A 57,671-nucleotide genomic window follows, 5' to 3' on the forward strand; every position below is an offset into this window, starting at 1 on the left:
TGCCGTTCATAGAAACGTTGTACCCGATAGAGGGCTTTTCTGTCCGTCAGAATATTGATGAGAAGGGCCTTAATCCGCACCCCGACGGAAACACGGCAGTCTTCGGGTTTGACTGGAACAATCGCATCAATACGCTCCACCCATTTCAATCGCCGTATGAGTTCAGCGAATACGGGAGCTGCTTCAACCTTGTACTGCGATATGGGTTCAATCAACTGGAAATCCTCCGTGCCATGTTGCGATGGATGAAAGATTTCGCTGTGAACCCCCGTAAACCCTTTGGAAAATTACTGAACCACCCTATATCAGGCGCGGAATCTGTGTCAGAGCCTCTCAGCTTTGATCGAAAAAGGGCTGTTCCTGTCCGCCAAATGATGGCTTCTGGTACAGCCCCCTGTGTCTTTATTGTTGCTGGTCCTAAAATCTCACTCTGGAATGTAGGGCAAGTCTAGATTCTTAGGCGCGTTGATGACGTGCGTCTCTACGTACGACAGGATGCCCTCGGCACCATACTCGCGGCCAATGCCGGACTGCTTGACGCCTCCAAACGGAAAGCGGACATCCAGCCCCTGCACCGCCGCCGTATTGATCATCGTTGTTCCTGCCTCAATGCGGCGTGCCACCCGTACAGCTTCTTCGGGATCTCCCCACACTGAACTCGTCAGCCCATAGATGCTGTCGTTCGCCAGGGCAATCGCTTGCTCCACATCGTCGTAAGGTAGAATGGGAACCGTCGGACCAAACTGTTCTTCGACGACAATCTTATCGTGATAGTCACACCCGAGAACCAAAGTTGGCTGCATAAAGTACCCACGCTGAAACTGCTCCTCATTCAGCACCGTACCTAGCGGAATCACTTTTGCACCGCGGCTTTTCGCGTCATCCACGAGGCTCTGGACATATTTGAGTTGGCCCAGGTTGTTGACCGGCCCGACCGTCACGCGCGGATCGAACGGATCGCCCACACGAATCCAACGGTTAGCCGCCTCGACGTATTTGTCAACGAAGGCGTCGAAGATTGAACGGTGGACGTACACCCGCTTAGCAATCATGCAGATTTGGCCACTGGTAAGAAAATTGCTGATGACCAGTCGCCGCATCGCCCGGGCGTCGTTGACGTCAAAACTGGGCAGTACAATCGCCGCGTCGTTGCCGCCGAGCTCCAAGGTCATGTGCTTGATGGTATCGGCTGCCGCCTTCATAATCGACTTGGCCGTCTTAGTCCCACCCGTAAAGGCAATCTTTGATACGTCCGGGTTGGATGTCAACTCGACGCCCACCTCAGCTTCGCCATGCACCATGTTCAGCACACCCGGTGGAAATTCGGCGGCAATCAATTCCATAACTTTAGATACCGTAAGCGGTGCGAACGGACTCGGTTTGAGGACGATGGTATTGCCCGCCAAAAGCGCCGGTGTGACCTTAATAGTCGAAAGGGATATCGGGTAGTTCCAGGGCGTAATGGCAGATACCACGCCAATCGGATCACTCGTCACGATGGTCTTCCCACCATCGTGTTCCGTCACTTTGTCTTGAAGCAGTTCTTTCGCAGTATTACAGGCGTATTCCATCCACATCAACGATACGGCAAACTCACCCTCGGAATCGTATAACGCCTTACCGTGCTCGCGGGAAAGTAGCCGTGACATTTCCGGTATGCTTGCTTTAATGCGCTCAATAGCCCGACGCATTCGTCGGATACGCTCATCGATATCGGAATGTCTCCATTTCATGAACGCATTGCGCGCCGCTTGTATAGCCTCAATCGTCTGTTCACGCGTGTTCAAAGGTCCGTATCCGACGATTTCCTCTGTATTGGCTGGATTTTCACGTGGGTATGTTTTGTCAGTAGAAACCAGTTCTCCATTGATGATCGCATTTACAGTAATCGGTTTCTCGCTCAAGTGATAACCTTCCTTTCTCATTCCATGAAGATATGCCTAGACGGAGCTACGGATTGCGTTGCAAATGAATTATATATCTCGACCTTGCTGACACAAAATCGTAAGTCACTTACGATTAGAATGGTGGTTACTACGGACCACTCTCATGGACATGCTTCAAAACCAATTCCGCTTTCTCATGCAATCCAAGATCATTTCGCCCATGTACATCCAAATCGATTCCTTTAGCGGTGATGGCTTCTTCCAAGAATATTTACAAAACCACTCTAGTGCAGACCTGAAACGACTCACGCACATCATTTCCTCCTCGGAGGGAAATATACAATCGATTCCATACCAACAATCCGCTTCCTGTCAGTTTCAATCCTGGGAGGGGTGACCACCGTGCCGGTCGACACGTATGCGACCGCTCATCCGTCCAGCACCGGACCTCTGCGCCGAAGGTCCTACCCGCGTCGCCTGGCGTGGCTCTTACTGCCCGTCTGCCTCGGCTTTGCGGGCATGTCGGCTGCGCTGGTGGCGCTGCGCCAGGCGCCGCTGCCCAAGGGGACATTTGCCCGCCCCAACACCCTCGTGGCGGCGAATGGACAAGTGCTGGCCGACTGGTCCCCGTCTGGCCCCGCGCCACGGGAAGTACCCCTCACCGACATCCCCCGCTCCCTGCGGGAGGCCACCCTGGCGGTCGAAGACGCCAACTTCTACCACCACCACGCCCTCAGCCTGAGCGGCCTGGCCCGCGCACTGTGGGTCGATGTCCGGCATGGACACGTGGTCCAGGGCGGATCGACCATTACGCAGCAGCTCGCAAAAAACCTGTTTCTCAGCCAGGACCGCACACTCGGGCGCAAACTGCGCGAGATGCTGTACGCGATACAACTGGAGCTGCACGCGAGCAAGTCCGACATCCTCGAGAAATACCTAAACGTCATCTACTACGGCCACGGGGCGTACGGAGCGGAAGCGGCGTCCGAGTTGTACTTCGGCAAACCGGTGCAGCAGTTGTCGCTGGCTGAGGCGGCGCTGTTGGCCGGCCTGCCCAAAGGCCCGGAGCTGTACTCCCCGTACCGCAGCTTTGCCGCAGCGAAAGCCCGCCAGCACCAGGTGTTGGACCGGATGGTGGCGGCCGGCTACCTCACCCCCGCGCAGGCGGCGGAAGCCTACCGGCAGCCATTGGCGATTCAAAAACAGCCGCAGCAGACCCGTCCAGCCCCGTACGCGACGCAAGTGGCGCTGGATGAGGCGAGGCGGCGCTTCCACCTGACGGACACAGCCTTGGAGCAGGGCGGTGTGCGCATCACGACGACGGTCGATCCGCTCCTGCAAAAGGCGGCGGAGCGGGCGGTGGCGACCACCCTGCCGCCGCACAGCGGTCTGCAGGCGGCGCTGGTAGCGCTCGACCCGAAAACGGGCGCGATTCTCGCCTTGGTCGGGGGCCGCGATTATCGGCAAAGCCCGTACAACCGGGCGTTCGCCGAAAGACAGCCGGGATCGACCTTTAAGGCGGTGCTGTACGCGGCAGCCCTGGAGCGGGGCTGGTCACCCGCGCGGGAAGTCAACAGCGAGGAGACCACGTTCCTTTATTCGGATACGGATAACGAAGAAGCAGGCGCGGACAAGCGCTACACGGTGCACGACTTTGGCAACCTGTACGCGCACCGACCGCTCACCCTGCGCGAGGCGCTTGCCAGGTCGGACAACGTGTACGCGGTCACGACCAACCTGGAACTCGGGCCGCAGGCGGTTATCCGGACGGCGCGGCAAATGGGCATCCAGTCGCCGCTTATGCCCTACCCATCCCTGGCCCTCGGCGTTTTCCCGACCAGCCCGCTGGAGATGGCGACCGCCTACGCGACCCTGGCCAATGGGGGGCTGCGCGTGCACGCGCACGCGGTTGCGCGGGTGTCCACGGCTGCGCAGGACACGACTAGGGCCATGGGTGCAGTGAACACAGACACGGCCGCGGGTGCCGGCGCAACCCTACGTGACCCTGTCGGTGAGGCACCCGAAGCGGGCCGGGAACGGGTGCTGTCAGCCGGTACCAGCTTTATCCTCACCGATTTACTGACCAGCGTACTCAAACCAGGCGGCACCGCGTACCCGGTTACGCGCTACCTGCACGGGCCGGCCGCAGCCAAAACCGGAACCACCGACACAGACGCCTGGATGGTGGGCTACACCCCGCACGTGGTCTGTGCGGTGTGGGTGGGCTATGACAATAACCGGCCACTCACCCGCAGCGAATCGCACCTGGCCGCACCGATTTGGGCAAAGTTCATGGGCGTGGCCCAGCAGCGCCTGCCGGGGCCGTGGTACACGCCCCCGGCCGGACTTGTGCGAGCAACGATTGATGTGTCCTCCGGGCTATTGGCTACCCCCCAGTGCCGGGCGACAGAGACCGACTACTTTCTACCGGGTACGGAACCGACGGCGTTCTGTCCGCTGCACCCTGCGGCTTTACCGCCCATCCCGACGCCAACGCGACCATGGTGGCATCGACTGTGGGGATGACGTCCTGCCGCCGTCAGGTTGTCTCGGGTACCTGATCCCTTTCCAGACACGTATTACAAAGCTACGCCCCGGCAGCTGCGCCTCCGATAGCTGAGAAATTCCGTATCCCGATGCAACCAGAATGCGTATCTATGCTAAAATTATGGGCAGTCTAGCGAGGGAGCGTGTCACATGGAACAACGCCTATCGAGTCGCGTCCGCCAAATCACTCCGTCTGCCACCATCAGCATTGATACGAAGACCAAGGCCCTTATCCGCGAGGGGAAACCGGTCGTCAATATGAGCGTCGGCGAGCCGGACTTTGATACCCCGGTTGCGGCCGCGTTCGCGGGCATCCGCGCCATCACCAGCGGCCAGACCCGGTACACCCCGGCCGCCGGGCTGCTGGAGCTGCGCAAAGCCATCGCGCACAAGCTGATGGTCGAGAACGGGTTGTCCTATGCGCCAGAACAAATCATCGTCTCGTCGGGAGCCAAGCACTCCCTGTTCAACATCTTCCTGGCCATTTGCGAGCCGGGAGATGAAGTGATTCTGCCAGCCCCCTACTGGGTCTCCTACCCGGAACAGATTCGGCTTTCCGGGGCGGAACCGGTGATTGTTCCCTGCGGTGAGGAGAACGGCTACAAAATCACTGCGGATCAACTGCGGGCTGCCATCACGTCAAAGACCAAGGCGTTCTTGCTCAACTCGCCGAACAATCCGACCGGTGCGGTCTACAGTGAATCCGAACTCAGGGCCATCGGCGAAGTCCTGGTAGAACACGACATCTTCCTGGTCACCGACGAAATCTACGAGCGCCTAGTCTATGGGGTTCGTCACGTCAGCCTGCCGGCGCTGTTCCCTGAGTTGACGGATAGGACCCTGGTGGTCAACGGGTTCTCAAAGGCGTTTGCGATGACCGGCTGGCGGCTGGGTTACGTCGCGGCGCCTGCCGATGTGGCGAAGGCGCTGGCCAGCCTGCAAAGCCACGCCACCGGCAACCCGGCGTCCGTCTCCCAAGTGGCCGGCATCGCGGCCCTCTCTGCGTTCGATCCGAACATGGTCGAAGAGTTTCACCGCCGCCGGGATAAGCTGGTCGCGGGGCTGCGCGAACTGCCAGGCATCACGTGCCAGGTGCCGGAAGGGGCGTTCTACGCCTTCCCGAATATCGCGCAGCTGTACGGAAAGTCGTACAAGGGTCAGGTCATCGAGAATGCCAACACCTTCTGCGAGTTGCTCCTGGAGCATGAATTGGTATCCGCGGTGCCAGGCGGTGCCTTCGGCGCACCGGAAAACATCCGCCTCTCCTACGCCGTCGCGTACGAGCAAGTGGAGACGGCACTGGAGCGCATCGGCCGCTTCGTCCGCGAGCTGGTCTGAGTCTGACCGCTGCGCGCAGCCAATCCGTACGGAGCTTGCTCCGTAGTATCCGACTCAAACAGCCCGGTCTCCGGCTGCACAGCCTGGAGACGGGGCTGTTTTATACGTACCGGCCTGGCGCACTTGTGTGCCGCCCTTGTCCCCCATGCCCGCCCTTGCCTCACCCATCCCATTTTCTGCCCCCGGCGCGTCCCTCACCATTCGTCGTCCACATCCATACACTGCAAACAGGAGTCAGCCTGTGTGCGGATGAGATGGGAGGGTTCGACATGCGCACGAACGGTTCCCGGCAAATACGCTCCCGCCGCGCAAGGCGTGCGCAGCGCTTGCGCGACCTGGGCAGCCCGTGCAGGCGAGCGCAGAGCGCGCGCAAGCGGGCGCGTGCAGGCAGAATGGAAAACCTAGGAGAGGACGTCGCCCTGGCGATGGCACAAGCACGGAGAGGTTCCAGTGGTTCCAGTAAAAATGCCAAAACACGCAAGGCGTCCGGGAGGACCAAGACAAAGAGCGGCGTGCCCGCCGTACGTCCAGGACGGCCAGGCGCCACCACGACACCCAACAAGGACCTATCGAAGCTATTGTCGCCAAAGAACCTTCAGGAGTCCCTGAAAACCGTCGGCACCTTGCGCAACTTCGTCAAGAACGGCTTGAATTACTTGCAGCAGGCGGATCGGCTGTTGGATACGCTGTACGTGACCTCCAACTCGCTAAGAGAGAGCGGTGTACTCGAAAAAATCATCAAGAACCGAGGGCGCAACCTCACGACCGAAGACTTTACCAACATCCTGATGGCATTGATGAATTCCCCGCTGGGTGGACAGGTACTGAAAGGATCAGGGGGCGGTGGAGATAGTAATGTCAACGCCGCAGGCACGGCGGAGGCCAAAACTCCGCCGCAAGGCCCGCCCCCAGGTGGACAGCAGGCAGGAGCACCCGGACCGGGAGGCGCTCCTTATCCCGGGGCTCCCCCCTACCCCGAAGCGGGCCATCCCGGCGTCCCACCGTACTGATGTGACGCCGTACCGCATAAAAGAGCCGGCCATGGCGGCCGGCCTTTCTGCATCCTCTCACGTCCTATTCCGTTTGCCTGGGTCTGCGGGGCCAACAACCAGGTGGGGAAGGCCAAAGCCGCGACAGACCCCAAGGGGTCTTGCGACCGCCTGCTTGACTCCCCCCTTACTTGACGTTTTTCGGGACGAACTTCTTAATCTCTTTCAAGGTCTTGTCGTCCACATTCTGACCGTACTTTTGCATCAATTCATCCACGTTGGCTGTTGGGCCGTTTTTGGTTGCATCTTTATAGGCATTGACAAACTGCTTGATACGCTGTTCAGGCACCGGTAGCCCGAGCTTATTGGCAAAGTTTTTCGCCAACGCCTCGACATGGTTGGGGTCTTGCCACTCTTCGGGTTTGACCTTTTTCACATCTTCGAGGATCTCGAAAATGGCCTTACGCTTCCCAGACAGGTTTTGCTTTAGGCTATCCAACGCGGTTGGGCCGCCGGCTGCGGCCGCCGCAGAGGTCGGCTGGGACTCCGGTACGGGCCGTGGTGCCTTCGCGCGCTCCTTGCGGCGCGACTTTTTTCCACCTTTCTTCTGCACGTCTCACCCTCCTCTGTCGCTGCCGAGCGCTCGTGCGAGCCTCACCAACACTCTATGGATGTGACATGGAAAGTGCGCCGGCCGCAGTCAAAAACGGGCGCTTCGCCCATGCCCGCCCATACCGGCGATTCCTTCTACATCCAGCCACCTCATCTTGCCGAAGTCATATGTAAAGACTATTGTATATACAGATAGGCGTGCGAGTGTTCAATGCAAAGGAGACGATCTGCGTGTCCCGTCTTACGCGGCTAGCCGCTGTGAACTCGTTGATTGACCTGGCGCTCGCCGAGGACGCCCGCCGCGGCGATTTGACCAGCGAAGCCATTGTCCCTGAGGATTTGCAGACCACCGCCACCATCCGCGTCAAAGGCCCAGCCCGAGTGGCCGGCCTGCCGCTGGTCGAGGCGGTTTTTCACCGGTTCGATCCGGACGTTCAAGTCACGTTTTTGGTCGAGGAGGGTGCAGACCTTGAGGGGACGACGAAGGTCTGTCGGCTGAACGGTTGTGCCCGCTCCATCCTAACCGCCGAACGGACCGCTCTCAACTTTCTCGCCCGGCTGACCGGAATTGCCACCATGACTCGAGACGCGGTTCGGGAGCTGGCGGGCACCCAGACCCAACTCCTGGATACACGCAAGACCACCCCCGGTTGGCGCGACTTGGAAAAGTACGCGGTCAAGGTTGGCGGCGGCGTCAACCACCGCTACGGCCTGGACGACATGGTGCTCATCAAGGACAACCACATCGCCCTTGCCGGCAGCGTGACAGAGGCGATTGCGAAGGCCCGCGCGTACGTGGGACTGGCGCCGAAGATTGAGGTGGAAGTGGACACCCTTGACCAACTGCGCGAGGCGCTGACGGCTGGAGCGGACATCATCCTGCTCGACAACATGGATGACGCGACCCTGGCGGAAGCGGTCCGCATGACGGAAGGCCGCGTGCCGCTCGAAGCGTCAGGTAATGTCACCATTGCCCGCCTGCGCAAGATTGCCGCAACCGGTGTGAATTACGTCTCCATGGGGGCGCTCACCCATCAGGCGGTCAGCGCGGACGTCGGATTGGACGTGGAACTATGAAGCCGGAAGTGTGCGATTTTATCGTCGTCGGCAGCGGCCTGTCCGGCACGACGGCGAGCTGTCTGTTGGCGAAGTTTGCCGACGTCCTTCAGGTCTCAAAGACGCCGCCTACCGGCAGCAACTCCTGGGCCGCCCAGGGCGGGGTTGCGGCGGCGCTCAAAGACAGCGACTCCCCCCAATTGCACGCCGCAGACACCCTGGCCGCGGGGGCGGGGTTGTGCGACGTTCAGCACGTACAGCGGCTGACCCAGCGCGCCCCGCAGCTAATGGCTTGGCTGACGGCCATCGGCGCCGGGTTTGACTCGGACGAGCAAGGCCGTGTCCGGCTTGGGCTGGAAGGGGCGCACTCGCAGCCGCGCATCTGGCACGCCGGCGGAGACGCCACCGGCCGCCACATTCTCCAAGCGGTGGACGCCGCTGCGGCTGCGCAGCCGCGCCTCGCGCGCTGGACGGACATGGAGGTGACAGGGCTGCTCCTGGCCGGGCAGCGCGTGGTCGGCATCTTCGGCAAGCGAGGAAACCAGCCTAGTGCCGTATACGCTCGCCGCGCAGTCATCCTGGCCACCGGCGGGATTGGCCAGCTCTACCCGTATACCAGCAACCCAACCGGGGCCACGGGCAGCGGCATCGCCCTCGCCTACCTGGCCGGGGCGCGGGTGCAAAACATGGAGTTTGTGCAGTTCCACCCCACCGTGCTCGCGGCCCCCGGCAACCCGCGCTTCCTCATCTCGGAAGCGGTCCGCGGCGCCGGGGCGAAGCTGTTCGACGAACAGGGGCGGCACTTGATGGCCGACTTTCCGCGGCAAGACCTGGAGCCCCGCGACCTGGTGGCGCGGCAAATTCACCGGCACCTGCTTGCCGGCGGTCGGGTCTACCTGGATGCGCGCGGCATCCCCGACTTTGCCGAGCGCTTCCCGACCATTTCCGCACGCCTGGCGACCTTGGGCATTCATCCAGAGCAAGACCTGATTCCGGTGGCGCCCGCGGCCCACTTTTTTATGGGCGGTGTGGCCGCCGATCTGTCTGGCCGGACGTCGCTGGATGGGTTGTTTGTCCTCGGTGAGGCCGCCTGTACAGGCGTGCACGGTGCCAATCGCCTGGCCAGCAATTCGCTGCTCGAATGCCTGCTCATGGGGCACGAGGTGGCGGCGTTCTGGCAGGCCGAAGGAAACCGAGCTAACCCGCGCACCCATAAAACCCATACCGACGCCAGCAACGTCCCGGACGCAGACAGGGTGGTCGAGATACAGCCAGACGACGAATCCACACTCCAATCGATTCACGAAACCCTCTGGCAGGCTGGCGGCATTGTCCGTGACCCGGACCGGATGCGGGCTGGCCTGGATGAGTTGGCATCGTTGGCGACAAAGGATAAGCCGTCGCCCGGCGCCATCGTTGCCAGCCTCATCCTGCAGGCAGCCCTGATGCGCGAGGAGAGCCGCGGCGCTCACTTTCGCACCGATGTGCCGCAGCCAGTCCCCGCCTGGGACGACCAGATTATCGTCTGGCTGCGTCAAGACGGAGTCGATGTCGGGAGCGTCGTTTCCTTGGCCGCAGTAGGCCGCCCCGACCAATTCGCCGTACACACCGGATAAAGAGCGTTGTTCGTCTCCGGCACGCCTCTGCACGCCCGCAAGCGTTTCGCATTCGCGCGGCTTATTCAGGGTCAGTACATCCGCCGCACAACCGTGAGGTGATCCCGCCAGTAGCTGCCGGGCTTCATGCTCACATACCCAACCTTGCCGAGGCCCCCGCCTTCCTGAATCATTTGGTCGTTGCCTGCGTAAATCCCCACGTGGCCGCCGTGATTGAAGACGAGGATGTCGCCCGGCTGCATCTGGTTGGTCGGGATCGTCACCCCTACCGACTGGTACTGCTTGCGGCTGGCGGTGGTGAACTGATACCCCAACGCGTGGTGGAACACGTACTCGACAAAGTTGCTGCAGTCAAAACCAGTCTGTCCCTCGTCCTCGTTATGTCCCCAGATGTATGGTGTCCCGAGTTTGCTTTTCGCCACCGAGAGCACCGCGCGCGTCTTATCCGCCACCGACGCGCTTGTTCCCACCACGGGTCGAAGGTTTGGGTCCAACGTCACGCCCGGCGGTGGAATCGGGACGCGCGCAGTCGTACCGCGGCCCTTGATGTCCGATGGCGCGGGCCCAACACCGGTCGGTCCCGCCCCTATATGTCCGGCTGGGCCGATCGTGCCGGCGTTTGCTTGCGTTGTGGCCTTGCTCGGAGCCGCTGGCGAGGCGACATTCACCGGAACATCAATGGTGGTCGATCCGGCCGTCACTGGTCCCACGGTATCCGTCACGACATGCGTATACTGCGGGTTTGTGGTGATATAGACGTTTTGATTTTGCCAACGAATCTCGTACCACCACGGGTTGACCTTGCGCACTAACGGAGCTTTCTCGCCGGCCTGCAGCCGTCCTAAGACCGCGCTGTTGATGCTCGGCTCTTTGTGATAGCTGACCCAGCCATGATTCGTCGCCACGTACTGTACCGGCGCGCCTGGCGTGGCCAACGCCCCGGTTGGGGTACGCCGTGGCCCACCGAGTTCGTAGATGAGGACAATCCGGTGCACCGCCTTATCCGGGAAATTGGCGGTGACGTAGTTGATGATGCCCGGTTTATCGGCGAGATCGACAGTATCTTCCATGCCTCCCGTCCCGGCCGGACGCGGCGCGGGCGCTACGGTCCCGCCTCGCTGTACCTGCAGTCGAACCGTGTGCGTATGCGGATTGTAATCTTTGCCGATGACGCGAGCAACGCTGCCTGCGGTGGCACGCGTAGTCGGCGGTAACGCTCCGCCGAGCGAATTCCCTGTTACGTTCCCAGCCAAGCCACTGGCCGAGGTGCGGTTTTCGGAACCTGGGCCGCCACAGCCGCTGACCACGAGAACGGCCAGGACCGCCCACGCAGCCATACGCCGCACAGGCCCTTGCGCGGAATGCGCCATGAGCTTCACCCCCCTAAAATCTGCCTATAGGTTCAGGGTTCGCCAGGGCGCCCCAATCCATGCGGCATGCAGGAGCCGGCTCACGCACGTCGAACAGTAACACGTCGAACAGCAAGTTGATCGAGCTGTCTGAGAAGTGTCACCGAAGAGGAGGAAATCGATGTATGCGCATTCAGGCGAAACAAAAGTTAGTCATGATTGGCGATTCGATTACTGACTGCGGGCGTCAGCGCCCGGTCGGCGAGGGTTCATCCCTCGCTTTGGGCAACGGCTACGTCGCATTGGTAGATGGTTGGCTGCGGGCGTTGTACCCGGACTATGGGATTCGTGTGGTCAACATGGGTATCGGTGGGGACACGGTGCGCCACCTCGCCGCGCGCTGGCAGACGGACGTGATTAATCAAAAGCCGGACTGGCTGTCGGTGATGATTGGCATCAACGATGTCTGGCGCCAGTTTGACCACCCGCTGCAGCCGGAGTGGCACGTGCTCCCGGAGGAGTATGAGCAGACCCTGCGCAGCCTGCTCGAGCAGGTGCGGGGTAGTCTGTCCGGGCTGGTGCTGATGACCCCGTTCTATCTGGAGCCCAACCGGGATGACCCGATGCGGCGGCGGATGGATGAATACGGCCGCATCGTCCGCCGGGTGGCCGACGACTTTGCCGCCGTGTTTGTCGACACGCAGGCCGCGTTCGACCAGCTGTGGGCGCACACCTATCCGGCTTCCATCGCCCTCGACCGGGTGCATCCAGACCTGGCCGGCCACACCCTCTTGGCCCGCGCCTTCCTACAGGCCATCGGCTTCGACTTTCAGCGTCGGTAAGGCCTAGTCCCCTTGGTGCAATCCGCCCGTATACACGCTTGGTTCCCCCGCCGCGCCTTCCCTACGGAGACCGACGCGGCGGGTTCTCTTGCCCTCATCGTTTCCATGCATAGTTATACAATCCTTTGTTGACTTCAATTCCCTGTCTCCCCTCTCTTGCCGATTGGACAATAAGGTTGTATAGTCGACTACGTTAATTCTTTAGCATACGAAAGAGGGCGCGGCCGCGAGGCCGTTTTTTAGGGGGTCTCATCAATGCGTGACGGTAAGCTGGGGGTTTGGATGCTGACGGCCCTGGTCGTCGGCAACATGGTCGGCTCCGGCATCTTTATGCTGCCCAGACAGCTGGCGGAGGTGGCCAGCCCGGCCGGCAGCATCCTCGCCTGGGCGTTGACCGGTGCCGGGGTGCTGATGATTGCGCTCGTCTTCGGCAATTTGGCCATGCGTAGGCCGGATTTAAACGGTGGGCCGCAGATGTATGCCAAAGCCCTGTTTCGGGACGGATCGACCGCGTCCGTCTTGTCCGGGTACTTGGTGTCCTGGGGGTACTGGGTGGCCAACTGGGCAGGCAACGTGGCCATCATCACCACGTTCGCCGGCTATCTGTCCACCTTCTTTCCGGTTCTCAACAGCCAGACGCCGCTGTTCTCGGTCGGGCCGCTGACCGTCGGCGTCGGCAATCTGACCACGTTTCTTGTCTGCACCGCGCTGCTCTGGCTCGTGCACGGGCTCATCCTGCGCGGGGTGGAAGGCGCGGGTCAGGTCAACCTAGTGGCGACCACGGCCAAAGTGTTCGGCTTCGTGTTTTTCATCGCGGTCAGTTTGTTCGTGTTTGAGAAATCCAACATCCTTCCGTTTGCAACGGTCAAGCACGACGGGGGGCAAAGTGTGGGTCTGTTCGGACAAGCGGGGAATGCGCTGGTCTCCACGTTGTGGGCGTTTGTTGGCGTGGAATCGGCGGTCGTGTTCTCGGCGCGGACGCGCAAACAACGGGATATCAAGCGGGCTACGGTATTCGGGCTGGTGCTGACGGTAATTATCTACATGGGCATCTCCATCCTGACTATGGGCGTGTTGCCGCAGGCGCAATTAGTGCACACGGATAAGCCGCTGGTCGACGCGTTGTCTGTGGCCATCGGACCGGCCGGCAGCGACATCATGGCTCTGCTCGGCCTCGTGTGCCTGGCCGGATCGACCGTGGGATGGATTCTCTTGAGTGCCGAGGTGGCGTATCAGGCGAGCCGCCAGGGCCTGTTCCCCGGCGTGTTTGGGCGCGAGAACAAGCGCCAGGCGCCATCGGTTTCCCTGACGATTACCAACATCATGGCGCAGGTGTTCATCTTCTCGACAATCTCGCACTCCATCGCCAAGGCGTTCGATTTCGTGACGTTTGTCGCCACCCTGTCCTATCTGCTGCCGTACATCATCGCGACCATCTACCAGTTGAAGCTGACCGTATCCGGCCAGACGTACGCCGGCCAAGGCAGACAGCGTCTCGAAGACTTTGTTGTGGCGGCATTAGGGGTCATCTACTCGGGCTGGGTGATTAAAGCGGGGACGTCCGACCTGCGCACATTCCTGTTCGGTGTCGGCCTCATCGCGTGCGGAATCTTGTTCTTTCCGTTTGTCGTCTCCTCGCGGCGCCGACGCGATACGTCGGCGGCCGACTCCGGCGAGAAGGGAATCGTGGCCTGACCAGAAAGCGCGACGCTTCGCATCGACTTCAGAGCAAAACCCAAGGGCACTTTCCGGCCCCTTCCTTGTCCAGTCCCGATTGGGGGCTGGACTTTTTCACATACTGTGGTATGATGCCTTTCGTCAACAAATGACACAATGTCATTTTATCAGTGGACAACCGCCTAAAGGAGATGGCTGGAGTGCCGCTTTACGTGCAACACCTGACACTGGGCCCAGCCGCCAAGCCGCTGTGTACGGACCTATCCCTGACCCTGGCGCCCGGGGAAACCATGTCCATCCTCGGAGCCTCCCACTCCGGCAAGTCTTCGCTGCTCCTGTGTTTGGCAGGCCAGCTGCAACCGCAATCGGGACGAGTTGGCGTCGGCCCGGATGCAGAACGCTTGCACTCGCCGCGGTGGGGAGAGATAGGGCTGGGGCCCATCCCGGTCTTGGCGCCGCTGTTCGAGACCCTCACCGTGCGCGAACACCTGTCATTGCAGGCAAAGCTATACCGAGTCCGCGGCCACCGGCAACGGGTCCAGGAACAACTGCATCGCTACCAGCTGGAGACGGTGGCCAGACGGCGGTTGAAAGACCTGGACGCATTCACCGCCGTACGGGCTGCCATCGCTATCACCACCGTCCATCGGCCGCAGTTCATCCTGCTCGATGAGCCGGATAAGGACCTGTCGGAAGCCGAGTGGCAGGAGACCACCCGCCTCTTGCAGGCGCTGGCCGACGAAGGGAGCGGGGTCGTGTTCACTACCGTCAACGCGAGCCATGCCGCCTGGGCCGACGTAAAGGTCAATCTAGGAGACGAAGGAGAGGTCAGGCGTGAACCTGTGGACCGTCATTCGCATTGAAGCCCGCCGCATCTGGCGCAACCGCCTGATGCGGATTGGACTGTTGGCCATGTGCCTCCTGCCTCTGCTCTATAGTGCCCTCTACCTGTGGGCCTTCTGGGATCCGTACGGCCACCTCGATAAGCTCCCGGTGGCTGTGGTGAACAGAGACCAGGGCGGCCGCCTCGACGGCCATTCGGTCAATTACGGGCATGATCTCGTTCACTCCTTGGTCAAAGACCAGTCCCTCGAATGGCATTCGGTCAGCGCTACGGCCGCACGGCAGGGTCTGGACGACGGACGCTATTACATGGAGGTGTACATCCCGGACTCGTTCACATCCGATGTGCTCAGCGTCAATTCGGACCACCCGCACAAAGCCCGGCTCATCTTCATCCCGAACCAGGGGCAAAACTACCTGGCTGGCCAGATTGTCTCGCGGGTCGAGAAGGACCTGGCGGCCAGCCTCAACCAAAAGTTCAGCAAGCAGTTCATCTCCCGCCTGCTCGATGTTGTCGGTCAGGAAGCGGGTGGCATTAGCAAAGCCGCAGCCGGGGCGAAAAAGCTTGCAGACGGTGGCAAGCCCCTGGTCAGCGGCAGCAAGGACTTGGCCAGCGGGGTGCAAAGCGCGGATGACGGGGCACATCAGTTGGCCGCCGCGTTGGCCCAACTGGACAGCGGCAGCCAGTCGCTCGCGAGCGGGGCCACTCAAGTGGCCACTGGCACCGACAAAGTGAACGCCGGCATCGGCCAGGCGGTGAATGGCGTGGGCCAAATTCGGCAGCAGATTCGCCCCGCAGCCGGACCGTCGAGCCAATTGGCCCAGGGGATGAATCAGGCAGCCAGGGCGGCCGGCCAGATGTCCTCAGCCAGCCAGAGCCTGCAACACGGATTAACCAAGGCAGCTGACGGCAGCGCCCAACTGGAAACCGGCCTCGCCCAGTCGAAAGACGCTTCGGCCCAGGTACAACAGGGGATTGAGGCAGCGATGTCCGCACTCAACCAAGCCCCTGCCTCCGATCCGCACGTTCTCGCCGCGCTCTCCGCGTTGCGCCAATCCCTGGCGGGATCGCAAAAGGTAACTGCGGGCCTGGGGCAGCTGCAGTCGGGCGCCGCCAACCTCACCTCGGGACTGAACCAGGAGGCGGCCGGCCAACAGAAATTAACCCAGGGTTTGGACCAGCTGTCTGGCCAATTGTCGCAGGCGTCGTACGCTACAGGACAGTTCAGCCGCAAGGTCGGCCAGCTCGACAGTGCACTAGCCCAGCTACAGTCAGGACTCAGCACGGCCCACACCTCGTTGGCGCAAATCGCGAACGCAGCCAGCCAGCTGCAGTCGGGCGCCAAGCAGCTGCAAAGCGGCCTTGGCCGTGCACACAGCGGCGCCGCTTCGCTGGCCAGTGGACTAGATGACGCCAAGGGTGGCAGCCAGTCGCTCGCCAGCGGGATGCAGAAGCTCCATCAGGCTCAGGTATCCTACGCTGACAAACTGGCGGATGCCGTGCCGGGCAAGGTTACGCAGCCGGCGGTCAAGGCGGATGTGATGAGCAGCACCATCCAGGCCGTGACTCATCCCATCCACCCGGTAACGAAATACGGGCCCGGCCTCGCTCCGTACTTTTTGCCGCTCAGTCTCTGGGTAGGCGCGTTGCTCTTGTACTTCCTGGTGCCGCTCCGAGAGGCGCGCTGGCGCCTATCGCCCGTCTCACCCCTGACGGTGACCCTCGGGAAGTTGGTCGTCCTCTGGGGCATCGGCGTGATTCAGGCGGTGGTAGCAGCCAGCGTGGTACTCTATGGGCTCGGGTTGACTGTGACCACGGTGCCTGGTTTTTACCTGTACTGTATGGGCATCTCCATCACAGACATCACCGTCATCGGGATGCTGTTGTCCGTGCTCAAATCCGGCCCCGGTCGAGTGGCCGGGATTGTATTGCTGATTTTGCAACTGACCTCAGCCGGAGGGACATTCCCCATCCAGCTGGTGCCGTCGTTCTTCCAGGCGGTGCACCCGTACCTGCCGATGACGTACGCCGTCGCCGGACTGCGCAACCTGATTGCCTTCCCGGCACATCAGACCGCATGGTACACCATCGGCGTACACGGCCTGTTCTTTATCGGATCACTCGCTTTGATGGTCTTGATGCACGCCCGACGCATCCGCCCAGAGCAACTGCAGGCACCGGATACGTTGGTATCGTAGGTGTGAAGAAGAATAAACGAATCCAACAATTCATCGTGCCAAATAGGCCACCTTTATCTGACTAGAGGTGGCCAATGTCTTTCAATCCATCTGTTCACGTACAATCACCCCAACGATTCCGACGGTGCGAAACGGCGCTCCGCTTGCCGATACAGCTTCTGGTAACGCAGGTACATCGCTACCCGCCAGGACAAAGGCGAGCATGATGAGGCTGCTGGTAAGTTGGGTTATGGACATCCGCTCGTTACCTCCCGTTTAAGGTTGTCCGAATACGCATTCTAAGGCGGGGTCGGCGGTCCCATGCATCGACGGATGGGCCGCCAATCGCCACGAAATCCCCACGATGTTCAATGTGTCAGCGAGACGGTCTTGGCAGGCTTCGAAGCCGACGTATCCGTGTCAGGCGAATCATGATTTGTTCGCCAGATCTGCCGCGCCTGCCACAGCTTGCGGCATATATCGTAGGACATTAGCAAGGCCCCCAAGGTAAAGAATATGTCGCCTGGGAAGCGGAGCCACTGCCACAATGTTGTCGTGTTATAGAACTCGATGCTGCGCGCAAACACGTAGTCGTGGGTATAAACGGCCGCCAATTGCTTAAACCCGATGGGCCAGAAGTTCAAGATGCACCACAGCGCCATACCGATGTTGTAGAACCAGAATGCCCAGAGGGCTGGCTTGTCGGACCATCCTGCGTCGCCGACAAAGTAACGCAGCGCGAAATAGATGAGTCCCAACCCCAAGAGGCCAAAGGCACCGAACATCGCAGTGTGGGCGTGCGCCAAGGTCAAGAACGTACCATGCTCGTAGTAATTGATGAGCGGGGCGTTGATGAGTCCACCCAATACCCCAGCCCCAAAGAAGTTCCATACGCCGGCACCCATGATGTACGTGAGCGCTGTCCGATGCTGAAAGTCGCGCGTCGCCTTGATGCGTCGATGATTGTCGATAGCCTCGACAATCATTAACAGGAGCGGCATGACTTCAATAAAGGAGAACATGCTGCCCAGGCTCAACCAAATCCAGGGTTCCCCGACCCAGTACATGTGATGGCCAGTACCTACAATCCCGCCGAGGAAGACCAGAATCAGTTCAAACCAGGTGGATCGCTCCGCGGTTTTGCGGGAAACCAATCCCAAGGCGACCAACAGGTATGCCCCTGCGATAACCGTGAAGAACTCAAACGTCCCTTCCACCCACAGATGCACCACCCACCAGCGCCAGAAGTCGGTGAGGGTAAAGGAGTTCATAATCCACGTTACCGGGAACATACCGAACACGTACATGCCAGCGATGGAGATTCCCGAATAGAGAAGCAGATGCTCCAAACTTCCGAACCCACCCTGGCGCTTCAACGCTGGCCAAAGCGCCCGGCCGAGGATGAACACCCACAACATCAGGCCCGCAAACAGCGCAAGTTGATCAAACCGACCTAACTGCAGGTAGGTCAAGCCCTGGTTGCCAAACCAAAACCAGCTGTTCCCGGGCAGCCAGCCCTTAATTCCAGCGTACAGCCCGAACAAGGTGGAGAGGCCCACCACCCAAACTGCGACAAACAGGATATCAACCAGCAGCCCTTGCCGTTTTGACTCCTTACCGCTGATGAACGGAGCCAAGAACACGCCTGCCCCAATCCATGCAGTCGCAATCCAGAAGATAGAGGTTTGAATGTGGATCGCTTTTAATACGTTGAACGGGAGAACGTTCAGTAGATTGATCCCGAAGAAACTGGCCCGGTCCGAATAGTAATGGGCCATGATGCCGCCGGCGCCAATCTGGATGAGAAACAGGATGGCCACCGTGACGAAGAATTTGCCCGTCTTGCGCTGACTTTCCGTCAGCTTCGGAAAGCCGCGAATCGCCATCTCCCCAAATTCGTCGAGCGGATCGGCAATCTTGGCGAAGTAGAACCACACCGTCGCACCGATGCCCGCCAGTAGGAAGCCAATCGAGGCCCAAGTCCAGGTGAAGGTGGCCGTGGTCGGAGTGTTGCCTACGGATGGATCATACGGCCAATTGTTTGTATAGGAGTAATCCAATCCCGGCCGATGCGCAACGGCGGTCCAAGCCGTATACCACAAAAAGTCCGACACATTAGCGGCCTGTATCGAATTGAGGGCGCCCGGTGCGCTGTAGCCGATGGCTGGCGTGGTCTTCAGCAACCCGGTCTGGGTCTGGTGCAGAACCTGCTGTATGACCGCCGCCTCTGTATCGGACACGGTCAACACACCGTTTTTCAAGTTTGGATGCTGCAGCTCGTTCTGCACCTTGGCCCGAATTTCAGCCTGCTGGCCTGCATTCAGTTGTGACCAGGTTTTCCCGTACTTTATCTCGGCGTACCGGTTCATCATCCCAGTCGCCGTCTGATGCAACAAAAGCGCGGTGTAGTCTTCCCCATAGTACGATCCGTTCCCATACACGGATCCGTAATCCATCAGGTCGGCTTCCTGAAACCCGGCCTTACCGGCGACAATCTGGTCCTCCGTCATCAGCACCCGGCCCGATGCGGAAACGACTTTCTCCGGGATGGGCGGCGCGCCTTGATAGGTCTTGACCGTCCCCCAAACGAAGATGGCGACACACATCACCAGTACGACCAGAAACACCCGTTTGAGCCACTTGGTCAACGGGTCCATAGAACCCCCTCCTCTGCCACGTGGTCCATGATGCTGTTGGTATCCATCACCGACCTCATCGTGCCAGAGAATCGAGAAGGCCTTGTGTGCGCTGCGTCACGTAAACTCCAATATAGACCATTCGTATCAGGCGAGGGGTTCGTTCCGCCTAGGCGTTTCTGACGTTCTTCGTTTAACCCCTGACACGTTGATGAAGGTCATCAATCCACCCATCTCCGCCATTTGGGTCACTGAACCATCTCCAGCAGCACTCGGATTTTCCGCATAGTCAAGGATGTGGCAATGCACAATGGCGACTTTGTCCCCAACCTTAACACGAATGAGCGGTCCAGGGACTTGTCTGTTATACCCCCAGGCTTGAATGACTTCACCCGAGTAGAGCTGCCACGGAAATTCGAAAGCCGTCAAGTCGAACTCCTTCGTACCATCCGGAAGAATCTTTGGAACCATGGCTTTTTCATGTAACATGTCATTGGCAATTTGTTCTTGGTTTCGCAGCTTCTTGTTTGGAGATACGATACTGCGGAGTCGCTCTAGCGTGTGTTGAGATAATGTCCCCGTCCGCTTCACGCATCACGCTTTCCCCCGCCTTGGCGGTTCCACCTGTTTGGGCGACGGCAGTTACGGTTTCCGTGCCCCAGCCAATCCCGAATCCAAGGACAAGTGCAGTCATAATCAAACGCTGCGCCGCTTCTCGTCGAACGCTTGAGAAAACCTCCTTGACGACGTAAAGAATTGCGCCGCCGGCCATAGCCAGAACAAATACGGAGAGTGCAGTTGAGGTCCATAGGCTACCCACTAGCGTACCTACGAACGTTGGACCTCCTCCAACCAATCCGAGAAGCAGAATCGTCCTCCATGGGACCCGGTGGCCTTCACGAACGACAGGACCGACGATACCAAAGCCTTCGGTCGCGTTGTGGAGCGCAAACCCGATGACGAGTCCGATAGCCAATCCCGTTTTCCCAATCGCAAAGGACTGCCCAATGGCCAATCCCTCACTCAGGTTATGAAGGCCAATTCCAACCGCAATCATCCAGGATAAGCGCTTCGCCCCCAGTTCCGCGGCCTGCGCAATCCATTTCTGTTGAATCGTCACCAGGCTGATGAGACCGACAAAAAAGCCGCCAATAAAAAGGATGGTTAACAAGATTGCAGTATCTGCCGATCCGTTCCCCGCTGCCACAGCTTGAATGCTTGCGGAGGTCTGTCCAGCCGCGTCTCCTAAAATTTCGATGAGAAGGTAGATAAGGATTCCAGCGGCGAGCATGCTTAAAGCTGAACGTATCGTGGAAGAGAGCCCACGTATCCGACCGAAAGGTAGCCCAATGTAGATGGTTCCGCCCGCAATCAGGCCGAGTATAAGTAGTTCCCAGTGATTCAACATGGTCACCTCGAAAGCTGACTATTTAAGTCAACATTTATCAAGAATCGGTAGTTAGATAAACCAAACTCACGAAATAAGTCTATATTAACTCCGCGAAATCCGCAACAAGAGACAAGAAAGCATTGCTAGATCAAAAGCCGACTTTGGAAACCTACTTGAAGAGTGGAAGCCGGTTCCTTTCCGGAATAATGAGCTGGATATCCATGGTTGATAATTCCCCATTGAGTACGTTTAGACCGGTCATCTAGAACATGTTTTTCGTTCAGAGATGATTCGCTTGGATACCCATGGTTATAGCAAAACTGGATCTGCCCGGACTTGGGGCATGACCTTACAATTTAAACTGTAAGAAGATTAATTTCCTCCCATCGATCAGCGCGGATGGCTGCAGGTACAGTGAGGTGTCCAATAAAGATGAGGCGTATTGCGGTTTTGACGAGTGGAGGCGACGCACCGGGCATGAATGCTGCCATTCGAGCAGTTGTTCGAACCGGGATATACAGCAACATGGAAGTGTTCGGTATCCAACATGGATACACAGGATTAATCCGTGGCGACATCGTTCCGATGTCCTTGGGTTCCGTCGCGGACATCATTCAACGAGGGGGCACCATCCTATATACGGCTCGTTGCGAAGAATTCAAGACTGTCGAAGGTCAGAAGAAAGCTTGTGCGATGCTTCAAAAACATGGTATCGACGGGCTTGTCGTCATTGGTGGGGACGGTTCCTTCCACGGTGCTCAGGCATTAGCCAACTTGGGTGTGGCCACGATTGGGGTTCCAGGCACAATCGACAATGACCTTCCATTTTGTGATGAAACAATAGGGTTTGATTCTGCGGTGAATACAGCGATTGAAGCGATTGACAAAATCCGTGACACCGCTACATCACATGATCGAACGTATGTGGTGGAGGTCATGGGGCGTAGTGCTGGAGACATCGCGACCTATGTTGGATTAGCCGGGGGCGCTGAAACGATTTTGATTCCGGAGCGATTACAAAGTTTGCAGGAGGTGATTCGAAAGCTCAATCGGGGATTAGCACGCGGAAAAAAACATTCCATTATTGTCGTGGCCGAAGGTGCGATGCACGGCGCGGAAGTCGGTGAATACTTGACCAAGCACACAGGGCTTGAAGTTCGTGTGACCGTGCTCGGACGTATTCAACGCGGCGGATCGCCTACAGCACGAGACAGGATTCTGGCTAGTCAGCTCGGTGCCTATGCAGTAGATCTGCTAAAGCAAGGCGTATCCGGAAAAATGGTATCGACCCTGCAAGGAAAATTACATGCCGTCTCTTTCGACGATGTTTTCCGTGAGAAGCATCGGGTAAATACGCGTTTGTATGAGTTAGCGGAAACACTAGCAATTTAAGCTAGGGAGTGAAACAGATGATGAACATTCAGATTCATGGCCAGCATTTAGGGGTTACACAGGCACTGCAGGACTATATTGCATAAAAAATCCGTCTAAGAAACCTAACTTTAATGTCCGGCAACCGTTCTCAGTCGGGTGTGCAAAAGCGCCCCGCTACCGCTTAGGCTCGGCGGGGCATCTTCAAAATAATGCCTCCACTTCGCGGATGCGTTTGGACAGCTCGGCGGCAGAGCGGTGGAGCAGAGTCAACTCATCGTCTGTCAACGGCAGGTCGATAATCCGCACCACACCCGTGCGGTCGACGACGCATGGTACCCCCATGTATAGGTTGGAAATGCCATGATAGTCCATAAGTCGTGTAGACACGTTGAGAACAGCGTGCTCGTCACTCAGGATGGCCGCACAGATGCGGTCGAGCGCCAACGCGATGGCGTAGCTGGTGCTGCCTTTGGCGCGAATAATTTCGTATGCGGCGTCGCGTGTCTCTGTGTAGATTCGCTGCTTTTGGTCCTCAGGCAGTTGTACCGGTACGCCGGCCACGTTCGTCTTGCTCCAAGCCGCCACCTCGGTGTCCCCATGCTCACCGAGGATATGTGCGTGCACGCTGCGCGCATCAACCCCCAACTCCTGGCCTAAACGAAAGCGAAAGCGCGCGCTATCCAATACGGTCCCGGAGCCAATGACCCGTTCCGCAGGCCAGCCGGAAACCCGCCAGGCCACGTAGGACAGGACGTCGACCGGATTGGTGGCCATCAGTAGGATGCCGTGGTCGTTGTATGCGATGACTTGTTCAACCACACTCCGAACGATGGTGACGTTGCGGCTCAGCAATTCCTGTCTGGTCTCGCCCGGCCGTTGCGCAACACCGGCCGTCACAATGACGATGTCGGCGTCGGCGCAGTCACTGTAATCCCCCGCCCAGACCTTGCTACCGCCCGTGAACGGCCGCCCATGCTGCATATCCAAAGCTTCGCCACGCGCCTTGTCCGCGTTGACGTCTAGTAGAACAATTTCGTCCGCCCTATTCCGCAACAGCAGCGTATATGCCGTCGTGGCACCGACTGCGCCAGCACCAATGACGACAATCCGTGTCGGTTTCGACAAAGTTTGCATGTTTATCTCCTCCCGACAAGCACATGCGTCACGCGGTCGGCCAGCCCGGCTCGCGCTGTTTGTCCGGGTTAACCGCTCGCGTCTTGACACATTTATTCTGGCTCGAGCACAAAGCAGATACATCCTCCGTCTGCGGCATCTTCCCTTAGTACAGACCGCCTGGCACGGATCGCTCAGACATACCGCCCATAAACCGGTTCGCCGTCCGGATCGTCAGTGAAAATCTCTTGCCCCGTCCAATGTGACTAGTCGAAACAAACCCCGTCACAGCCCCCGAATCGGACACTTCAGAGCGGTCCAACCCGGCCTTTTGTGTAATCTCCTTTGCCCTTATGCTCAGTAGTGAAATGGAGGGCGATGTAAGGTGCCTACACAAGCACAGACCCAAACCGAATTCCATTCTAATATGGCCCGACGTGATTTTGATCAAAACCCATTCATCGCCATCTGGGAGGTGACACGTGCCTGCCAATTGCATTGCGTGCACTGTCGAGCCGAGGCCCAGCGTCACCGTCACCCACTGGAACTGACCACCGCAGAAGGCATGCGATTGATTGACCAAATCGCTGCCATGGACAGACCGCTGTTTGTCCTGACCGGGGGCGATCCGCTCGAGCGCGAGGACCTGTTTACGCTCATTGACTACGCCGCAAAGCGGGGATTAGAGGTTGGACTGACCCCGAGTGCCACCCCGCGCCTGACCCGCGACGCTTTGGCCCGTGCTCGCGAAGCCGGCATGGCGAGATGCGCCCTCAGTCTGGACGGGGCCACTCCAGAGACCCACGACCGGTTTCGGGGTACGAAAGGGTCTTTTGAACGAACCCTAAATGGGCTGCACCTCTTGCGGGAACTGAACATCCCGATTCAAATCAACACCACAGCAACGCGTCGAAACGTCCATGAACTCCCGCAGCTAGCCAAATTGGCAGCAGAGTTTGGTGCCACCTTGTGGAGTGTCTTCTTTTTGGTACCAACCGGCCGGGCGCGTGTTCAGGACATGCTGCCAGCAGACGAGGTGGAGTCCGTCTTCCATTGGCTGTGGGAAACCTCCCGGGAGCTGAAGTTGCCCGTGAAAACCACGGCCGCACCCCATTACCGGCGTATCCTGTTGCAACGACAGCAAGGACAAGTACAACAGCCTGGTCAAGACCGTCCCCAGCCGTCCCGCTCCCAAGGGCGCGCTGTCAACGATGGTAACGGCTTTGTCTTTATCTCGCATACCGGAGACGTCTACCCGAGTGGCTTTCTACCGGTATCAGCTGGCAACGTACGGACTTCATCGCTCGCTGACCTTTACCGGTTCAGTCCACTCTTCCGGTCACTGCGCGATTACAACCTGCTCAAGGGTAAGTGCCGGGTGTGTGAATTTCGGTCCGTCTGTGGTGGTTCTCGTGCCCGGGCCTACGCATTGACCGGCGATTACCTGGAAAGTGATCCATCCTGCAGTTACCAACCGCAATCCTTCACGAAGGCAGGCATTTCGTCGCCATCGAGGACGTGATCGATTGCCTATTGCCCCACAACCCGGATGAGTCTGACACTGTATGAGGAGGATACCACTATGGGCAAAGCATCCCCCATCGGGGTCATGATTGTTGACGACCTGGACCTGTTTCGCGCTGGCCTCACGTACATTCTGCGCTCAGCACCCAACTTGAAAAAGGTTGGGGAAGCTAAAAATGGACTTGAAGCTATAAAGCGGTATGAAACCTTGAAACCGGATGTCGTCCTGATGGACGCACAGATGCCCGGCATGGACGGGTATCAGGCGACAAAGGAAATTTTGCGCATTGACCCCTCCGCCCGAATCGTCATCTTGACGACGGACATGGGCGAACACACGATTGTCAAGGCCATTTCCACGGGGGCCCTCGGTTACATCGCGAAAAACGCGACCCCGGCCGCCGTCATCGACGGGATTGAAAAAGCTTTCCGAGGTGAATACGTCGTTCCCAACGAAGTGACCGTATTCGTAGTCCAGCGTCTCCTGCGTAGCTATACGGAGCCAACAAACTTTACCCCTCGAGAAATGGATATCTTACGTTGGCTGACGACAGGCGCAACTAACAAACAGCTCGGCCAAGCATTAGGAATCAGCCCCAGCACGGTCGGGAACTACATCCAACGGCTGCTGAAAAAACTCGGCTTGGAAAACCGGGCACAGCTGGCCGCCTACGCGGTACGTCAAGGGTTTCAAGTCGAAGAATCCACGACAGGGTTATCTCATTCCCCCAGGTAATCGCCAGCAGTTGGCTGAGTTGATGGAGGCGACGCGAAATGTGGTCATCAGAGAGACAAGAAAGACCGCTGCTGAAGCTGAACCAAGCAACGGCGTTAGCGTTTGATAGGCAGTCGATATGTCTGCAATTTAGGTGTGTCCTGAACCATGGAACACCGCAGCTGCCATGAACATCATCGAAAGGTTCACGAAACCGGCAAGCACCATGGCAATAATGACTTCCTTCGTATTAAATCGAGCGATTTTGCGCTTCTCGAGGTCATTACGCGGCACCACACGTTTCTGTGTGAGTCCAGAGTGCAGATAAACCGCATGCGGCATAACGGTTGCCCCAAGTCTCTACACATCTCCGAAAGATTTTTCCCGTCGCAATCCCCAGTTTCTCCGATATGTTTTGAACGATCATCGCCATGAAAGTCCTTATACGTCAAAGTGCGGATTCCTGCGCACCTGCAGGGCCAGGTAACAGGCGACGGCTAGCAAGAAAGAAACCACGGTCACGTGGATGATGAACGCCCACGGAGCAATATGTGTGGCAATTAGGACTCCTCCCGACAGGGCCTGGAGCAGGACCAAAGCGAGCATCCAGCGGCTAGCGGTATAAAGCTCTCGCCGCCACTGGTTCAGCTGTCTGGTCAAATACACAAGGTACAGGATTAGGCCCACCATCCCGAGGGCAACGAGACGGTGCAACACATCCAGCCAGAAGGCCGCCCCTACTTGCGCTGGGGACTCTAACGGCAGTGGCCAACCGCGGAATTCACTTCCCCAACCAGTGCTGGCCGCATAGGCCCCTACATACATAGCCAAGTACACATAGACGGCGGTAACGGTCGCAGAGTGCCGGACCCGAGCTAATTTACGGGCGGCTTGCGTCGGATTTACCCAGCTTACGGCCGCTTGCCCGCTAGGCATTTGGCGCGGCCGCAAGAATAAGACCAACAAAAAGGTACCGACAAAAGAAAGCAGAGCAATGCTCACGTGAGCAGCCATAATGGCCGGCGGGTTGGAGAATAAAACCGCCAGAGCGCCAAGCACCGACTCCAGGACCACACCCGCCGCCAACAGCCCCAGGCACAGCATCAACGTCCGGTTCTTGCGTCCATAACGCAATAGCGCTCCAGCCAGCAGAACAAAGAAAACCATATCGAGCAGCACCGATAGACGGTGGGTATATTCAATCCACACCTGCAGCGACCAGTGGGTGGGTACCACCTGGCCGTTGCACAACGGCCACTGACGTCCGCACCCCAAAGCCGACCCAGTCACCGTATCCGTGAAACCGAGCGTGTTGACCAAAAGCACGCTGAGAAACGTAGCCAGACTCAGCCCCCATAAGCGCCGTCGCAGCTTTTCCGGGAGACCCGGTTGCGGCATCGCCCCAACTGGTTCAAGCGGGATCGCCATTTCATTCGCCCCCCTACGTCCAGGCCGAAGCGGCCAGGGCAAAGAACACCACCGGTAGGTAGATCAGCGATAGAAAAAATGTGCGCCGCGCCCATACTCCGACATCCTGACGCGTCCGCCAGAGCATCGCATGTGCGGCCAAGAAAACTGCTCCTGTCAGACCAGCGACCGTTTCGTATGGCCAAGGGTGAACCAAAGCCCAATACGGCAGCAACGATACTGGGAGCAGCAACAGGCTATACAGGCCCATCTGGAAAATGGTTGATTTCGTCCCCCGCACCGTCGGCATCATAGGCACGCCTGCAGCCTTATAGTCGGCATTCCGATATAGAGCCAGGGCCCAAAAATGGGATGGAGTCCAGAGAAAGATGATGGCGAACAGCACCCACGCCGGCCAGGCCAGGTGACCTGTCACCGCCGCCCATCCCACCAAGGGTGGAAACGCCCCGGCACCGCCACCGAACACGATGTTCTGCGGGGTATGGCGCTTGAGCCCCATCGTATAGACGCAGGCGTAGTACACGTATCCGGCAGCCGCGAGTAGCGCGGATAAGGGGTTGACCGACCAGGCCAACACAGCCACCCCGGCCACCCCAAGGCCCACGCCCAACACCAGCGCGTGCAGAGCTGGGATCCTCCCCTGTGGCAACGGACGGTGCACGGTACGTTGCATACGTGCATCAATGTCCCGGTCATACCACATATTCACCGCGGCCGATCCGCCCGCACAGAGCGCTAGGCCCACGGTTGCGGCAAAGGTGGTGCTGGGGGACGGCCAGCCCTTGGCCGCCCACACCATCGCGCACCACTGTGTGAACACGAGCAGGGCGAGTATACGCGGTTTCGTCAACTCCAGATACACAGCCAAGCAGCGCGTCCAGCGCTGGGCTAGGTGCTTTAGGGCGCCCGGCAGTTCGCCCGCCTCTGTCAGTGTACCCGACTTCGCCTCCCCAGCCGTCCGCGCGATTGCGCGCGCGGTCATCGTCGAAACTTCCCTTGCGTTCATCGTCCGCATCCCCTAAGCCACCATGTAGTGGAACGACATGGCCCAGAGCGATCCGGCCACGAAGATGATGGTGAACAAAAAGGCGAGGGCTATCGCCAACGAGTGCACGGGTGGTCCGTCTCCCTTGGTAATGTGCATGAATAGGAACAATTGCACCCCTATCTGCAGCACCCCGAGGGCGAGCAGGACCAAGACCAGCGGACTGCCGCTGAGGCCGTGCGTGAAGGCCGCCCACAAAGCAGCGAGCGTGAGTACAATGGAGAGCACGTACCCGAGCACATACTGGCCGATGCCGTGCTTGGGGCCGCTTACCGAGAGTGGCTTTTCCACCTTCATCTGTTTGGCGGGTGCCTGCATCTTACATCACCATCCCTGTCAGGTAGACAACCGTGAAGATAAACACCCAGACCACGTCGAGAAAGTGCCAGTAAAGCCCGACATTGAACACCTTGCGCGCCGTCTGCGGGGTGATGCCCTGGCGCAAGACCTGGATGAGGATGGCCAGCATCCAGACGATGCCTACGGAGACGTGGCTGCCATGGGTCCCTACCAGGGTGAAGAACGCCGAGAGGAAAGCGCTCCTTGACATGGTGGCGCCCATCTCAACGTCGTGGATAAACTCTTGCGCCTCCAAACCCACGAACGCTAACCCTAACAGCATCGTGACAGCCAGCCACACCGCCACTGCTTTCGGTCGCTGGCGCTGCATTTCATACGTGGCGAGACCGCCTGTAAAGCTGCTGGTCAACAAGATGAACGTCTCCGCCACAAACCCGGGAACATCAAACAGGGTGCGGGCTGTCGGCCCCCCCGCCGTATGCGTGTGCAGGAGCACATACGTCGCAAACAGGCAGGCAAACAAGAGCATGTCGGTGGCTAAGAACAGCCAGAAACCAAAGATTTTCAGGGATTCGGCCGGATCGCGATACTCTATCGTCTTCTCCTCGACGACGGCGTCGGACAGCCGCGGTCGGGACAGCGTCATCGCCATGGTTCACAACCTCCCATACAGGGCCTCAGACTGACGCACCTCTTCCGCGCTGAGGTCGTGTTCGTCGTGGGTCTCAAACGAGCGGGCCAACAGACACGCAGCTACTCCCACCAGTGCTAAAGCGGCGAGGATGTACCATTCAAACACAAACCCCAAGCCCGCGAAGAAGAAGCACACCCCAAGCAGGAACGGACGCGCGCTGTTGTTCGGCATGTGGAAGGACTGAATCTCGCTGGCGGATGGCCGCAGTTCTGCGGTTCTTCCCTGCTCTTTGAGCGTCCACCACATATCCCGGTCGGTCACCTTCGGAATCACCGCGAAGTTGTAGTGCGGCACCGGCGAAGGGAGTGACCATTCGAGCGTCCGCGCGTCCCAGATGTCGCCGGTCACGTCCCGCTTGCCAAACTTGATGCTGTAGAGCACCTGTGCGACGATGAACAAAAAGCCCAGGCCCATGATGTAGGCACCAATCGTCGAGATGAAGTTGAGCGTGCCCCAGCCGAGATCGGTCGGATAGGTATACATACGCCGCTGCATGCCCATAAAGCCAAGGGCGTATTGGGGCATGAAACAGACGTAAAAGCCGATGTTGAACAGCCAGAACGCCCAGCGGCCTAGCCGTTCATCCAGTTGGAAGCCGAACATTTTGGGCCACCAGTAATACATCCCAGCCAGCATTCCAAACACCACGCCGCCGATGAGTGCCTGGTGGAAGTGGGCAATCAGGAAGTAGCTGTTGTGGTACTGGTAGTCCGCCGGCGCGGCAGCCAGCATGACGCCAGTGGCACCCGCGAAGGCGAAGCAGACGATGAACGCCAGCGTCCACAGCATCGGCAGCGTCAAACGAATGCGGCCGCGGTACATGGTGAACAGCCAGTTGAACATCTTGACCCCGGTCGGGATGCCGACCGCCATCGTCGAGACGGCGAAGAAGCTGTTGACGTCGGGACCGGCGCCCATGGTGAAAAAGTGGTGCACCCAGGTCAGGTCGCCGACAACCGTAATGGCCATAAGCGAAGCCACCATCGACTTGTAGCCGAAGATCTCCTTGCGCGAGAAAGTCGCTACCACTTCCGAATAGACGCCGAAGGCGACGAGGACGACGATGTATACTTCCGGATGCCCCCAAACCCAGAACAGGTTGATGAACATCATCGGATTGCCGCCCTGAGCGATGGTGAAGAAGTGGGCGCCAAACAGCCGGTCAAGCATCAGCATGGCCAAGGCGACATTGAGCGCCGGAAACACCGTCAGGATGACGATGCTGGAAGCCAAAGTCGCCCAGGAAAACAAGGGCATTTTCATCATCGTCATGCCGGGCGCCCGCATCTTTAGGATGGTGGCGATAAAGTTCACCCCGGTGCCGATGGTCCCGATGCCGGAAATCAACAGGGACAATAGATAGTAGTTTTCGCCCGGCCCTTTATCAAAGCCGAGTTCGGTCAATGGCGGATAGCTGGTCCAGCCTCCATCGGGCGATCCGCCAAACACAAACGAGATGTTGAACAACAACGCAGCAAAGAAAAACAGCCAGAAGCTAATCGCGTTTAGGTATGGAAAGGCCACGTCGCGGGCGCCTATCTGCAAGGGCACCGCGATGTTGAACAAGGCAAAGATAAACGGCATCGCCATAAAGAGAATCATGATGGTGCCATGCGTCGTAAAGATCTGGTCGTAGTGCTCCGCGTTGAGAAAGTGGTTGTTTGGGACCGCCAACTGCGTGCGCAAAAGCAGCGCGTCGACCCCACCGCGGAAGAACATCAAGAGCGCACAAACCAGATACATGATGCCGATTTTTTTGTGATCGACCGTGGTCAGCCACTCGTCCCACAGCCACCGCCACTTCTTGAAGTAGGTCAAGGCGAAGACAATCCCGGCGAGGGTCAGAAGGATGAGGACATCGGACCCCCAAATCAGCGGACCTTCGCGCCACATCAGGTACGTATCACCGAAGCGGCGTATTGCCTCCCACATGCTATATCACACTCCTTACGTTACATTCCCGAATGAGACATCCCATCGCCCATGCCTGAAGCCGACTTGCCACCTGGAACATCGTCAAGCATGCCCGGCATGTACTGGCCGCCGTCCGCCCACACGGTGGCATTAAACAATCCGTTCGGGAAGGCCGAATACGTGGCCTCGCCCATCACGCTAGGCTGCTTCAATTTGGCGTACCCGGCCTTGGTGAGGGCTGGAGCATTTTGCTTGACTTTGGCCGCCCAGGCGTTGAAATCGTCGTCACTCACCGCAACCACACGGAACTGATCGTGCGCGAACCCTTCCCCGGTAAAGTTGGCACCGTGACCATAGTACGTGCCCGCCTTATCGGCCTGCAGCCACAACCGCATCGCCATGCCGGGCATCGTGTACTCCTGACCACCCAATTGAGGCACCCAGAAAGAGTTCATCGGCGCGTCTGAGGTGAGCTCAAACTGCACCGGAACACCGGTCGGAATCTCGCAATAGTTCACCGTGGCAACGTGCTGATTGGGATAGAGGAACAGCCACTTCCAGTCCAGCGACACCACTTCTACGGTGAGCGGTTTGACATTGTTCTCCGGCGGTTTGACTAAGGCGTATGTGGTCCTGATGGTAAAGGCACCGAGGATGCCCACCACCACAATCGGGATTCCCCACCAGACTAATTCCAGGGTTTTGTTCTCTGCCCAGTGCGGTTGGTACGGCGCCTTGTTATCCGGCCGGTCCCGATACCGCCAAACGATGTAGAGCATCAACAGCAGTACAGGAATGATGACAATCAATACTAATACCGTCGACAGGATGATCAGGTGCAACTCCTGTCGCCCGACTGGTCCCGCCGGATTGAGCACCATGTACTCCGGACCACATCCGGACAACAGCAGCGCGGCCGCCAGCGCGACCAGCCCGGCCCTGCCTATCCGACGACGTGTGAGCCGTCTATCCATCCTTTCCTCCCCTTTCCGCATTCATGATCCGTTTGGCCGTAACGAAAACCAGTGCAACAGGTGTTCAGCCCGCGTTCGTGGTACAGCCACAACGCGCTTCAGTCTCATCATAGGAATCGCTGCACGCGGGGATAAGTCACAAACCGCGCATTTGCGGCGGCCCGAGCAGACCAGGCGGCAGGAGCCAATCGCCGTGATGTGATTGAACTAGTCCGACAGCATGGGGGGTTGAAAACGGTGAGTTGAAGAGGTCGCGAAGGAGAAGGGAACGACAGCGAACAATGCAGCAGAATGAGAATAGGCCACCTTTATCTAAGTCGAGGTGGCCTATGTCTTTCAATCGATCCGTTCGTACAAAGATGCGGGTACGCGGGCTAGCAAGGGGCTGGGCTCGCCCAGGCAAAACACGTGCAGCTCATGCATGGCCCGGGTGCAGGCGGTGTACAACAGCCCACGCTCCATCTCATCGCTGTTGTCCGCCTCCGGCCCGAGGTGAACCATCACAGCGTCAAACTCAATCCCCTTCGCCAGATACACAGGTAGCACGTGCACACCCGGTTCAAACCGGTGGGTGCGCTCGTCGATGCGCTGTACCGCCGTTCGGGGCGCCAGGTCGGTGTAGAGTAGAGCAGCTTCCTTCGCCGTCTTGCAAAGCACTGCAATCGTGCGGTGTCCGGCAGCGCGCAGGTCCTCGATGCATCGCACCAGCCGCTCGACGAGTTGCCGTTCGTTGGCAACCACCGTCAGCACCGGCAGGCGCCCTTCGCGCGCAAACGGCTGCACCTTGTCCCCATCCGGCAAAAGAGACCGGGCAAACTCCGCAATCGGTCGCGTCGACCGATAACTGCGCCACATTTCCAGCTTCCGTACCGGGCCGGGTTCCGCGTACAACTGTGCGAGTTCTGTCCAAACGTTCGCCCCGTGGGAATGCGGAAAGATGGATTGGTGTACATCCCCGAGGGCGGTCACCCGCGCGTGTGGAAACAACCGCTGCAAATAGGCCAGTTGAAACGGAGAATAATCCTGCACCTCATCGATAAAGACAAACCGAATGGACGTATTCGTCGGAAAGCCAAACAGTCGATCCCGCAAGTACAGGTACGGGGTGGCATCCTCATGCCACATCCGTTTGTCAGCCAGTGCGCCCAATGTCGCTTGACAGACCTCCCGCCACGCATCGCCCTCCGCTGCCGACAAAAAAGCCGGCGGGTGTTCCGGATCGTACAGACGGCGGTAGATTGCCAAGGTGTCGACAAACCCCAGGCGGCGAATGCGCGCGAGGGTTTTTCTCAGATGGCGTTGGATGACCATGTCGCGCAGAATTTGTTCCTCGCGCTGGAAGTCGTCAAACCGCACCTTGCGTCGACTTTCGCGCTGCGCTTGTCGGTGGGCCTTCTGGTAGTCTTCCTCGGAGAGGAGTTCCAGCTCCTCGTCCACCCAGGCTTCGCCCCGCTGCTTTTCCGCCAGCTCGCGGGCCTCGGCAACCAGACTGCGGGCCAATTGACGCAGGCGCAGAGGCAGCTTCCAGGTCGCATCCGTGGCGGCAAACCGAGCTTCGACATCGGCTGCCGAAAGCAACACCTGCCCGCGAAAGCGAATGTCGCGGAATACCATCCCTTGTCGAGCCAAAGCGTCGATGTACGCATCCATGTGCTGCAAGAAGGCCCGCTGGCTCTTGATATGGATGCTCGCCAAACGCAGTCGGCGTTCCTGCGCCGGCCCAGAGTACAAAAACTCCAGTTGCGCAAACGGGCTCTCCACGCGAAAGCGGCCACCAAGACGATGCTCGACGTATTCGTGGTAGGTGGTCTGCAGCATCGCCTCCTCGCCGAGTTCCGGCAGGACCGTGCGGACGTAGGCGTTAAACATAGCGTTCGGGGAAAACAACAGGATCTGATCCGACCGCACCTGGCGCCGATACCGGTACAGCAAATACGCCACACGCTGCATCGCGACCGACGTCTTGCCGCTGCCCGCCACCCCTTGCACCATCAGCAGGCGAGACTCTTCATCCCGGATGGCCTGATTCTGCTCGCGCTGAATCGTCGCCACAATGTTGTGCATCTGAGCGTCACTGCGCCGGCCCAGGACCTCTTGGAGAACGTCGTCGCCAATCGTCGTATCCGTATCGAACATACCCTCAAGTCGCTCCCCACGGATGACGAACTGCCGTTTCTTGTGCAACTGGCCGTGAATGGTGCCTCCGGGCGTCTCGTACTGCGCGGGTCCGGGCGGATAGTCGTAATACAGACTGGCAATCGGCGCCCGCCAGTCATAAATGAGAAAGTCGTCCCCGCCTTGGTCGCGCAGCGAAGACACGCCAATGTAGATGGATTCCGGCTCAGACTCCCCTTGCTCCTGAAAGTCGATGCGGCCAAAATACGCAGACTCCCGCAGCCGCCGCAAAGCGCGCAGCTTCGCCACCAGCCAGCGGTGCCGCCGCTCGTGTTCAGACAGGATGTCCGACTGCTGTTTGATGCTGGCGTAGGTTTCTAGGGTATCGGCAATGTCGTCAAAATTGATGGTCACGTCGTCCCAAAAATTGCGGCGGATTTCGACAATGTCGGTCGTGACACTACCGACTTCCCGTTCGAGCTCCTCCTGTTGCCGCTCAATCTCGGAAAGGACAGTGTTCAGTCGGCTTTGCTCCTTGTCCCATTCGCTGGTCATGGAAGACATGGCCATCGCTCCTTTAAACCCGAGATTTTTCGCAAGGCCGGTTCTCCGCAAGGATGATTTCCCGCGTAAAACATAACCTGCCCGCTCCTGCACCGGTTCCACACGTAGTCCGATTGCGTCATCAAACATCGTCCTTCCCGATGCCCAATCACATTACCGATTCGACTACGGGAAGTCAATGCAACCGGTCCTTTTGTGACCAATCCGTTCACTCAATCCGGTCATGCCGCACTTCCGAGCATCGGGTAGGCTATCCTTGAATGCACCAGATTGAGGTGAGAGCCATGTATGAGAACCGAATTCGAAACGCCAAACTCCGGACTCGACTCCTATCCGCCGAGGAGGTAGAGACCTAATGGGGGAGACGAAATGCCGCGTTTTTCCGCTTGCGAATGGACACATCGTCGAGCTGCACCAAAGCGGCGGTGACCCTACGGATGTAGAAAAATTGAAAGAAATGCTCCGGCATGAATCGAAGGAAAGCCTGTACTTGCGCTTCTTTCGGCTGGTGAACGTGGAGGATGAGGCTCTGGTGAACAGCCTACTTCCGGAGCCCGGACGTACAGCCATGAGTCTCGTCTGCGAACGGGACGGACATATGGTTGGGGTCGCGTCCTATCAAGCACTGGACACCGAATCGGTCGAACTCGCCGCTCTGGTTGCCGATGCCGAGCAAGGCTGTGGCATCGGCAGTCTGCTCTTGGAGGAACTGGAACGGCGCGCCCGAGATACCGGTTATCGAAAGGCCATCGTGCACGTCCTGCTGGAGAACCGAAGGGGTTTCAATCTGTTGCGAAAACATGGATTTCGTGTCGATCCCGCCCGAACGGATTGGTCCAGTGGTGAGGCGGTGTTGGTGGCGCCGCTGACCGTGCTGCCTGCCGCGCAGCAGAGGCCGCTTCCCGCATAGGTTAGGCTGCCGACAGAAGCGGCAAGCGAATCTCCACCGTGCAACCCTGCTGGGGCTGACTGTCAAAGTGAATCGTCCCGCCGTGCTCCTGAATGATCTTAAACGAGACCGTCAGCCCCAAACCGGTGCCATTCTGCTTGGTCGTCAAGAACGGCTCGCCAAGCCGCTCCAACGCCTCTGGCGGTATCCCGCAGCCTTCGTCTTGGATGCGCACCACCGCCTGACCATGTCTCGCGAACAGCTGCACACGGATGGTTCCGCCGTCCGGCATTGCCTCAATCGCGTTTTTCAGCAGGTTGATGAACACCTGCTGCAACTGGTGGGCGTCTGCCCGTACCCAACCCACCGGTTCCGGGCTGACCCATTCGATGCGCACCCCTTGCCTGCGCGCCGGGAGGCTCATCAAGGCAACCGCCGCATCGAGCACAGGCCGCACATCCATCGCCTGAAACGTCGTCTCCGGTGTCCGTGAGAGATACATAAACTGGTCCACAATCTTGTCAATTCGATCAAGTTCTGCAACGACCATCTGGAACACGTCCTGGTTGGCTGTGTTCGCGTCCATTTGCAGCCCTTGCAGCGCCATCTTAATCGCCGCCAATGGGTTGCGGATTTCGTGGGCGATGCTGGACGCCAACTGCCCCACTGCGTCGAGACGATCCAATCGCCGTAGCTGCTCCTCGGCGTGCTTGCGCTCGGTGATGTCCACTCGAAACGACACGTACTGATACGGTTTTCCGTTCTCATCAAGGACCGGTACAATCGTCGTATCCACCCAATAGATGGAGCCATCCTTGGCCCGGTTCCGGATGTCCCCACGCCAGATTTTACCGCGTCCAATGGTGCGCCACATGTCCTTGAAGAACGCTTTGGAATGATAGCCAGAGTTGATGATGCGATGGGTCTGCCCGAGCAGCTCATCTCTTGTATACTTGGATATATCACAGAATTTTTGGTTCGCAAAAGTGATACGGCCGCGTTTATCCGTAATCGCGACAATCAAGGTCGCGTCCAAAGCCCGATTGATGGTGAGCAGCGCATCCAGGGCACTTTGCAGGTTATTGAGGGCGTCTTGTAGCATCCCTCTTACCCCCCGTGTCACTTTTCTTGGGTGTCGAATATTTGTGATTGACATATCCGTAAGAATCCGGAACGGTGGCGCCGGTACATGATGAGCTCTCGTCGATTATACCCTATAGAAAGCGGAAAGTCTGTGAAGAACCGTTGTCATGACCCGTTTGAACTAGTTGGAGCGAACCCTCTAAAATCACCGCTTTTCAGCTATTCATAGCAAGTCGCCTGCGGTACAGTAGCATTAACACTGAGCGCCTGCAAAACCTTTTGTGCGTATACATGACCTATGACAGACGGCCGCTGAAAGGGGATGAATGGTGATGGGCCATCCGGATACAAAGTCCTTACGGGTTTTGATTGTGGACGACCATACGTTGTTCCGTAAAGGGGTACAATCCATCATCAGCCACATGGAAGACGTCCAAAGCGTCCTTGAGGCTGAAAATGGAGAAGTCGCAATGAAAATGGTGGCCGAGCAGCAGCCGGACGTGGTATTAATGGACATCAACATGCCGGTATGTGACGGACTGGAAGCTACACGCCGAATTAAGGCGGATTATCCCAGCGTCCGGATTTTGATGTTGACAGTCAGCGAGGCGGAATCGATGCTGTTTGAAGCCATCAAGTCCGGTGCGGACGGATACGTATTAAAGACGGCCAGCCCCGACTCGTTAATGGATGCCGTGTTGCGGGTCAGCCGCGGTGAGCCGGTCGTGCCGGCCAACTTGGCCATGCGCATCATTACCGAGATGTCCGCACCCGCCAAGCATTCGAGCCACTCCGCAGAGGAGCGAGCCGCCGGGGGTCCAAATGGGGTGGACCGACTGACGGATCGGGAAATGGAGGTGCTGCGCCACCTAAGCACCGGCGCCAGCAACCGGGAAATCGCCGCCGCGTTGTACATCAGCGAAAACACGGTACGTAACCACATCCGCAGCATCCTCGAAAAGCTGCACCTGGCCAATCGCGTTCAGGCCGCAGCCTATGCAGTGCGGGAAGGGTACGTTTTAAAATCCGACGAAACATAAGGGTGGAGGGAGTCCCTCCACCCTTTGCTTGCGGCTTGTTAGACCACAGTGTACTAGGACGCCTGCCCGATGACGAACTCAATCTCGTCCTGCGCGGGATTGTAGGCAATCTGCACGTCACGCTCCGCCAGGAAGTCCGCATCACCTCGGCGGATAAAATAACGCGTGCCTTCCTGCTCCACCATCACGGCGACCGACTTTGGCTCCTCGACTCGGATGCCAAAGGCAAACCCCGGTTCGATGACCGATCCGCCCCCGTACCGTACAAAAATCCGGACCGCGTCTCCGTCCTGCAATTGCAGTTCGCTCCGAAACCACCTAGCCGCTTCCGGTGTGACCGTCAGTTTCATCCTCCGTCCCCCCTGAATCGTGCTCTCTGAATTTGTCCCTGCGCCTCAAGTCCGAAACGTGTCGTGTATCACCTCTATCATATAACAGGACAAACTATCATACAACAGTTTTTTCGAGCGCTTGTAGCGCGTGGCATCGAGATCAAGGACAAGTATGACTACGGTCTGCTCTTGTGGCGAGTTCCGATCCGACCGGACGACAGGGGCCTATCGGACTAGTCGATTGTGCGTTTCGAAGATGGTCTGGCCGAAACTGAACAAAAACGTCCGTTTCCGCCATGATGGAGGTGTAACGGATGAAGGTTCCTGGCCGTAAATGAGACCGGTTGACCTGACGGGAGGAACCTAGGGGGGAGACTTATGAAAACATTTGTCTTGGCTGTGGATGGATCGAAAGCGTCCGAGAAGGCTGTCGCTTGGGCCGGCGATTTACTCAGTCGTTTTGCGGATGCCCGTTTGATTGGCGTTTATGCAATTGATCCGCTCGTCTTCGCTGGAGACGCGGCGATTCCCGCCACAGTCTTCGCGGCTCAAGAGGAAGAAGCCAAACGGATTTGGGAGGAGACCCTGCAAATGCTCGGCGACGTGGGTGAACGAGCGACATTCCGGTCGCCGACTGGCTATCCGGTAAAGGTCATCTGCGACATAGCGGAGGAGGTCAACGCCGACCTGATTATTATGGGGTCACATGGGAAGTCCGGCCTACGTTCTCTGGGTAGTGTGAGTCACGGCGTGCTGCATCGGGCCCATCGCCCCGTGCTGATTGCCCGTTAACGGACGCGAGCAGGGGGAAAGCGTCGGGGCGTGACGGATCGCACAACGAAGATGTGTCGCCTGTGCAAGACTGAGCATGCAAGGTGTACTTATCTTCGTGAAGGCCGTCTTTACGGTTAATCGTGGGCGGTCGAGGAGGTTCGCTTATGCAGCGTGTGTCTTTAGCGTTTCAAGATAAGATGGTGCAAAGCCTGCTACAACATGGAGAAGCCAGGTTTGTGCAGCTGTCGCTCAACCCGGGGCAGGGTTTGACAAGGCATAAAACGCCGTTGGCATTGACCGTCGTGGTTGTCTCAGGAAAGATTGTCTTCACGGTCGACGATGAGCAGGTCCTTCTCGAGGGACCGAGCCTTCTGCCGGTGGGAGCAGGTGTCGAGCACGCAGTCGAAGCCGTGGAAAAGAGTGTCGTACTATTGGTTCTTGCTCCGTCGGAAGGTGCCGAAGACGGACCGTCTCCGCGGGGTTCCCGTCAGATTCAACATCAGAACGCCTATGAACACCCAGAACTGGTCAAAGGCATCACACCCGAACTGCGGCCCTTGGTCGAGGACCACGTGCAACTGTGCAAGGTGCTGCTGAACCTGGGCGAACACCCGGATTTAGATGCTATTCGCCACGCGCTGCAGGTGGTCAGTGCCGAGTTATGTCATCATTTCACGGCCGAAGAGGACATCGTGTTTCCGCGGATGGCAGTCCACGTCGGCGGGGCAGATGTGGGTCCGGTAGCTCGGTTGATTGAAGAGCATGCGCACATTCGACGCCTGCATGGCGAGGCGGAGGACCTGTTCAACGCATTCACCGAGAAACAGGACGAACACCTGCGTGCACTCCTCTGGGATAAGGTTGAGGACCTGACCGTCGCCCTGCTCAATCACTTAGGCAAGGAAGACAGCCACCTCTTCCCTATGGCCAGCCGACTCATGTCTGAGGACGAGAAAGCAGCCATTGCCGAGGAATTGCAGTATATCCGCCAACGGCACTGAAGATACGGGCTGCACTTCCTACTCACAATTTCATACGCTTCACGGGACTGAGCCTGATTCCTCGCCACCAGGTTCAGTCCTTTTGTGCCTGCCGCAACTTGCACCGGATGTGTACGTAGAGCAGATATGGACGTAAAGCCGCCACTTCGGAGGTACCCGGTCAGACGAGGATAGGGCCGATTTGGACCAGTCTTTCCTGAAGCTCGGTTTTGGTCCGGCTCGATTATTGGCTCATTCCATACCTACAGTAACTGGCTGCCCGCATCCGTCATCGCGGTGGAAGCCGGCCAGCACCACTGGCCCCGCGCCCCCGGAAAACTGCCTAAGGCCGTCGGACTGGCGACGCAGAAAACCTTAGACAAATTCGAACAACTTGCGCTTACGTCGTGCTCGCGATTTCCTTTCACGCCAGTCTTACGTCCGCCCCGGCGGAGGACGGACGTATCAACGGGAGGCATGAGCCATGCAGGTCTTGCTTGCCGTATCCGGAAAAGTCATCAGCCCGCACGCCCAGCGGGGCGATGGAAGACCGGCCTCAGGAATCCCCGGGAAATAACGTCGTCAAATCTGTACTTGAACACACCGATGCGGACGTACTCCTGGTACGGTAGAACATCTCGACGGGGCCCGACTAACTGTTGGCGACACAGACCTTTACACTCGACAGATACAAATGAAGAAGAAAGACTCGTACTCGTAGACTTGACCCTGGCCTTCGGTCACCCGTCCGTCAAACGTCCTGCATTTCGCTGAGCCTGGCGAAAGATTTGCGCCAAGCTCAGTTTTTTGCGCTCAGGAGCTGGCGGGGGCGTGGATGAAGCCGCTCCCGCCGGATTCGCTGTGTGCTCTGTGTGATCTTCTGGCCCTACCCCCGAGGCGTCGGCTGACTCACCTGAAGCCCCCGTGTCTTGGGAATCCAGCACGCCACCCATACGGTCCGTTGCCGCGGCGTCTCTGGAAAACGCGCGGATATGGGAGGTAGATCCCGACAGCGGTCCGGTTCCCGGCCATCCGTCCGCCGCTGCCCCCGTGTCGGGCCCGGGATGGACCGGCGCGCTGCCATCGGTTCGCGTGGCGCGCGGCGGCCAATCGAAATCCTCATCGTCTTCCAAGGCACCCGCGACCGGAGTCTCGGTTTCTGGCGTTTCCGCTCCGTGCGACAACACATACTCCGTCAAAATGTCGATGACACCTTGGCTGAAATTTCCTTCATCCTTCAGACGGTTGAGGTAGGCAATCACTTCCGGTGGCGTCTCTGCCGGAACGTAGAGGGTAATGTCCTTGCCGGGTCGGACATACACCGTGGAGCGGCGTTTCCTCAATGCGCATCCTTCCCGTCCTCTTTTTGTGCTGCCGGCGCACTCGAAGTCTGTTCAACGGCGGCCGCCGCCTGCGGCATCGTCTCCAGGGCGTGTGACAACAGCAGGAAGGTTCCACGGGCGTTGCGGAATTGGCTGTATTCGGCCGCGTCGAAGCGCAGTGGCAGACCCAACTCCGCGTTGAGTTTTTCAATCCACGGCTGCAACACAATCGATCCACCACCGATAAACCAGAACTCATTGGCGTAGCGGACATGCTTCCAGGCGTTGCGGGCTGACTTGAGCACCTTCTCGGCCAGGATGCGCATGTGGCGGTTGACCAGGCCGGTCATGTCAAAGACGACCTTGCCTTCGGCGTAGATCTCATATTCTTTGTTGACCAGCATTTCCGTGAGCTCGGCGGTGCTGGCGATGAGCTCTTCTCCCTGGGCGTTGACCTCGTTGCGGATGTTCTCCAGGGCATCATTGAGGTGAATCTTCGTCCCGGTCGAATGGCGCTGATCCAATTCCAGACCGGGCCGGAAGAAGGCAATATCCATATCGACACCGCCCACGTCGGCAATTCCGAAGCCTTTGTGCGACAAGGGCGACTTCGAGGTGGCCTCGATGTCATAGACACCGGAGACATCGTCGATGCCAATGTCAACGGGCAGCGAAAATTCGAGTTCTACGGTCACGCCCTTGTAGACGGGCGTGGTGACAAAGGTTACGGAATGAACGCCACCTGTAATTTTGGCGGCGAATTCCGCACGAAACTTTGCAATCTCGCTGATGGGCAGTCCCGTGCCGAGGTACACATGCGCCTTGATGCGCTTTAAACCGGCCCGGATTTCCGCCTCGTGCTTGCGCGCGACCGCGTAAGCGGCGCCCGTCAGCAGAGTGACCATGGTCTCTGGTCGCTGCGCCTTCTTTTGGGCCGCCTTATCGCCGACAATCTCATGCACGACACCTTCGTCGCCGATCGCTAGGTTTCCGACATATACGTGGCGGTACTGTTCGCTGGTAATAGCCGGAGAGGTAATCTGCACGTCGAGAAAGTCGAGCGGGTTGCCTTGCTCTGTTAAGAGGAAGCGCTCCCCTATCGGCTGCGAGACAACGTTGGGGAAAATAAACGTGTTCTCGATTTGGTCGTAGATTCCTTTGATGTGGCTGCTGCCATTGTCCATGGATAACGTAATCGTCGTGTTTGCGGCTTCGTTTTTCGCCAAGTTCGCTCCCCTCTCCAACCCACAGTTCTTACTTTCACAGTATATGAGATTCTGGGCGGCTCGCCAACGCAAAAATTGAAGCTTGAAAGCTTAGGATTTAAACCTTAAGTCTTAGAAGTTTACCCAAGTAACGTTTGAACTTTAGAGTTCAAACGTCAAACTTCAAATCCTACAGTTTACCATCCAACATTTAAACTTTAACTCTTAACCCTCATCCGAACGAACAGATTCCGAATCAAACACCATATCTGGAATTTCTGTCTACAAAGATCCCCAGAAACAAATCGACCTGGAGGACCCACCGGGCGCCCCAGGTCGGCTAACAGAACCGGAAACCGACAAAACGGAGGAGAAGAGAAAAGACACGAAGAAGGCGTAGAGACAGACCCGTACCCTATTCGGTGACTGTCAAGGTCGGGCCATCCGAATTCGCGAACCACTGGAGAAAGCCCCAGTTGCTCGTGAACAGCCCCACCGGAAAGGTGTATGTTCCTGCAGAGGACGGAGTAAACGTTGCCGTCTCCGTCACCGTTTCGCCCGGCGCCAATGTCCCGTTTTTCGCAAACTGGGTGACCCATGTACCGTCGCGGTAGACGTATTGGTTCAGTATCCCGTTACTTAGCCAACGCGAATCCGACGTATTCTTGTATGTCGTGCTAACCGTCACCGGCGTTCCCACCTTGACCGTACTCGCCGATAACATCGTCTTTACCGTCACATCCCCCTGCACAATCGGGTCTGGCTCTGTCACAGTAAACTGTCCCGCGGATTCATCCGCCAAATACGTAACAACCCCGTCTCTACTGAACGCGAACGCTCTCACCGTATACGTACCCGGCACGTTCGGCGCCTCCCACGTCATCGTCACCGCACCTGTACAATCCCCCGGATGCAGCGAGACACCGTTGAGCAACTTCCGGCCCACCAGCTCTCCAGCCGGATTGTAGACCTCCAGGCTTACCGTCGCCCCCCGCAGCTGCGCTCGAACCGCTTTAAATCGCGCCGTAATCGTCTCCGTATAGCTCGGTTTCACCGTCGGACTGCTCACCGTTGTCGTCGCCGACACCCCCGCGCCATACCCTGCTCCACAATGCCGCGGAGTCAAGATCACCTCTCGCAACGAGTACGGCGGCAGCTCTACCAACCCGGCATCCTGCAGCCGCTCCGTCTCAATTCCGTGACTCCCCTCGCCGTAGCTAAGCACTGTGGCCCATTCCTCGGCCCGGTACCCCTCCAGGTGCAGCTTCACATGGTACAAACGGTTTGGGTCTTTGTTAATCAGCAGCACAACCAATTCCCCGTTTGGCAACTTCGCCGCGTGGGCTGCCACCTCAGCGTCACTGCTGCCAGCTCCGACCAGCGTCGCCCCCGGCCTATCCATCCGTGCCAGTAACTCGTACGCATAGTAACTCGGGAATGGTGTATTCGCCGTCGGCTCGCTAATACCATCCGCGGACGATCCGTTCGCCAACAGTCCGTAATCTCCAAACGAACTCGACCCGTACAGACCGGGGTCTATATTCGCACCCTGCGACGCGGTGACAATCCCGTTGTGCAGGTCCCACCAGTCCACGTTCACGGCGCCCGCCTGGAGCCAATCCGCCATATCATCCGCCAGGAAAAGCGCGTTCACCAGGCTCGTTGTCTGCTTGCCCGGGTTGGAAGATACGCTGTTGGTTTCCGTGACAAACACCGGGATATGTCCTAACTGCCGCTTCAGCGTATCCATCACCGTGGCAATCATCTCAGTCGACGCCAGCAACCCAGCATCCGATTCCCCGCCCGGATTCTGTGGATACCAGTGGACAATCCCGAAGTCGGGCTCTGTCCCTAGTTCCCTTAACTTCGCCAACACGCGAGCATTCCAGGTATCGTCCCCCGTCCCGGGCGCAATCAAATCCACACCAATCTGAATAGACGGATCGACCGCCTTCATCGCTTTCATAAACTGACTCGCTTTCTCAGCGTATCCCTCCGGATTGCCGTTGAAATTATGTCCATTCCCCTCCCAGTTGCCGTACAACTCATTGCCGATTTCCCAGTACCGGATGTGATAGTCGTGCGTCACGTTCGCATCCTTCACCCAGGCAGCCGCCTCTGCCGCCGTCCCAGTACCCCCATTGACCGTGATAATCGGCGATGCACCGGTCGCCTCAGTCACGCGCATAAACGCATCAAAACCGCTGTTCGGGTTAGCCCAACCACCAAAATCCACCGTGTTCGTCTGCCAATGATACACATCCGAGGTCGATCCACCCGGATAACGAAGCATCCTGGCCCCAATCTTGCGCAGCATCGACGGCACATCCTTGTCTGTCAGGTGCCCGTCCCAGACTGCCGTGTTTACCCCCAGTGCGGTTTTCGGCACCCGCGTTAACGGGGCCGAAGCGTTCACCGTCACCACCGCCTCTTGCGGCGTCGGGCTGTCTGCTCTCGCCATTCCCCCCGCGACCCAGGATGTCCCCAGGACTAAAGCTGTCACAGCACCACCCTGAAAGGCCCACTTCAAACGACACATCCTCGCGTCCCTCCCATGCACGCGTTTTCAGTCCATGGGAGATGGTATCACCCTGCGTAGCTGAAGACATGGTCATATATTCCGTCAATTTGGTTATTTTCCCCCAAATTCACCTATCAACGCAGAAACACCCCTACTTCGACATGTTCTCGCCCTCACACGCAACTCCAACAACCACTGACCGGCGGTCCACAAGGCTCCTCTTGCTGTTCTACAACGCGGAGCCGTCGTCCTAAGAGGATGTACTGATGTGGCTCGTACATTGGAACGAAGAACGCTCTGCCAAGGTTTCCCAACCACGTAACCGACGTTCGTTCAAGCATGAAACGAGAGGGCCCCAGGCTTCGGGCCTTCCCGCCCGCATACACCTGCAATCTAAAATCGTAATCGAAAATAAGGCTCCCCTTATTTATGATACGGTTCCCCCCGCGCAATCCGAATGCCGCGATAGACCTGCTCCAAGAGTACGATTCGGGCTAACTGATGGGGCAAGGTCAGCGGGCCAAAGCTCCAACGCAAATCCGCCCGTTGCAACACGGTGTCCGCCAACCCGAGCGATCCCCCAATCACAAACACAATACGTCCGTGGCCTCCGGCCGCAAGTTGTTGATATGTCTGGCTCCACGCCTCCGACGAGAACTGCTTACCCTTACGGTCCAGGGCCACTACTGCATCCCGCGCGCGCAGCCGGCGCTCGATGCGCGCCCCCTCCGCGCGCAGGACGCGCAACCGCTCGGCCTCCGCGGCATCCTCCCCTGCAGGCTCATCCGCCACCTCTTCCACCTGTATCTGTGCATAACCGGAAAGGCGCTTCACATACTCCGCCTCCGCGTCCCGCCAATACCGTTCCTTCAGCTTTCCAACAGCAATCACGCTCATTTGCACAGCGGTAACCCCACTCGCATTCAGTTAAAGAATTCACTCGGAATCGAGAACGGATCGTTCCCGCCCGCGTTCGATTGGCTCGCACCGCCAACCGTCGTATTCGGCGTCTCCATCTTGCCGAGCGTCACCTTGAAATCCATTTTCTTGTGTCCGCGATACACCGTCAACGTCACGGTCTCACCCGGCTTCGCCTGGAATAGGTAGGTGCGCAGGTCGGGCATCGTCTGCACCGCGTGCCCGTTAATCGCTACAATCACATCCCCAGGTTTCAGCCCGGACTGCTTGGCCGACTCGGACTGCACCTCCTGGACCAAAATGCCGTAGTCGACCGGAACATCTGGCCACCACTGCTCCGGAACTGCCCGCAGCGAGTACCCCGAAACTCCGAGCGCTGGGTGCTCCGCGTGCCCGGTTGCCATGATCTCGGCGGCGATGGTCTTGACCTCATTCGAAGGAATCGCAAACCCCATCCCTTCCACCGTCGGATCGACAATCTTGCTGCTGTTGATGCCAATCACCAGGCCGTTGATGTTCAGCAGCGGTCCGCCGCTGTTGCCCGGGTTAATCGCCGCGTCGGTCTGTATCACCGCCTGGTAGTCCAACACCTGCTGGCCATCTGGAGTCTGTACCGGCATAATCCGCTTCTTCGCGCTCACAATGCCGGCCGTCACTGAGTCCGCAAAGTCCAACCCCATGGGCGATCCGATGGCAATCGCGGGTTCGCCCACCTGAATGCTGTCCGAATTCGCAAACTGGGCGGGCTGAATATGACTCACGTACTTAATCGGCACGCGGAGTACGGCGAGATCGGTGAACTCATCGGTACCCACCACCTGTGCCGTAACATGCTTGCCTTTTTCGAAGACAACCTCCACCTTCGCGCCGCCATCGACCACGTGATTGTTCGTCACGATATACCCGTACTTGCTGTCCTTATGAAACAACAGCCCCGTCCCAACATCGTTCGCCTTCAGTTTGGTCTGCTGACTGAAGAAATCGGATACCTCTTTATAGTTGAGCACGCCGACGACCGCTGGCTTGGCTTTCTTAACGGCCTCCACGATGGCGTCATTCACCGAGACATTCGCCGAAGCAGGCAGTGTCACTGAGCGGTTCTCCGTCGCGGCGTCCGCCGTCGTGGTTATCACATCCCGGCCCTGCAGGCTGGGATACAGCGCCATCGTCGCGGCAGACCCCACTAACGCAGAAAGGACAACCACGCCCGCCCACCGCCAAAGCCCGCTTCGCCTATCCTTCCGCTGAGCGTTCCAATCGTCGCTGTCCTTGTAAAAGCCCATCTCCGTCCCTGCCTTTCCATGAATCCCAACGCACTCTTTCACATCCGCCGATGTTCTGTTAACTCATATGGTACCGAATGCGGAGACAAAAGCAAAATCCCGATTCATCTCGTCGGGATTTCTTTTCACGGTCCAACCTGGAAACGCACAGAAACTCTCCCCGCACCATGCCCGGCGTTCCCTCGGCGTCCATATTATTTTGCCTTCACGACCTCTATTCCATGTAAGCGGCCGACTGCGCCGGAAACGAAGCCAATTGCCTGAGCGGCGTCGGTCGTTCGCGGCTGGTCCGATGGAGAGTCACGTGCTCATTCACTTCGATTCCCTGTTCGCGCAAGGTGTTCGCCAGCGTCAATTCCGCCAGCTCAGGCAGGTTATTCTCCTGACTTAGATGGGCCAGGTAAACCTGCGTCGGTTTCTCAGCCAACACGTCCAACAGCGCATAAGCCGCATCCTCGTTGGACAAGTGTCCTTTATCGCCCAAGATACGCCGCTTCACGCTCCACGGATACCGTCCAGCCCGCAGCATCTCCACATCATGATTCGTCTCCAACACGTAGGCATCGCACCCTTGGATAACCGCCTTGATGCCATCGCTCATGTAACCTAAATCCGTCACCACGGCCAGGCTCTCTCCGCCGGTGTCAAACCGAAAAGCTACCGGTTCCTCCGCATCGTGGGACACGGCAAACGGTGTCACCTTTAGATCGCCAATCACAAACGCTTCACCCGCGCGCACCGTCTGCCGACGATCCGCATCGGTTAAGTCCGATTCCAACCCGGCCGCTACTTGGTGCCAGGTCCCTTCCGTCGCGTACACCGGGGCCGCGCACGACTTCATCACCTGCCGCAGCCCGCGTACGTGATCCACATGCTCATGTGTCACCAACACGGCGTCCAACTCTCCCCAATCGGCGCTCGCCGCCGCGCGCAGCCGCTCGCGCAGCTGCCGCCCACTAATGCCCGCATCGAGCAAGACCCTCACTTCAGCCGTACGTATGTATAAGGCGTTCCCCGAGCTGCCACTCGCCAGTACACTAAACTCCAACAAACGCATTTCCTCCTTAGGCCGCTCGCGAACGTCACATGTTCAACTCGCCCGTAAACGCATTGACATAATAGACTCCAGTGTCTGTAAGAATCCGCCAGACCGGAAACCAATAGTGGTTCGCACCCGTCGCAGACCCAGACCCGGACGGACTGCTCAAATACCCGAGATCGATTTCTACAATCGTATTATCCTTTTCTTGTCCAGAATTGTCCACCGCATTCCCTAAGCTGTTCAACGCATCCAGTGCAGAAATAATCGGCTTGGGATTGCTCGTGGCATGGATGTCGGTCAGAACCGTCTGCTGGTACCCCGTCATCGCCCCTTTGCCGGACACATCCACCACGATAGTGGCGTCGAAAATCGGGTATTTCCCCCCGTACAACTGGTCAAACACCAGCACATCTTGCTCTCCTGCGCCACCGTCGAACGCGTAGGCGCTCCCGCTCGCCATCCGGTCCAAAAGCTGCTCCGGATGCTTGGCATCATAAGACACCGGGTGTGTATATTCGACCGTCCAAGACCCCTTCCCCAACGCATTGACTTGGCCGCCTGCTGTTTCCAGGCCGCCATCTTTTGCGCGGTGCGCCGGCTTGCCGGCAAACGCCGCCTTCGCAGCTTCCGCCAGCGAGACCCCGCCCACTCGAGCAGAAAAGGGCGCCATGTCCGGGCGTTTTGTCGGGACACTGGTAGCCAGGCTGAAATTGTGTTCGGCCAAAAGCGTTCGCGTGTTCGCCAACAAATCCGGGTAAGACTCCGCGTACCCGCGCATCTCGGCCCGAGCGGAAAAGTACTGCCATCCAAGCAGGATGTCTAAGATGAGAAACATGCCAATCAGCCAGGTTTTCGCCGTCTCCCAGTTCACCCCTGCTTCATCCCTTCCAGAACTTGGCCGTCCACGGCATCGATCACGCCGATAACTGCCCCGTTCCGCATCACCTCATAGGCGGGCTCAAGTTCCACCTGATTGTCCCCCTCCGCCACCGGCCAATACCCGAGCACAGCCGTGAACGCGCGTTTCGGTGCGCGGCCTTGCAGGTGCTGCAACACCTCGCGCAACCTGTCCGCCCCCATCACCCGGACCTCATCCTTCATGTTCTCCGCCAATAGGTTTCCGAAGGGCCGTTGATAATGCACCACATGGCCGTTCTCGACCTGCACCTGCTGCGTCCAGTGCGTCCCAAACACTCGAAATCCCGCAAACACAGGTTGCAGTTGGTAGGCATGCACCCCTGGCAGGGAGCGATCATCCGAACTCAGCAAAACCCCATCGTGGGTCGCGCCGCCGTGCGCACGGATATAAGTCGTAACCGCCTGCAATTCACCGCCATTGCCCGCGGTCGAAGACGTGTTCGGATCGTCAAACGTTAATTCGCCTGTTTCCGTATCCCACTGGACGGCGCGCGTCCCGTCGGTCCAAATCACCCTGTGTCGGTTTTCCTGAATCCGGGTCAACGCGTCTGGGTTAACAAAGAAGGAATGCACCAGCTGCAAAAGCGCAGGCTTGGAGACGACGCACGTGATGCGTGGCATCGTCCGCCCGTGCACAGGCACCAGGGTTTGATTGCCCGCCTCATCCCGCCAAACCTGGGCCGGATAATGGGCCGTGGCCAAAGCCACCAGGTGTTGAAAACGGGCGGGATCCACATTCGTTTGAGCGCTGTAGCGGTCACCCCCAAAAATTACCGCCAGTTCCACCGGTCCACCCACCACTGCCTGGTACAATTGAATCTCGGACCCTGCAACATCCAGTGGGGAGAGTCGCAAGGCGGGCAGCCAACGGGATAAGTCGGTCCGTTCCAACTCCAGGCCAAACGGGAATGTGACACTGGTTGTCGCAGTGCTGGGCGAGGCCGTTTCGTGCCGCAGCCGCTGCGTCTGCAGGCTCTTGAGGACATCCGTCCACTGCCGGTAATCGGCCGAATCCGGCGGAATCAGGGCTGCCGCGTTTCGCTTTTCGCTGAACACGTCAATCTCCAGCGGCTTGGTCACCTGGCTGAGCTGTGGATAAGGAGCCCCATGGTGGACCGTCGGCGCGGATAACCCCGGTTCTGGGTCGTTCAGCCACGCCCCGCGCCAGAGCTGGTAGCTCAAGAGCAGGCTGATGAGGACGAGCAGGATCAACACCCACGTTTTCATACGCTGCACCGTCATGCCGTCTCCCCCTCTGGCAAGGGCAAGGTCAACCACACCTTGGTTCCGCGGCCGAGTTCGCTCTCAATGCCAATCTCCCCGCCGTGCAGGTCGATGATCTCGCGCGCCAGCGCCAATCCTAAACCGGTTCCGCCGCTGCGGCGCGATCGCGCCTTATCCACGCGGTAAAAACGCTCAAACACGTGCGGTAGGTCCGCCTCCGGGATGCCAATGCCATTGTCCTGGACGAGCACACGCAGTTTGTCTTCCTGTTTCGCCGCCGAGACCAACACCACCCCGCCGGCGGCGGTATACTTTAAGGCGTTGCCGATGATGTTGTCAAGCACTCGGTCCAATAGGTCACGGTCCCCACGAAAGGCGACGTTGGGAACCGGTCTCAAGTGCAAACTGACCCCCTGCCGCTTCGCCTGCATCTCCAACCGCTGACAGGCAGCGGTCAGCCACTCCGCCGCGTCCAGCCAACCCTCCACGTAGTGAATGCCGCGCGTTTCCAATCCGGACAACTGCAACAAGTCGTGCGTGATGCGGACCATCCGTTCGGCCTCTTGCCGACAGACCGCGAGAAACGTGCGCCGCGTCTGGGCATCAAGGTCGTCCTGTTCGGCCAATGCCTCTAGGTACGACTTGATGCTCGTCAGGGGGGTGCGCAGCTCGTGCGATACATTGGCGACAAAGTCGCGCTGTTTCTGGTACAGCCGCTCCTGTTCGGTGACGTCGCGAATCACCGCCACGTACCCGTCCGTCTCGTCGCCGCGTTGGATGGCCGTCACGTGCACGTGCAAAAGAGCCCCATCCAATTCCCGCACCCAGTTCCACTCTCCCCCCGGCGCAGTGAGTGACTCCCTGCACAGCCCCAGCAGTTGGCCCGCGCGCGCCACGTCTTCAGCCCCGCGCGGCAGGCAGCGCAAGGCCGCGTCGTTCGCGAAAACGGGCTTCAACTGGGAGTCGAACGTCAGCACCCCATCGCCCATGTAGGTAATGATGGCGCGCAGTCGCTCGCGCTCGCGCAGGTTTTCCGACAGCGCCGTCTGCAGCTTCTCAGCCAAGTCGTTAACCGCATGCCCCAGCTGTCCCAGCTCATCGTCGCTGACAACCTGCACCCGACGGCTGAAATCCCCGTTGGCCATGCGCGCCGTCTGGCGCGTCACCTCCTGAATCGGGCGAGAGATGGTCCGAGACAAGGCAATTCCCAACAGGACCGTAAAAGCCAGGACAAAAGCGCTGCCGGTGTAAAAGATGGTTGTCACCTGACGCATGGTCGTATAGGTGTTTTGAATCGACACCACGTCCTCCAGGATGCCGATGAACCGTTTTCCGTCAAACAGGGGCACCGCCACGGCCAACACATGCTGATGTGCAATGGGGTCGTACCGAACGGTCGAGACGGATTTATGGCCGACCAGGGCCTGCGTCGCGACGGAATCAATGCGTTTTTGGCCGACGAGGGCACTGCCGGCCGACGTGTCCTCAACCACACCTTTGCTGTTGAGGAGATAAACCGCCCCGCCTTGGGGCTGCGGGAAGGCGGAGAGCAGGGAGGTTGAATCTGTTCCGGGCTTGTCCGAATTGTGCCTAGGCCCTACGCTCAGCTCCGGCTTGACAATCGCAGCCAACAGCGACGCCTGGCGCTGCACACTCCGCATCTCGCCACGTACCAGGGAGGCGTTGAGCGTGCGGACGAAATACGCCCCAATCAGCTGCAAGGTGAACAGCATTAAAAGCAGGTAGATAATCACAAACTTCAGGCGTATGCTCCGCCACATGCGCCTACCTCCGCGCGTAATAGCCGACACCGCGGCGTGTCAACACGTACTCTGGATGACTCGGGTCTTGTTCGAGTTTTTCCCGCAGGCGGCGCACCGTGACATCCACGGTTCGTTCATCCCCCGCATAGTCGGAACCCCAGACCTCGGAGAGCAGCTGGTCGCGCGTAAAGACCACACCCGGACGCGCGGCCAACACCGCGAGCAGCTCGAACTCCCGGTGTGTCAAGGGAATGAGCTCCCCACCCCGGCGTACCTCGTAGAGCGCCAGGTCAATCTCCACATCCCCCAAGGTCAGCTTGTCGCCAGCCTGCGTACCCGCATCGTGCCAGTGCCTGCGCAGATTGGCCTTGACCCGTGCCAACAGTTCTCGGATGCTGAACGGCTTGGTGACATAATCATCCGCCCCGATTTCCAGCCCGACCACTTTGTCAAACTCGGAGTCGCGCGCCGTCAGCATGATGATGGGCGCCATGCTGAACTGCCGCACCTCTTTGCAAACCTCAAATCCGTCCTTTTCCGGCAGCATCAAATCCAGCAAGATCAGGTCCGGGTTGTGACGCTTGGCCTGCTCTACAGCATCCACGCCGTCGTAGCTGACCACCACCTCATAACCTTCCCGTTCCAGGGAAAACTTGAGGATGTTTGCAATCGGCTCTTCATCTTCAACGACCAGGATGACTGCCACGTGGATGAGCCCCTTTCGTACAGCAAGATGGCTGCCGGCACAGCCGAGACTACAGATGCAGAGGTGACACGATGAAAGAACGTACCGTCTTGGCCTCATTCTTCAGTGAAAGTGACGCCAACCAGGCTGCAGATAGGATTCATAAGCTGGGTGTGAAGACCACCCAGGTTGCGCAACTCCACACTGGCGGCTTCGGCGATGAGGGCCGCCCGATTCCCATCGCTGGTAAGATTCAAAGCCTGGCCTCCCTCACCCTGCAGGCAGACACCTCGCGCGATGCCGCCGTCCTCCTTGCGGCCGATCCGTCCGCCAGCGGGATGGCCGATACGGCCGAGGGACCGAGCGTCAGCGGTGAGCGCAACTTTCTGCTGACCGTGGTCTGTCCGGAGGAAAAAGTCGAGGAAGTCGTACAAATCATCAAGGAATGCAACGGTTACACCTAATCCCCTCACAGCGGGTCCCCTGCGATGGGTCTATCCCTGGAAAGGCGGTTAGAAGAGGTTCTAACCCCTTTCCGGACGACCTTTAGGCGGGACCGCTGCTGCCGTCGGAGTACCAAACCCAAACCAAGTCCGGGTGCTCCACAATCGCCTGAAATGGCCCAAGGTTGGAAAGCAGTAGGTCTAGCCGATTAGCCGCCTGCACCGTTGTGTCGGGCACCTGCGCGTAGCGCGCCAGGTCAAAAGTCGGTGGCCCGAACCACCAGGGCTTTAAGGTGATGTACGCCGTCACGTGCGAGAGTATTCCGGTCTGGGCTTCCGCCGGCACATGGTACACATACGCAAACCGGGCCCAAAACGCCAATACGGCGAACACCAGGGAGACAAACCCGACGTTTATCCAAAAGCGAGTCGTCCGAAGCGCTCGCAGCGTCTGAAGGCGCAATCGCCGACGCCGTCGGCGCCGCCGCTGCCGCTTGCGTTTTCGGCGCAGCTGTTCCTGCCGCTGCCTGCGCGTCAATACAGGTAAGGATTCGTCCATCACTCACTGTGCACTTTCTCTAAGTTCACAAACTTATTATAGTTCTTCAAGAAGACCAGTTCGACTTTCCCTGTCGGCCCGTTGCGCTGCTTTGCAATCAGGACTTCGACGATGTTTTTGCGCTCAGACTCGGGGTCATAGTAATCATCCCGATAGAGAAACGCGACAATGTCCGCGTCCTGCTCAATGCTTCCCGACTCGCGGATGTCGGACAGCATGGGCCGCTTGTCTTGCCGCTGCTCCACCGAGCGGCTCAACTGCGCCAGCGCAATCACCGGCACCTCTAACTCACGCGCCAGCTGTTTCAGGGACCGGGAGATCTCGGAGATCTCCTGCTGGCGGTTGTCGCTGCTGGTACGGCGGCCGTGAATCAACTGCAGATAGTCAATCGTGACCAAACCGAGCCCAACCTGGGACTTCAGACGCCGCAGTTTGCTGCGCATCTCCGGCACGGTAATGCCGGGTGTGTCGTCAATGTAGATAGGGGCGTTGGCCAACGCGCTGACCCCCATCGAGAGTTTCGGCCAGTCGTCGTCTTCTAGCGTGCCATTGCGCAGCTTGTGGCCGTCGATATACGCTTCGGCACACAACATGCGCTGCACCAACTGTTCCTTCGACATCTCGAGGCTGAAAATGGCCACTGGCAGCCCGGCCCGAACCGCCACGTTTTGCGAAATGTTGAGGGCAAAGGCCGTTTTTCCAACCGAGGGCCTCGCCGCCACGATAATCAGGTCCGACTTCTGAAACCCGCTGGTCATCCGATCCAGCTCGCTATACCCGGTCGGGACGCCGGTCAACTTGCCTTCGTTGGCATACAGCTGCTCAATGCGCTCGAACGTCGTATCAAGGACATCACTGATATGGGTGAAATCTCGTACCTTGCGGTTTTGCGACAGTTCCAGGATGCGCCGTTCGGCCTCGGCCAGAACCGCCCCCGCATCCTCTTCCGCCTTGTAGCTGCTTTCTGCAATCTCCTGCGCCACCGCAATGATGCGCCGCAAGAGCGCCTTCTCCCGCACGATGCTCGCGTAGTGCGCGACGTGGAGAACGGTCGGCATGGCCCCTGCCAGTTCCGCCAGGTATTCCACACCCCCGACGCTTTCCAGGCGCCCTTCGTGCGCCTGCAACGCCGCCGTGGTGGTCACCACATCGACCGGCTGGCCCTGCTCGTACAATTCCTGCATGGCCGCGAAAATCAACTGGTGTGAACGCCGGTAAAAGTCGTCCGCCTCCAGCCACTCGGTCGCCTCTGCCACGGCATCTGCCGAAATCAGCATCGCGCCCAGCACCGCCTGTTCGGCCTCAATGTGCTGTGGGGGCAGGCGCAGCAGACTGGCGTCCTCTATCCGCTCACGTGGCACCGATGCTTCCGTTTCAGGCATTCCGTTCTCCCCCACTACCTCGGTTACGCATCCGCTTCAACATAGACCACAATCGTCGCAGCGACCTCAGGGTGGAGCTTAACCTGCACACGCTGCGCCCCCAGGTGCTTGATGGGTTCCGGGAGGTGAATCTTCCGTTTATCAATCTTGTATCCGAGCGAAGCCAAGGCCTCCGCCACGTGCTTCGAAGTCACGGCACCAAACAGGCGGCCGCCTTCCCCAGCCTGGGTACGGATGACCACTTTGCGTTCATCCAGCTCCGACTGCAATTGTTTGGCCGCCGCCAATTCCTGCGCCGCCTTCTTTTCCTCTGCTTGCTTGCGGGCGGCCAACGCCTGCAGCTCATTATCTGTGGCCTCCACGGCCAATTTTTTTGGAAACAGGAAGTTACGCGCATAGCCGGGCGAGACCTCAATGACCTGCCCCTTCTTTCCCTGCGCCTTCACGTCCTGGAGTAAAATAACCTTCATAGCACCGTACCCCCTTGTAGAGGTTGTCCGGAAACGAGTTTTAGCGGTTGCCCAACGAGGGGTCAGAACTCCCTTTTCGGACACGCATTTAAGCCCTTTCCGGACTCGCACTTACACGTCACCTTTTATTCTATCGCTAGCCACGCAAAAAAACGATGGCAGACGTTACACGCTGGGACTGCGCGGAGTCCGAAGCACATCGAAGATGCCGACGAGTACGTAAAAATCCGAGATTAACCGAACCGACGCGAGCAACACCAAGAGCCCGAGCCATAACGCCCGCCAACGCCGTCCGGATACGCCTTTCCAAAGGCAAATCAGACCCTGAACACCGAGGAAAAACCCGCTGAGAAACACCACGTTGTGCGCCAACTGTCCAAGCAACGTGGATGATCCAAAGATGCCCAAGAGCAAGAAGGCCAGGGCCGCCAAGTACAAGTTGACCACCGAGCGCGGGAGCTTCCAGCCACTCAGCATGCCAACGGGCGGATCGCGCCGGCGCAGTACGTAGCGGCACACACTCCAGTTCAAGGCCGTGACCAAAAACGCCGTGAGTATAAGAACGCCGGGCAGCATCACCTGCAGCCAAGCAATGGTATGGGCAATCAGCGCTGCCCCTTCTCCACGCGACAGTCCCGTCCCGGGCCCCGCGTTAACCAGCCAACGCGTCCACTCTTCACGCCAGGTATCATAGAAGCCCTCCGCACCTCCCCCGGATGCGGCGAGAATCCCGAGCTCCAACATCGTGCCACAGAGCGTGGCGCCAATCCAAGCAAAGTACGGGGACTCCCGTCGGCTTAGGGCGTCGCCCAAGATGACGGCGACCGCGGTCATCCAAACGCTGAATAAGACCGCCAGCCATCCAGTTCCAGCCACAAACAGGGCTGTACCGGCAATGGCAGCCAATCCGAGAACCGGGCCTAAGGAATTCAGACAGTAGATTATCGCCAGCGGAACAGGAAACAGCCAAACGCCCGCCGTCGGGCCCAGTGGGCTGAGCGTCAAGGCAATCAATCCGACAAACCAGCCCCCCGCCCACACGTGCTCCCGAGCCGCTGTGGCGCGGCGGTTCATACCCTCACCCCTGCGCATGAAAGTGGCGGCGTACAGGATCTAATTCGGTCAAGTCGGCCGCGTTCGCTGTCGTGGTACGGGGAAGCTGGCGGAGAACCTCCTCATCCATTTGACTAGGCGAGATCCCGACCTGTTGCCCGATGACATACGCGGTACCAATCAGGCCGGCCAGCGATTGAGAGAGCATGCGTTCGTCTCCTATCTGCAGACCTTCAAACAGGTCCGCAACACGTCTTAGCAGTTCAATCTTTGCAGACTCAATGGAGCGGATTCGACGGGCGATTTGCATGTGAGGTTCCATCGTCGCCGCCACACCCTCCTTCCGGGTCGTTCCCTGAAAGCCGCAATTCTTGTTTTATTTCCACCTTTCCCGAACGAAATCCTGCTACAGCACCCTGCTGCAGGCCGAAATCCCGCGAAACAGACAAGGGGCTGTCCCCACCCACCTCCCGATGGGTTTTCAGACAGCCCCCAGAAAAGAACCCTGTCTCCATGCTTTCAAGACACGGCATTCAGTCCGACGAACTCGTCATCACTCGGTTGTATACGGTAGCAGCGCCACCTGGCGCGCCCGCTTGATGGCCACCGTCACCTGACGCTGATGACGCGCGCAGTTGCCCGTAATTCGCCGAGGCAGGATTTTCCCGCGCTCCGTCAAAAACTTTTGCAGGCGAGCGATGTCCTTGTAATCTGCCTGGTCAATCTTGTCCACACAAAACTGGCAAACCTTGCGCCGCTTGCCACCACGACCTCTACGCGGCATTCGTCTTCACCCCCGTCTTCCAACCACAGGCTTAGCCCATGGCGTTCTTGAACCGTTAAAACGGCAAATCATCATCCGAGATGTCAATCATCTGGCTATCATCGGCAAACGGATCATCCTCAAAGCTGGGTGTACGCTGAGGTGACGGACGATTCCCCATGGCCGCCGCAGCCGCCGGTCGATTGGACAGCTGGGCTCCATCACTGCCGCGATCCAGAAAACGCACCGTCTCGGCCACGACCTCGGCGACGCGCACGCGCTGCCCTTCGCGGTTTTCATAGC

At 58.6% G+C, this 57,671-nt stretch carries 52 protein-coding genes and 2 pseudogenes (1 of these 54 running past the window's edge); 17 read left to right on the forward strand and 37 right to left on the reverse strand.

The genetic code is table 11. From position 1 onward, the window contains the following. A partial coding sequence (locus tag H522_RS19305; protein ID WP_035453880.1) for a DUF4277 domain-containing protein occupies window positions 1-215 on the reverse strand: 215 nt, incomplete at its 3' end. A gap of 210 nt (window positions 216-425) precedes the next feature. After that, a complete protein-coding gene (locus tag H522_RS0112875) occupies window positions 426-1,925 on the reverse strand; it encodes an aldehyde dehydrogenase family protein (RefSeq protein ID WP_035453883.1) in 1,500 nt (499 codons plus the stop codon). 363 nt (window positions 1,926-2,288) lie between these two features. On the opposite strand from H522_RS0112875, the gene H522_RS19310 reads away from it, so the two are divergent. The 3 genes from H522_RS19310 to H522_RS20645 all read left to right on the forward strand — a co-directional run bounded on the left by H522_RS19310 (window position 2,289) and on the right by H522_RS20645 (window position 6,781). Next, window positions 2,289-4,412 carry a transglycosylase domain-containing protein gene (locus H522_RS19310; protein WP_245578111.1) on the forward strand — a complete coding sequence of 708 codons (2,124 nt, stop codon included), beginning with the start codon at window positions 2,289-2,291 and terminating at the stop codon, window positions 4,410-4,412. Between the two features lie 171 nt (window positions 4,413-4,583). Next, complete coding sequence (locus H522_RS0112890) at window positions 4,584-5,771, forward strand: pyridoxal phosphate-dependent aminotransferase (RefSeq protein WP_026962644.1); 1,188 nt, start codon at window positions 4,584-4,586, stop codon at window positions 5,769-5,771. Between the two features lie 269 nt (window positions 5,772-6,040). Then, window positions 6,041-6,781: a hypothetical protein gene (locus H522_RS20645; RefSeq protein WP_051344247.1), complete on the forward strand. Its 741-nt coding sequence runs from the start codon at window positions 6,041-6,043 to the stop codon at window positions 6,779-6,781. Window positions 6,782-6,947: 166 nt separating this feature from the next. On the opposite strand, the gene H522_RS0112900 is transcribed toward H522_RS20645, so the two are convergent. Continuing rightward, a complete protein-coding gene (locus H522_RS0112900) occupies window positions 6,948-7,373 on the reverse strand; it encodes a hypothetical protein (protein WP_026962645.1) in 426 nt (141 codons plus the stop codon). Window positions 7,374-7,603: 230 nt separating this feature from the next. On the opposite strand from H522_RS0112900, the gene nadC reads away from it, so the two are divergent. Next, on the forward strand, window positions 7,604-8,449 hold the full coding sequence (gene nadC / locus H522_RS0112905; RefSeq protein WP_245578112.1) for a carboxylating nicotinate-nucleotide diphosphorylase: 846 nt from the start codon (window positions 7,604-7,606) through the stop codon (window positions 8,447-8,449). Then, a complete protein-coding gene (gene nadB, locus H522_RS19320) occupies window positions 8,446-10,044 on the forward strand; it encodes an L-aspartate oxidase (RefSeq protein ID WP_051344248.1) in 1,599 nt (532 codons plus the stop codon). Before nadC ends, nadB begins: the two co-directional genes overlap by 4 nt. A 71-nt stretch (window positions 10,045-10,115) precedes the next feature. Here the strand turns inward: nadB and H522_RS20650 are convergent, their stop codons facing one another. Then, window positions 10,116-11,414 (reverse strand): C40 family peptidase, encoded by a 1,299-nt coding sequence (locus H522_RS20650; RefSeq protein ID WP_051344249.1) that lies wholly within the window; start codon window positions 11,412-11,414, stop codon window positions 10,116-10,118. Window positions 11,415-11,578: 164 nt separating this feature from the next. On the opposite strand from H522_RS20650, the gene H522_RS0112920 reads away from it, so the two are divergent. The 4 genes from H522_RS0112920 (at window position 11,579) to H522_RS0112935 (ending at window position 16,954) form a co-directional block, all read left to right on the forward strand. Further along, on the forward strand, window positions 11,579-12,235 hold the full coding sequence (locus tag H522_RS0112920; protein ID WP_026962647.1) for an SGNH/GDSL hydrolase family protein: 657 nt from the start codon (window positions 11,579-11,581) through the stop codon (window positions 12,233-12,235). Between the two features lie 255 nt (window positions 12,236-12,490). Next, complete coding sequence (locus tag H522_RS0112925) at window positions 12,491-13,930, forward strand: amino acid permease (RefSeq protein ID WP_026962648.1); 1,440 nt, start codon at window positions 12,491-12,493, stop codon at window positions 13,928-13,930. Window positions 13,931-14,112: 182 nt separating this feature from the next. Then, entirely contained in the window at window positions 14,113-14,775 is a 663-nt protein-coding gene (locus tag H522_RS0112930) for an ATP-binding cassette domain-containing protein (protein ID WP_026962649.1), read from the forward strand. Next, window positions 14,747-16,954: a YhgE/Pip domain-containing protein gene (locus tag H522_RS0112935; RefSeq protein WP_026962650.1), complete on the forward strand. Its 2,208-nt coding sequence runs from the start codon at window positions 14,747-14,749 to the stop codon at window positions 16,952-16,954. The genes H522_RS0112930 and H522_RS0112935 overlap by 29 nt, the downstream gene beginning before the upstream one ends. 81 nt (window positions 16,955-17,035) lie before the next feature. On the opposite strand, the gene H522_RS21585 is transcribed toward H522_RS0112935, so the two are convergent. The 4 genes from H522_RS21585 to H522_RS19335 all read right to left on the reverse strand — a co-directional run bounded on the left by H522_RS21585 (window position 17,036) and on the right by H522_RS19335 (window position 20,974). Then, entirely contained in the window at window positions 17,036-17,191 is a 156-nt protein-coding gene (locus H522_RS21585) for a hypothetical protein (protein ID WP_155836428.1), read from the reverse strand. Window positions 17,192-17,301: 110 nt separating this feature from the next. Continuing rightward, window positions 17,302-19,590 (reverse strand): nitric-oxide reductase large subunit, encoded by a 2,289-nt coding sequence (locus H522_RS19330; RefSeq protein ID WP_081412127.1) that lies wholly within the window; start codon window positions 19,588-19,590, stop codon window positions 17,302-17,304. 126 nt (window positions 19,591-19,716) lie between these two features. Beyond that, window positions 19,717-19,998, reverse strand: coding sequence for a cupredoxin domain-containing protein (locus H522_RS0112950; protein WP_155836430.1), 282 nt, complete (start codon window positions 19,996-19,998; stop codon window positions 19,717-19,719). Between the two features lie 61 nt (window positions 19,999-20,059). Beyond that, on the reverse strand, window positions 20,060-20,974 hold the full coding sequence (locus tag H522_RS19335; protein ID WP_162143510.1) for a ZIP family metal transporter: 915 nt from the start codon (window positions 20,972-20,974) through the stop codon (window positions 20,060-20,062). Window positions 20,975-21,391: 417 nt separating this feature from the next. Here H522_RS19335 and pfkA point away from each other — a divergent pair, with 417 nt between their 5' ends. Beyond that, window positions 21,392-22,351 (forward strand): 6-phosphofructokinase, encoded by a 960-nt coding sequence (gene pfkA, locus H522_RS0112960; protein ID WP_026962652.1) that lies wholly within the window; start codon window positions 21,392-21,394, stop codon window positions 22,349-22,351. Between the two features lie 183 nt (window positions 22,352-22,534). On the opposite strand, the gene H522_RS0112965 is transcribed toward pfkA, so the two are convergent. Beyond that, window positions 22,535-23,467 (reverse strand): L-lactate dehydrogenase, encoded by a 933-nt coding sequence (locus tag H522_RS0112965; protein WP_026962653.1) that lies wholly within the window; start codon window positions 23,465-23,467, stop codon window positions 22,535-22,537. A gap of 406 nt (window positions 23,468-23,873) precedes the next feature. Between H522_RS0112965 and H522_RS0112970 the strand changes: the two genes are divergently transcribed. After that, complete coding sequence (locus tag H522_RS0112970) at window positions 23,874-24,968, forward strand: TIGR04053 family radical SAM/SPASM domain-containing protein (RefSeq protein WP_026962654.1); 1,095 nt, start codon at window positions 23,874-23,876, stop codon at window positions 24,966-24,968. 60 nt (window positions 24,969-25,028) lie between these two features. Then, complete coding sequence (locus tag H522_RS19340; RefSeq protein ID WP_035453887.1) at window positions 25,029-25,706, forward strand: response regulator; 678 nt, start codon at window positions 25,029-25,031, stop codon at window positions 25,704-25,706. A 129-nt stretch (window positions 25,707-25,835) separates the two neighbouring features. Here H522_RS19340 and H522_RS22170 read toward each other — a convergent pair. The 8 genes and pseudogenes from H522_RS22170 to helD form a co-directional block, all read right to left on the reverse strand. Next, window positions 25,836-26,030: pseudogene (locus H522_RS22170) on the reverse strand (divalent metal cation transporter); the annotation flags it as partial. Window positions 26,031-26,126: 96 nt separating this feature from the next. Further along, window positions 26,127-27,113, reverse strand: coding sequence for a COX15/CtaA family protein (locus tag H522_RS0112985; protein ID WP_026962656.1), 987 nt, complete (start codon window positions 27,111-27,113; stop codon window positions 26,127-26,129). 13 nt (window positions 27,114-27,126) lie between these two features. After that, window positions 27,127-28,119, reverse strand: coding sequence for a heme o synthase (locus H522_RS19345; protein ID WP_211230684.1), 993 nt, complete (start codon window positions 28,117-28,119; stop codon window positions 27,127-27,129). 12 nt (window positions 28,120-28,131) lie between these two features. Further along, entirely contained in the window at window positions 28,132-28,476 is a 345-nt protein-coding gene (locus H522_RS0112995) for a cytochrome C oxidase subunit IV family protein (RefSeq protein WP_245578113.1), read from the reverse strand. Window position 28,477: 1 nt separating this feature from the next. Next, the gene (locus tag H522_RS0113000; protein WP_051344262.1) at window positions 28,478-29,104 is read right to left on the reverse strand and encodes a cytochrome (ubi)quinol oxidase subunit III; all 627 of its coding nucleotides are present in this window, start codon (window positions 29,102-29,104) and stop codon (window positions 28,478-28,480) included. 9 nt (window positions 29,105-29,113) lie between these two features. Beyond that, window positions 29,114-31,084 (reverse strand): cbb3-type cytochrome c oxidase subunit I, encoded by a 1,971-nt coding sequence (locus tag H522_RS0113005; RefSeq protein ID WP_026962659.1) that lies wholly within the window; start codon window positions 31,082-31,084, stop codon window positions 29,114-29,116. Between the two features lie 20 nt (window positions 31,085-31,104). Continuing rightward, entirely contained in the window at window positions 31,105-32,040 is a 936-nt protein-coding gene (locus H522_RS19350) for a ubiquinol oxidase subunit II (protein WP_051344251.1), read from the reverse strand. Between the two features lie 336 nt (window positions 32,041-32,376). Next, window positions 32,377-34,848: an RNA polymerase recycling motor HelD gene (helD, locus tag H522_RS0113015; protein WP_051344252.1), complete on the reverse strand. Its 2,472-nt coding sequence runs from the start codon at window positions 34,846-34,848 to the stop codon at window positions 32,377-32,379. 226 nt (window positions 34,849-35,074) lie between these two features. Here helD and H522_RS0113020 point away from each other — a divergent pair, with 226 nt between their 5' ends. Further along, entirely contained in the window at window positions 35,075-35,629 is a 555-nt protein-coding gene (locus H522_RS0113020; RefSeq protein WP_026962661.1) for a GNAT family N-acetyltransferase, read from the forward strand. A gap of 1 nt (window position 35,630) precedes the next feature. On the opposite strand, the gene H522_RS19355 is transcribed toward H522_RS0113020, so the two are convergent. Continuing rightward, the gene (locus tag H522_RS19355) at window positions 35,631-36,710 is read right to left on the reverse strand and encodes a two-component system sensor histidine kinase NtrB (RefSeq protein WP_051344253.1); all 1,080 of its coding nucleotides are present in this window, start codon (window positions 36,708-36,710) and stop codon (window positions 35,631-35,633) included. A gap of 313 nt (window positions 36,711-37,023) precedes the next feature. On the opposite strand from H522_RS19355, the gene H522_RS19360 reads away from it, so the two are divergent. Then, window positions 37,024-37,731 carry a response regulator gene (locus H522_RS19360; protein WP_035453890.1) on the forward strand — a complete coding sequence of 236 codons (708 nt, stop codon included), beginning with the start codon at window positions 37,024-37,026 and terminating at the stop codon, window positions 37,729-37,731. 53 nt (window positions 37,732-37,784) lie between these two features. On the opposite strand, the gene H522_RS0113035 is transcribed toward H522_RS19360, so the two are convergent. Further along, complete coding sequence (locus H522_RS0113035) at window positions 37,785-38,081, reverse strand: HesB/YadR/YfhF family protein (RefSeq protein ID WP_026962662.1); 297 nt, start codon at window positions 38,079-38,081, stop codon at window positions 37,785-37,787. 360 nt (window positions 38,082-38,441) lie between these two features. On the opposite strand from H522_RS0113035, the gene H522_RS0113040 reads away from it, so the two are divergent. Together H522_RS0113040 and H522_RS0113045 are read left to right on the forward strand one after the other, a co-directional pair. Next, window positions 38,442-38,855: a universal stress protein gene (locus H522_RS0113040; protein WP_026962663.1), complete on the forward strand. Its 414-nt coding sequence runs from the start codon at window positions 38,442-38,444 to the stop codon at window positions 38,853-38,855. A 146-nt stretch (window positions 38,856-39,001) separates the two neighbouring features. Then, window positions 39,002-39,838 carry a hemerythrin domain-containing protein gene (locus H522_RS0113045; protein ID WP_026962664.1) on the forward strand — a complete coding sequence of 279 codons (837 nt, stop codon included), beginning with the start codon at window positions 39,002-39,004 and terminating at the stop codon, window positions 39,836-39,838. Window positions 39,839-40,557: 719 nt separating this feature from the next. On the opposite strand, the gene H522_RS0113050 is transcribed toward H522_RS0113045, so the two are convergent. The 11 genes and pseudogenes from H522_RS0113050 to H522_RS0113095 form a co-directional block, all read right to left on the reverse strand. Further along, window positions 40,558-41,160 (reverse strand): hypothetical protein, encoded by a 603-nt coding sequence (locus H522_RS0113050; RefSeq protein WP_026962665.1) that lies wholly within the window; start codon window positions 41,158-41,160, stop codon window positions 40,558-40,560. After that, the gene (locus H522_RS0113055) at window positions 41,157-42,365 is read right to left on the reverse strand and encodes a ParM/StbA family protein (protein ID WP_026962666.1); all 1,209 of its coding nucleotides are present in this window, start codon (window positions 42,363-42,365) and stop codon (window positions 41,157-41,159) included. Before H522_RS0113055 ends, H522_RS0113050 begins: the two co-directional genes overlap by 4 nt. A gap of 394 nt (window positions 42,366-42,759) precedes the next feature. Then, complete coding sequence (locus H522_RS19365) at window positions 42,760-44,883, reverse strand: hypothetical protein (protein ID WP_051344254.1); 2,124 nt, start codon at window positions 44,881-44,883, stop codon at window positions 42,760-42,762. Window positions 44,884-45,288: 405 nt separating this feature from the next. Then, complete coding sequence (gene rlmH / locus H522_RS0113065; RefSeq protein WP_026962667.1) at window positions 45,289-45,768, reverse strand: 23S rRNA (pseudouridine(1915)-N(3))-methyltransferase RlmH; 480 nt, start codon at window positions 45,766-45,768, stop codon at window positions 45,289-45,291. Window positions 45,769-45,788: 20 nt separating this feature from the next. Next, a complete protein-coding gene (locus H522_RS19370; protein ID WP_051344255.1) occupies window positions 45,789-47,066 on the reverse strand; it encodes a S1C family serine protease in 1,278 nt (425 codons plus the stop codon). A gap of 214 nt (window positions 47,067-47,280) precedes the next feature. Beyond that, window positions 47,281-48,117, reverse strand: a complete 837-nt coding sequence (locus H522_RS19375) for an MBL fold metallo-hydrolase (RefSeq protein ID WP_245578115.1) — start codon at window positions 48,115-48,117, stop codon at window positions 47,281-47,283. A 31-nt stretch (window positions 48,118-48,148) separates the two neighbouring features. Further along, on the reverse strand, window positions 48,149-48,979 hold the full coding sequence (gene yycI, locus H522_RS0113080; RefSeq protein WP_026962668.1) for a two-component system regulatory protein YycI: 831 nt from the start codon (window positions 48,977-48,979) through the stop codon (window positions 48,149-48,151). Beyond that, window positions 48,976-50,268, reverse strand: coding sequence for a two-component system activity regulator YycH (gene yycH, locus H522_RS0113085; protein ID WP_026962669.1), 1,293 nt, complete (start codon window positions 50,266-50,268; stop codon window positions 48,976-48,978). The genes yycI and yycH overlap by 4 nt, the downstream gene beginning before the upstream one ends. After that, window positions 50,265-50,681 carry a sensor histidine kinase gene (locus H522_RS22560; protein ID WP_420535261.1) on the reverse strand — a complete coding sequence of 139 codons (417 nt, stop codon included), beginning with the start codon at window positions 50,679-50,681 and terminating at the stop codon, window positions 50,265-50,267. Before H522_RS22560 ends, yycH begins: the two co-directional genes overlap by 4 nt. Window positions 50,682-50,768: 87 nt before the next feature. Next, a pseudogene (locus H522_RS0113090) lies at window positions 50,769-52,031 on the reverse strand (histidine kinase dimerization/phospho-acceptor domain-containing protein); the annotation flags it as partial. 4 nt (window positions 52,032-52,035) lie between these two features. Then, window positions 52,036-52,719, reverse strand: a complete 684-nt coding sequence (locus H522_RS0113095) for a response regulator (RefSeq protein ID WP_026962671.1) — start codon at window positions 52,717-52,719, stop codon at window positions 52,036-52,038. Window positions 52,720-52,790: 71 nt separating this feature from the next. On the opposite strand from H522_RS0113095, the gene H522_RS0113100 reads away from it, so the two are divergent. Further along, the gene (locus H522_RS0113100; RefSeq protein ID WP_026962672.1) at window positions 52,791-53,162 is read left to right on the forward strand and encodes a hypothetical protein; all 372 of its coding nucleotides are present in this window, start codon (window positions 52,791-52,793) and stop codon (window positions 53,160-53,162) included. 82 nt (window positions 53,163-53,244) lie between these two features. On the opposite strand, the gene H522_RS19380 is transcribed toward H522_RS0113100, so the two are convergent. The 7 genes from H522_RS19380 to H522_RS0113140 all read right to left on the reverse strand — a co-directional run. Next, window positions 53,245-53,700 carry a hypothetical protein gene (locus H522_RS19380; protein WP_155836431.1) on the reverse strand — a complete coding sequence of 152 codons (456 nt, stop codon included), beginning with the start codon at window positions 53,698-53,700 and terminating at the stop codon, window positions 53,245-53,247. Next, window positions 53,700-55,082 carry a replicative DNA helicase gene (gene dnaB / locus H522_RS0113110; RefSeq protein WP_035453893.1) on the reverse strand — a complete coding sequence of 461 codons (1,383 nt, stop codon included), beginning with the start codon at window positions 55,080-55,082 and terminating at the stop codon, window positions 53,700-53,702. Before dnaB ends, H522_RS19380 begins: the two co-directional genes overlap by 1 nt. A 23-nt stretch (window positions 55,083-55,105) precedes the next feature. Then, window positions 55,106-55,552 carry a 50S ribosomal protein L9 gene (gene rplI / locus H522_RS19385; protein ID WP_035453896.1) on the reverse strand — a complete coding sequence of 149 codons (447 nt, stop codon included), beginning with the start codon at window positions 55,550-55,552 and terminating at the stop codon, window positions 55,106-55,108. A gap of 165 nt (window positions 55,553-55,717) precedes the next feature. After that, window positions 55,718-56,626 (reverse strand): DUF2232 domain-containing protein, encoded by a 909-nt coding sequence (locus H522_RS0113125; RefSeq protein WP_026962675.1) that lies wholly within the window; start codon window positions 56,624-56,626, stop codon window positions 55,718-55,720. 4 nt (window positions 56,627-56,630) lie between these two features. After that, complete coding sequence (locus H522_RS0113130; RefSeq protein ID WP_026962676.1) at window positions 56,631-56,939, reverse strand: MazG-like family protein; 309 nt, start codon at window positions 56,937-56,939, stop codon at window positions 56,631-56,633. 219 nt (window positions 56,940-57,158) lie between these two features. Then, on the reverse strand, window positions 57,159-57,389 hold the full coding sequence (gene rpsR, locus H522_RS0113135) for a 30S ribosomal protein S18 (RefSeq protein ID WP_026962677.1): 231 nt from the start codon (window positions 57,387-57,389) through the stop codon (window positions 57,159-57,161). Between the two features lie 55 nt (window positions 57,390-57,444). Beyond that, window positions 57,445-57,671, reverse strand: partial view of a single-stranded DNA-binding protein gene (locus tag H522_RS0113140; protein WP_026962678.1) — the end only. The gene runs 241 nt beyond the window's last position; 227 of the gene's 468 nt are visible here — the last part of the coding sequence; its start codon lies beyond the right edge, outside the window; its stop codon occupies window positions 57,445-57,447.

The sequence above is a fragment of the Alicyclobacillus herbarius DSM 13609 genome (assembly GCF_000430585.1).
Taxonomy (GTDB): Bacteria; Bacillota; Bacilli; order Alicyclobacillales; family Alicyclobacillaceae; genus Alicyclobacillus_G; species Alicyclobacillus_G herbarius.

Coding starts and splice junctions, on each gene's coding strand:
- H522_RS0112875 (WP_035453883.1), bottom strand. CDS start 1,925: ATGAGAAAGGAAGGTTATCACTTGAGCGAGAAACCGATTACTGTAAAT.
- H522_RS0112890 (WP_026962644.1), top strand. CDS start 4,584: ATGGAACAACGCCTATCGAGTCGCGTCCGCCAAATCACTCCGTCTGCC.
- H522_RS20645 (WP_051344247.1), top strand. CDS start 6,041: ATGCGCACGAACGGTTCCCGGCAAATACGCTCCCGCCGCGCAAGGCGT.
- nadB (WP_051344248.1), top strand. CDS start 8,446: ATGAAGCCGGAAGTGTGCGATTTTATCGTCGTCGGCAGCGGCCTGTCC.
- H522_RS20650 (WP_051344249.1), bottom strand. CDS start 11,414: ATGGCGCATTCCGCGCAAGGGCCTGTGCGGCGTATGGCTGCGTGGGCG.
- H522_RS0112920 (WP_026962647.1), top strand. CDS start 11,579: ATGCGCATTCAGGCGAAACAAAAGTTAGTCATGATTGGCGATTCGATT.
- H522_RS0112925 (WP_026962648.1), top strand. CDS start 12,491: ATGCGTGACGGTAAGCTGGGGGTTTGGATGCTGACGGCCCTGGTCGTC.
- H522_RS21585 (WP_155836428.1), bottom strand. CDS start 17,191: ATGTCCATAACCCAACTTACCAGCAGCCTCATCATGCTCGCCTTTGTC.
- H522_RS19330 (WP_081412127.1), bottom strand. CDS start 19,590: ATGGACCCGTTGACCAAGTGGCTCAAACGGGTGTTTCTGGTCGTACTG.
- pfkA (WP_026962652.1), top strand. CDS start 21,392: ATGAGGCGTATTGCGGTTTTGACGAGTGGAGGCGACGCACCGGGCATG.
- H522_RS0112965 (WP_026962653.1), bottom strand. CDS start 23,467: ATGCAAACTTTGTCGAAACCGACACGGATTGTCGTCATTGGTGCTGGC.
- H522_RS0112970 (WP_026962654.1), top strand. CDS start 23,874: ATGGCCCGACGTGATTTTGATCAAAACCCATTCATCGCCATCTGGGAG.
- H522_RS19340 (WP_035453887.1), top strand. CDS start 25,029: ATGGGCAAAGCATCCCCCATCGGGGTCATGATTGTTGACGACCTGGAC.
- H522_RS0112985 (WP_026962656.1), bottom strand. CDS start 27,113: ATGGCGATCCCGCTTGAACCAGTTGGGGCGATGCCGCAACCGGGTCTC.
- H522_RS19345 (WP_211230684.1), bottom strand. CDS start 28,119: ATGAACGCAAGGGAAGTTTCGACGATGACCGCGCGCGCAATCGCGCGG.
- H522_RS0112995 (WP_245578113.1), bottom strand. CDS start 28,476: ATGCAGGCACCCGCCAAACAGATGAAGGTGGAAAAGCCACTCTCGGTA.
- H522_RS0113000 (WP_051344262.1), bottom strand. CDS start 29,104: ATGACGCTGTCCCGACCGCGGCTGTCCGACGCCGTCGTCGAGGAGAAG.
- H522_RS0113005 (WP_026962659.1), bottom strand. CDS start 31,084: ATGTGGGAGGCAATACGCCGCTTCGGTGATACGTACCTGATGTGGCGC.
- H522_RS19350 (WP_051344251.1), bottom strand. CDS start 32,040: ATGGATAGACGGCTCACACGTCGTCGGATAGGCAGGGCCGGGCTGGTC.
- helD (WP_051344252.1), bottom strand. CDS start 34,848: ATGTTTGATGACGCAATCGGACTACGTGTGGAACCGGTGCAGGAGCGG.
- H522_RS0113020 (WP_026962661.1), top strand. CDS start 35,075: ATGGGGGAGACGAAATGCCGCGTTTTTCCGCTTGCGAATGGACACATC.
- H522_RS19355 (WP_051344253.1), bottom strand. CDS start 36,710: ATGCTACAAGACGCCCTCAATAACCTGCAAAGTGCCCTGGATGCGCTG.
- H522_RS19360 (WP_035453890.1), top strand. CDS start 37,024: ATGGGCCATCCGGATACAAAGTCCTTACGGGTTTTGATTGTGGACGAC.
- H522_RS0113035 (WP_026962662.1), bottom strand. CDS start 38,081: ATGAAACTGACGGTCACACCGGAAGCGGCTAGGTGGTTTCGGAGCGAA.
- H522_RS0113040 (WP_026962663.1), top strand. CDS start 38,442: ATGAAAACATTTGTCTTGGCTGTGGATGGATCGAAAGCGTCCGAGAAG.
- H522_RS0113045 (WP_026962664.1), top strand. CDS start 39,002: ATGCAGCGTGTGTCTTTAGCGTTTCAAGATAAGATGGTGCAAAGCCTG.
- H522_RS19365 (WP_051344254.1), bottom strand. CDS start 44,883: ATGTGTCGTTTGAAGTGGGCCTTTCAGGGTGGTGCTGTGACAGCTTTA.
- H522_RS19370 (WP_051344255.1), bottom strand. CDS start 47,066: ATGGGCTTTTACAAGGACAGCGACGATTGGAACGCTCAGCGGAAGGAT.
- yycH (WP_026962669.1), bottom strand. CDS start 50,268: ATGACGGTGCAGCGTATGAAAACGTGGGTGTTGATCCTGCTCGTCCTC.
- H522_RS22560 (WP_420535261.1), bottom strand. CDS start 50,681: ATGCAGGCGAAGCGGCAGGGGGTCAGTTTGCACTTGAGACCGGTTCCC.
- H522_RS0113100 (WP_026962672.1), top strand. CDS start 52,791: ATGAAAGAACGTACCGTCTTGGCCTCATTCTTCAGTGAAAGTGACGCC.
- H522_RS19380 (WP_155836431.1), bottom strand. CDS start 53,700: ATGGACGAATCCTTACCTGTATTGACGCGCAGGCAGCGGCAGGAACAG.
- dnaB (WP_035453893.1), bottom strand. CDS start 55,082: ATGCCTGAAACGGAAGCATCGGTGCCACGTGAGCGGATAGAGGACGCC.
- rplI (WP_035453896.1), bottom strand. CDS start 55,552: ATGAAGGTTATTTTACTCCAGGACGTGAAGGCGCAGGGAAAGAAGGGG.
- H522_RS0113125 (WP_026962675.1), bottom strand. CDS start 56,626: ATGAACCGCCGCGCCACAGCGGCTCGGGAGCACGTGTGGGCGGGGGGC.
- rpsR (WP_026962677.1), bottom strand. CDS start 57,389: ATGCCGCGTAGAGGTCGTGGTGGCAAGCGGCGCAAGGTTTGCCAGTTT.